Annotated in this window: 44 protein-coding genes (1 of these 44 running past the window's edge); 26 read left to right on the top strand and 18 right to left on the bottom strand. The window is 71.4% G+C overall.

Annotated features, from left to right (window positions below; genetic code table 11):
• Positions 1 to 97 precede the first annotated feature (97 nt).
• The 3 genes from CPH93_RS09670 (at position 98) to CPH93_RS09660 (ending at position 6516) form a co-directional block, all read left to right on the top strand.
• On the top strand, positions 98 to 2794 hold the full coding sequence (locus CPH93_RS09670) for an ABC transporter substrate-binding protein (protein ID WP_096212540.1): 2697 nt from the start codon (positions 98 to 100) through the stop codon (positions 2792 to 2794).
• A 205-nt stretch (positions 2795 to 2999) separates the two neighbouring features.
• Positions 3000 to 3185, top strand: coding sequence for a hypothetical protein (locus tag CPH93_RS09665; RefSeq protein ID WP_093485316.1), 186 nt, complete (start codon positions 3000 to 3002; stop codon positions 3183 to 3185).
• Positions 3186 to 3408: 223 nt separating this feature from the next.
• Positions 3409 to 6516, top strand: coding sequence for a helix-turn-helix transcriptional regulator (locus tag CPH93_RS09660; protein WP_096212539.1), 3108 nt, complete (start codon positions 3409 to 3411; stop codon positions 6514 to 6516).
• A 111-nt stretch (positions 6517 to 6627) separates the two neighbouring features.
• On the opposite strand, the gene CPH93_RS09655 is transcribed toward CPH93_RS09660, so the two are convergent.
• The 3 genes from CPH93_RS09655 to CPH93_RS09645 form a co-directional block, all read right to left on the bottom strand.
• Positions 6628 to 6816 (bottom strand): DUF6191 domain-containing protein, encoded by a 189-nt coding sequence (locus tag CPH93_RS09655; protein WP_093485318.1) that lies wholly within the window; start codon positions 6814 to 6816, stop codon positions 6628 to 6630.
• Between the two features lie 86 nt (positions 6817 to 6902).
• Entirely contained in the window at positions 6903 to 8072 is a 1170-nt protein-coding gene (locus CPH93_RS09650) for a PQQ-dependent sugar dehydrogenase (RefSeq protein ID WP_096212538.1), read from the bottom strand.
• Between the two features lie 193 nt (positions 8073 to 8265).
• Complete coding sequence (locus CPH93_RS09645; protein WP_096212537.1) at positions 8266 to 9303, bottom strand: aldo/keto reductase; 1038 nt, start codon at positions 9301 to 9303, stop codon at positions 8266 to 8268.
• A gap of 88 nt (positions 9304 to 9391) precedes the next feature.
• Here CPH93_RS09645 and CPH93_RS09640 point away from each other — a divergent pair, with 88 nt between their 5' ends.
• The 8 genes from CPH93_RS09640 (at position 9392) to CPH93_RS09605 (ending at position 20886) form a co-directional block, all read left to right on the top strand.
• The gene (locus CPH93_RS09640) at positions 9392 to 10354 is read left to right on the top strand and encodes a 2-hydroxyacid dehydrogenase (RefSeq protein ID WP_093485321.1); all 963 of its coding nucleotides are present in this window, start codon (positions 9392 to 9394) and stop codon (positions 10352 to 10354) included.
• A 303-nt stretch (positions 10355 to 10657) separates the two neighbouring features.
• Positions 10658 to 13579 (top strand): putative bifunctional diguanylate cyclase/phosphodiesterase, encoded by a 2922-nt coding sequence (locus CPH93_RS09635; RefSeq protein ID WP_093485322.1) that lies wholly within the window; start codon positions 10658 to 10660, stop codon positions 13577 to 13579.
• Between the two features lie 208 nt (positions 13580 to 13787).
• Positions 13788 to 15656, top strand: a complete 1869-nt coding sequence (locus CPH93_RS09630) for an acetolactate synthase large subunit (RefSeq protein ID WP_096212536.1) — start codon at positions 13788 to 13790, stop codon at positions 15654 to 15656.
• 39 nt (positions 15657 to 15695) lie between these two features.
• Positions 15696 to 16220, top strand: coding sequence for an acetolactate synthase small subunit (ilvN, locus tag CPH93_RS09625; protein WP_006602925.1), 525 nt, complete (start codon positions 15696 to 15698; stop codon positions 16218 to 16220).
• Positions 16221 to 16324: 104 nt separating this feature from the next.
• Positions 16325 to 17323, top strand: coding sequence for a ketol-acid reductoisomerase (gene ilvC / locus CPH93_RS09620; RefSeq protein ID WP_006602924.1), 999 nt, complete (start codon positions 16325 to 16327; stop codon positions 17321 to 17323).
• A 260-nt stretch (positions 17324 to 17583) separates the two neighbouring features.
• Positions 17584 to 19176, top strand: coding sequence for a phosphoglycerate dehydrogenase (gene serA / locus CPH93_RS09615; protein WP_093485325.1), 1593 nt, complete (start codon positions 17584 to 17586; stop codon positions 19174 to 19176).
• Positions 19177 to 19477: 301 nt separating this feature from the next.
• The gene (locus CPH93_RS09610; protein ID WP_096212535.1) at positions 19478 to 20137 is read left to right on the top strand and encodes a PRC-barrel domain-containing protein; all 660 of its coding nucleotides are present in this window, start codon (positions 19478 to 19480) and stop codon (positions 20135 to 20137) included.
• A 152-nt stretch (positions 20138 to 20289) separates the two neighbouring features.
• Positions 20290 to 20886, top strand: a complete 597-nt coding sequence (locus CPH93_RS09605; protein ID WP_096212534.1) for a TetR/AcrR family transcriptional regulator — start codon at positions 20290 to 20292, stop codon at positions 20884 to 20886.
• 96 nt (positions 20887 to 20982) lie between these two features.
• On the opposite strand, the gene CPH93_RS37250 is transcribed toward CPH93_RS09605, so the two are convergent.
• Both CPH93_RS37250 and CPH93_RS09600 read right to left on the bottom strand, forming a co-directional pair.
• Positions 20983 to 21114: a hypothetical protein gene (locus CPH93_RS37250; RefSeq protein ID WP_269460149.1), complete on the bottom strand. Its 132-nt coding sequence runs from the start codon at positions 21112 to 21114 to the stop codon at positions 20983 to 20985.
• Between the two features lie 29 nt (positions 21115 to 21143).
• Positions 21144 to 22493, bottom strand: coding sequence for a PucR family transcriptional regulator (locus tag CPH93_RS09600; RefSeq protein WP_096212533.1), 1350 nt, complete (start codon positions 22491 to 22493; stop codon positions 21144 to 21146).
• Positions 22494 to 22756: 263 nt separating this feature from the next.
• Here CPH93_RS09600 and CPH93_RS09595 point away from each other — a divergent pair, with 263 nt between their 5' ends.
• Positions 22757 to 23683, top strand: coding sequence for a proline dehydrogenase family protein (locus tag CPH93_RS09595; protein WP_093485329.1), 927 nt, complete (start codon positions 22757 to 22759; stop codon positions 23681 to 23683).
• Positions 23684 to 23919: 236 nt separating this feature from the next.
• Complete coding sequence (pruA, locus tag CPH93_RS09590; RefSeq protein WP_096212532.1) at positions 23920 to 25560, top strand: L-glutamate gamma-semialdehyde dehydrogenase; 1641 nt, start codon at positions 23920 to 23922, stop codon at positions 25558 to 25560.
• Positions 25561 to 25630: 70 nt separating this feature from the next.
• Here the strand turns inward: pruA and CPH93_RS09585 are convergent, their stop codons facing one another.
• Positions 25631 to 26287 (bottom strand): Uma2 family endonuclease, encoded by a 657-nt coding sequence (locus tag CPH93_RS09585; protein ID WP_093485331.1) that lies wholly within the window; start codon positions 26285 to 26287, stop codon positions 25631 to 25633.
• A gap of 352 nt (positions 26288 to 26639) precedes the next feature.
• Here CPH93_RS09585 and CPH93_RS37245 point away from each other — a divergent pair, with 352 nt between their 5' ends.
• Positions 26640 to 26771, top strand: coding sequence for a hypothetical protein (locus CPH93_RS37245; RefSeq protein ID WP_006602915.1), 132 nt, complete (start codon positions 26640 to 26642; stop codon positions 26769 to 26771).
• A 175-nt stretch (positions 26772 to 26946) separates the two neighbouring features.
• On the opposite strand, the gene CPH93_RS09575 is transcribed toward CPH93_RS37245, so the two are convergent.
• Positions 26947 to 28548, bottom strand: coding sequence for a purple acid phosphatase family protein (locus tag CPH93_RS09575; protein ID WP_197708746.1), 1602 nt, complete (start codon positions 28546 to 28548; stop codon positions 26947 to 26949).
• Between the two features lie 130 nt (positions 28549 to 28678).
• Between CPH93_RS09575 and CPH93_RS09570 the strand changes: the two genes are divergently transcribed.
• Positions 28679 to 29719 carry a 3-isopropylmalate dehydrogenase gene (locus tag CPH93_RS09570; protein WP_096212531.1) on the top strand — a complete coding sequence of 347 codons (1041 nt, stop codon included), beginning with the start codon at positions 28679 to 28681 and terminating at the stop codon, positions 29717 to 29719.
• 380 nt (positions 29720 to 30099) lie between these two features.
• Positions 30100 to 31206, top strand: coding sequence for a branched-chain amino acid aminotransferase (locus CPH93_RS09565; protein ID WP_093485334.1), 1107 nt, complete (start codon positions 30100 to 30102; stop codon positions 31204 to 31206).
• A gap of 85 nt (positions 31207 to 31291) precedes the next feature.
• Here the strand turns inward: CPH93_RS09565 and CPH93_RS09560 are convergent, their stop codons facing one another.
• Entirely contained in the window at positions 31292 to 32755 is a 1464-nt protein-coding gene (locus CPH93_RS09560) for a cytosine permease (RefSeq protein WP_096212530.1), read from the bottom strand.
• A 263-nt stretch (positions 32756 to 33018) separates the two neighbouring features.
• On the opposite strand from CPH93_RS09560, the gene ureA reads away from it, so the two are divergent.
• From ureA to CPH93_RS09540, 4 genes are read left to right on the top strand one after another with little or no spacing between them, the layout of a single operon-like run.
• Entirely contained in the window at positions 33019 to 33723 is a 705-nt protein-coding gene (gene ureA / locus CPH93_RS09555) for an urease subunit gamma (RefSeq protein WP_093485336.1), read from the top strand.
• A complete protein-coding gene (locus tag CPH93_RS09550; RefSeq protein ID WP_096212529.1) occupies positions 33720 to 35408 on the top strand; it encodes an urease subunit alpha in 1689 nt (562 codons plus the stop codon). Before ureA ends, CPH93_RS09550 begins: the two co-directional genes overlap by 4 nt.
• A 43-nt stretch (positions 35409 to 35451) precedes the next feature.
• Positions 35452 to 36492, top strand: a complete 1041-nt coding sequence (locus CPH93_RS09545; protein ID WP_096212528.1) for an agmatine deiminase family protein — start codon at positions 35452 to 35454, stop codon at positions 36490 to 36492.
• A gap of 34 nt (positions 36493 to 36526) precedes the next feature.
• The gene (locus CPH93_RS09540; RefSeq protein ID WP_093485339.1) at positions 36527 to 37144 is read left to right on the top strand and encodes a TetR/AcrR family transcriptional regulator; all 618 of its coding nucleotides are present in this window, start codon (positions 36527 to 36529) and stop codon (positions 37142 to 37144) included.
• Positions 37145 to 37242: 98 nt separating this feature from the next.
• Here CPH93_RS09540 and CPH93_RS09535 read toward each other — a convergent pair whose 3' ends face one another.
• Entirely contained in the window at positions 37243 to 37557 is a 315-nt protein-coding gene (locus tag CPH93_RS09535; protein ID WP_231977252.1) for a hypothetical protein, read from the bottom strand.
• 239 nt (positions 37558 to 37796) lie between these two features.
• On the opposite strand from CPH93_RS09535, the gene CPH93_RS09530 reads away from it, so the two are divergent.
• Both CPH93_RS09530 and cimA read left to right on the top strand, forming a co-directional pair.
• On the top strand, positions 37797 to 39137 hold the full coding sequence (locus CPH93_RS09530) for an MFS transporter (RefSeq protein ID WP_093485340.1): 1341 nt from the start codon (positions 37797 to 37799) through the stop codon (positions 39135 to 39137).
• A gap of 376 nt (positions 39138 to 39513) precedes the next feature.
• The gene (gene cimA / locus CPH93_RS09525) at positions 39514 to 41148 is read left to right on the top strand and encodes a citramalate synthase (RefSeq protein ID WP_096212527.1); all 1635 of its coding nucleotides are present in this window, start codon (positions 39514 to 39516) and stop codon (positions 41146 to 41148) included.
• Between the two features lie 84 nt (positions 41149 to 41232).
• Here cimA and CPH93_RS09520 read toward each other — a convergent pair whose 3' ends face one another.
• On the bottom strand, positions 41233 to 41880 hold the full coding sequence (locus tag CPH93_RS09520) for a YceI family protein (protein ID WP_093485342.1): 648 nt from the start codon (positions 41878 to 41880) through the stop codon (positions 41233 to 41235).
• A gap of 243 nt (positions 41881 to 42123) precedes the next feature.
• Here CPH93_RS09520 and CPH93_RS09515 point away from each other — a divergent pair, with 243 nt between their 5' ends.
• From CPH93_RS09515 to CPH93_RS09500, 4 genes are all read left to right on the top strand, one after another.
• The gene (locus CPH93_RS09515; RefSeq protein WP_173909756.1) at positions 42124 to 44589 is read left to right on the top strand and encodes a polysaccharide lyase 8 family protein; all 2466 of its coding nucleotides are present in this window, start codon (positions 42124 to 42126) and stop codon (positions 44587 to 44589) included.
• A gap of 220 nt (positions 44590 to 44809) precedes the next feature.
• Positions 44810 to 46393: an acyl-CoA carboxylase subunit beta gene (locus CPH93_RS09510; protein WP_006602901.1), complete on the top strand. Its 1584-nt coding sequence runs from the start codon at positions 44810 to 44812 to the stop codon at positions 46391 to 46393.
• Positions 46394 to 46447: 54 nt separating this feature from the next.
• Positions 46448 to 46657 (top strand): acyl-CoA carboxylase epsilon subunit, encoded by a 210-nt coding sequence (locus CPH93_RS09505; protein WP_093485343.1) that lies wholly within the window; start codon positions 46448 to 46450, stop codon positions 46655 to 46657.
• A 369-nt stretch (positions 46658 to 47026) separates the two neighbouring features.
• A complete protein-coding gene (locus tag CPH93_RS09500) occupies positions 47027 to 47683 on the top strand; it encodes a DUF4360 domain-containing protein (RefSeq protein WP_093485344.1) in 657 nt (218 codons plus the stop codon).
• Between the two features lie 206 nt (positions 47684 to 47889).
• Here the strand turns inward: CPH93_RS09500 and CPH93_RS09495 are convergent, their stop codons facing one another.
• The 8 genes from CPH93_RS09495 to CPH93_RS09460 form a co-directional block, all read right to left on the bottom strand.
• A complete protein-coding gene (locus CPH93_RS09495; protein ID WP_073447656.1) occupies positions 47890 to 48468 on the bottom strand; it encodes a GTP-binding protein in 579 nt (192 codons plus the stop codon).
• Positions 48449 to 49060, bottom strand: a complete 612-nt coding sequence (locus tag CPH93_RS09490; RefSeq protein ID WP_096212526.1) for a DUF742 domain-containing protein — start codon at positions 49058 to 49060, stop codon at positions 48449 to 48451. The genes CPH93_RS09495 and CPH93_RS09490 overlap by 20 nt, the downstream gene beginning before the upstream one ends.
• An 84-nt stretch (positions 49061 to 49144) precedes the next feature.
• On the bottom strand, positions 49145 to 49558 hold the full coding sequence (locus CPH93_RS09485; protein ID WP_018087204.1) for a roadblock/LC7 domain-containing protein: 414 nt from the start codon (positions 49556 to 49558) through the stop codon (positions 49145 to 49147).
• Between the two features lie 10 nt (positions 49559 to 49568).
• Positions 49569 to 52688 (bottom strand): sensor histidine kinase, encoded by a 3120-nt coding sequence (locus CPH93_RS09480; RefSeq protein WP_162501008.1) that lies wholly within the window; start codon positions 52686 to 52688, stop codon positions 49569 to 49571.
• A 404-nt stretch (positions 52689 to 53092) separates the two neighbouring features.
• Positions 53093 to 53686, bottom strand: coding sequence for a GTP-binding protein (locus CPH93_RS09475; RefSeq protein WP_096212524.1), 594 nt, complete (start codon positions 53684 to 53686; stop codon positions 53093 to 53095).
• A complete protein-coding gene (locus CPH93_RS09470) occupies positions 53667 to 54077 on the bottom strand; it encodes a DUF742 domain-containing protein (protein ID WP_006602894.1) in 411 nt (136 codons plus the stop codon). The genes CPH93_RS09475 and CPH93_RS09470 overlap by 20 nt, the downstream gene beginning before the upstream one ends.
• 104 nt (positions 54078 to 54181) lie before the next feature.
• Positions 54182 to 54595, bottom strand: a complete 414-nt coding sequence (locus CPH93_RS09465) for a roadblock/LC7 domain-containing protein (RefSeq protein WP_093485348.1) — start codon at positions 54593 to 54595, stop codon at positions 54182 to 54184.
• Positions 54596 to 54604: 9 nt separating this feature from the next.
• A protein-coding gene (locus tag CPH93_RS09460) for a nitrate- and nitrite sensing domain-containing protein (protein ID WP_096212523.1) crosses the window boundary here: on the bottom strand, positions 54605 to 57671 show its 3' portion. It continues 614 nt past the right edge of the window; 3067 of the gene's 3681 nt are visible here — the last part of the coding sequence; its start codon lies beyond the right edge, outside the window; its stop codon occupies positions 54605 to 54607.

Here is a 57671-nt window from a genome sequence, read left to right as displayed (position 1 = left end):
GCGGCAGCGGCCGGCGTTGTCCCCAGAATTCCCAAGTCGATTGTGGCCCGCGCACTCACCGACCTAACATGAACAACTACCCTGCGTAGCTGACTGGTTGACCATCGAGGTGAGATCCGCGAACAATCCCATCGAGCCGCCGTCCTTCCCCGACGATGCCGGTGCCGACTACTTCATCCGCGAATACCGCACCGCCGTGAACCCCGCCCGGCGGGACCTCCTGGAGAACAAGCCGCCGCTGCTCATCCTGAGCCCGCCGGCGTACGACCCGGACGCCCGCACCCGCCGGGTCCTGGAAGCGCTGCGCTGGGCCCTGGGCCCCGAGCACAAGCGGGTCCCCCATGTCGTGCTGCACGCCGAGGAGGACGTGCCCCTCCTGAGCATGCAGGCGGGGGCCGGGCTCGGCTTCGACGTGCCCCGGAACTCGGCACCGGACCGGTTCCCCAATTTCTGGCTGATGGCGGACGTCATCGCTCACATACAGGAGAGCCGGCCGGGCAGCAGCGGCCTCGGGGCACGGAAGTTACGGGACCACGTCTACCGTCAGCGGGCCGAGCGGGGCGGGCTGCCCGGCTTCCTGTGGCACCTGGGCGGCACGGACACCGCACCGATCGGCGGCGTACGCGGCTTCTTCGTGGGGCTCGTATGGCACTCGCTGACCCGGACACTGCCCCGTTGGGCCTGGGCACACCGACAGAACCGACGGCTCATCAGATCCAAGCGGAGCGGCTGGCTCGGCCGCCATCTCAACGCGACCGCCGGCGGGGCCCCGGTCTTCGAACTCCTCGACCAGGTAGGGGCCCGGCAGTCCCCGCGGCTGCATCTGGAACCCAGCCACCCGCGGCACAAGGAGGGGCTCGCCGCCCTCGAACTCCTTTTGCTGCGCGCCCTGTTGGAGGATCTGCACAAGCCTGCGGTGGGGCGCTTCCTGCCCAAGCGCCGCCGCCGGGTGTCCCGCCCTGTACTCCTGGTGGAGATCCCCCCGGAGGGTGCCCCGGGAGCCGACGCGGCAGAGCGCTTCCTGCGCTCGTTCCACACGCTGCAATCCGGTCTTGACGGGCCGGGCCCGCTCGTGATCGCGGTGGGCAGGCCCTCCGCGGCCCTGCAGACGGATCTGGGCGTCGAACGCACCAACCTCCGCCGGGCCAGCACCCTGCTCCACTCCAGCAACCCGCGGCCGGTCATGGTGCCCCTGGAGGACGAGCCCTTCGGGCGGCTGGGGCTGCAGATTCCCCCGGTGCAACCACGGAAGTTCAGGATGGGCTGGCGCGCCGTGACCGTCCTGGAACTGGCGGCGCTGGCCGCAGCCGTGGCGGGCGGGACGGTAGCCCCGACAATCTGGAAGCCGACGAGAGACCCCAGTTGCCTCGGCGGGGACCGTCCGGTCGCGGGGGCCGGGCGGAACAAGCTGCCCGAGTTCAAGCCGAAGGAGTGGTACGCGGAGGCGCTGGAGCGGATCAAGCAGCAGAACCGGAAGGCGGAGGAGTACGCCAAGGACCGGGCGGTGCGCACCGTGGTGCTCTTCGAGTCGAGCCCGCCGACGCACGCGCAGGACACCATCTTCGACGGGTCCATCCCCGAACTCCGCGGCATCGCCATGTGGCAGGAGTGGCTGAACAAGGACGCCGCTTCGAACCTCTCCCGGGTGCCCCTGCGAGTGGAGGTACGGCAGACCACCACCGGCTTCACGAACGCGAGCGCCCTCGCGCGGGACCTCATCAAGGACGTCCGGCAGGAGGACCAGGCTGCCGACGACAAGAAGGTCGTCGGCGTCCTGGGCTTCGGGCAGAGCACGACGGAGACACGGGACGCCGTAAGGCTGCTGGGCAACGCCGACATCCGGATGCCGACGGTCGGCACGACCGCGACGGCGGACGAGATGCAGGGCGAGACCTACTGGCCCTTCACCCCGGTGAACAGCCGGGAGGCGAAGATCGCGGCCGACTTCGTCGCGCACTCCAACATCGTGGAGCGCACCGCGCAGACGACGTCGAAGTCCGCGACCTGTGTCCCCGCCGAGCAGGCCGTCATCGTGCAGAACCCCGGCGACCTCTACAGCCGGAGTCTCGCGGACAGGTTCCGTCAGTCCTTCAAGGGAGACGAGACGGTCATCAACTTCACCCAGGGCCCGCAGCACGTCGAAACGCCCGCGGACACCCAGAAGGCGACCTCACCGGACCGGCTGGCCGGTCAGGTGTGCCAGGCCCTGAAGGCCGATCCGCGCACCGTCGTGTACTGGACCTCGCGGGCGAGGGACTTCACCGCCTTCGTCAATGCCATGGACGTCAACGGAACCTGCAACGAGAACGGTCTCACCGTGCTGGGCGGCAATGAACTCACGAATGTGGCGCTGACCGGTGAGTACGACGACAATTCCTGGCTCCGGCTGTACTACTCCGCGCACCGCCTGCCCGAGGGAGACCACCGCGCCAGCGTGCAGACGAAGCAGTTCATCGGCCATTACAACGCCGAGTACCCGAAAGACCCCTGGCAGCACGACGGGCACTCCGCGGTGTCCTACGACGCCTTCCATACGCTCTCCATGGCGGTGGACGCGGCCCATTCCGGCGCATCCGTGGACCGGGACGCCGTCTTGACCGCGCTGAGGAACGGCGTCCATTTCGACGGTGCCACCGGGGGCGTCAAGTTCTCCGAGGACAGCAACGAGCCTCCGCTGAAGAAGGCGCTGGTGATCCTCAGGCAGTTGGCGGACGGGCCCCGGGCGGTGGTCGCCTGCGGGGCCTACAACCCGTCGGCGCTGAAGGAGGAACAAGGGCCGCCGTGCGCTCCCTGACGTCACCGCGCCCGGTTTTCCAGGATCTCTAGGGCTTCCGTACGCCATACCTAGGCATCCTTCCGTCGGCCGGCAACGGATTCTAAGGACCGTGCCGGCCTGAAGATCGGGAACTCTCCCGATGTGGCGGACCCCCCTTGGCGACGAGGCTGGAGCACATCGACACACCGTCGAGGCACCACCTCACTGTCGTCAGGGAGACACCGTGTTCCACTCCGAGCTGGAGATCCGGGTCCGTCACGAAGAACTGCGCCGCGCGGCCGACCGGCAGCGCCTGGTGCGCGAGGCGACCGCCGGCCGCCGCGCCGCCGCCCGCTCCGGGGGCGACGAACCCGAGGGGTGGGTGAGGGCATGGGGCCGGTGGGCGCGGGTACGCCGCGCCGCCGCATGACAGCGGGCCGCCCATGACGACCCCCACTTCGGTCACGCCGTCGGCCCGCACTCCGTCCGCTCGGTCCCTGGCGCTCCCCCCACCCCCGAACCCACCCCCCGCCTCCTCCCCCGAAGGGGGAGGAGGGGGAGGGGGCGGGGGAGAGCTCCCGGGGCCGCGAAGCACCCCGGGCCGGGCCTCCCGGCTGCAGAAACTCGCTGCCGGACTGTCAGACCCCTGTGCGATGCTCGGCAGCGTGGAGACCAGGTCCGTCAGTCCCGTGTTCGTCGGCCGCGCAGCCGAACTCACCGCGCTCGGTGGCGCGCTCGCCCGTATCGCGGCGTCCGGCGAGCCGCAGGCCGTGCTGATCGGCGGTGAGGCCGGGGTCGGCAAGACCCGCCTCATCGAGGAATTCAGCGAGTCCGCCCGCGCCCAGGGCGCGCTCGTCGCGCTCGGCGGCTGCATCGAGATCGGCTCCGAGGGCCTGCCCTTCGCCCCGTTCTCCGCGATCCTGCACACCCTCAACTGGCATCTGCGCGACGAGCTGGCCGCCGCCGTCGCCGGCCAGGAGGGCGAGCTCGCCCGCATCCTGCCCGAATTGGGGGAGACGCCCACCGAGGCGCACGACGAGGAGATCGGCCGGGCCCGCCTCTTCGAGCTGACCGCGCGCCTCCTGGAGCGGCTCGCCGTCCACCGCACCCTGGTCCTCGTCGTCGAGGACCTCCACTGGGCCGACCGCTCCACCCGCGAACTGCTCGCCTACCTCCTGCGGGCCCTGCACGACGCCAACGTCCTCCTGGTGGCGACCTACCGCTCCGACGACATCCACCGCCGCCACCCGCTGCGCCCCTTCCTCGCCGAGATCGACCGGATGCGCACGGTCCAGCGCATCGAGCTGGCCCGCTTCAACCGCGACGAGGTCCGCTCCCAGATCGCCGGGATCAACGGCAGCGCTCCCGAAGAGGACACCGTCGACCGGGTCTTCAAGCGCTCCGAGGGCAATGCCTTCTTCGTCGAGGAGCTGGCCCGTGGCCTCGCCGACGGCTGTCTGCACGGCCTGAGCGACCCGCTGCGCGACCTGCTGCTGGTGCGCGTCGAGGCGCTCCCCGAGGACGCCCAGCGGGTGGTGCGCACGGCCGCCGAGGGCGGCTCCACCGTCGAACACGAACTCCTCTCCGCCGTCTGCCAGATGCCCGAGGACGACCTCATCGAGGCGCTCCGGGCCGCCGTCGGCAGCAACACCCTGGTGCCCACCCAGGACGGCAAGGGCTACCGCTTCCGGCACGCCCTCGCCCGCGAGGCCGTCGTCGACGATCTGCTGCCCGGTGAGCGCACCCGCCTCAACCGCCGCTACGCCCAGGCCCTGGAGGCCAACCCCGCGCTGGTCCGGGCCGACGTCTGCGCCGCCCGGCTGGCCAGCTACTGGTACAAGGCCCATGACGCCGCCAAGGCGCTGCCCGCCGTCCTCGCCGCCTCGGTCCAGGCCCGCCGTCGCCATGCCTACGCCGAGCAGCTGCGCCTGCTGGACCGCGCCCTGGAGCTGTGGGACGACGCGCCCACCGAGGTCCGCCATGGGGTGCGCCCGGTCGACTACACCGAGGCCTATCCGGCCTGCGGCTGCGACGACGACGCCCTGCGCTTCCTCGATCTGCTCGCCGAGATCGCGGTGGCCGCCCGCCTGTCCGGCGACGCCGAGCGGGCCTTCACGATCACCAAGCGCGCCCTGCGGTCCCTGCGCGGCGAGGACGACCCCCTGCGCAGGGCATGGTTCCTGATGCAGCGCTCACGGCTGTGCCAGTCCACCGGCCGCGGCAACGGCTGGGAGGACCTGGGCACCGCACTGGAGCTGGTCCGCGGCCTGCCGCCGTCCCCCGTGCACGCCGCCGTGATGGCGTACGTCGCCAGCTGGGCGATGCTGCACGAACCGGGCCCCGACACCTACGCGACCGCCGAACGCGCCGTGGAACTCGCCCTGTCCGTGGGGGACGAAGAAGCGGAACTCAACTCCCGGGTGACCCTGGGCAGTTTGCGGGTGGACGCCGGAGAGGCCGAGGCCGGGCTCGCAGAGCTCCGCTCCGCCCTCGACCGTGCCGTCGACCGCGGCTACTTCAGCATCATCGGGCGGGGCCACGTCAACCTCCCGTCCGTCCTGGAAAGCATCGGCCGCTCCCGTGAGGCCGTCGAGGTCACCGAGCAGGGCGTCGCCCTCGCCACCCGCTACGGCCTCAAGGACCGCACCAGCTGGGTGCTGGGCAACCGCGCCGAATCGCTCCAGTCGCTGGGCCGCTGGCAGGAAGCCGGCCGGGCCGCCGCGGACGCCCGCCGCTTCGCCCAGAGCCCCCGGTCGCTCGCGCTGGCCGCCAACCGCCTCACCCACCTCGCCCTGGACCGCGGCGACCTCGCCGAGGCCGAACGGGAACTCGCCGTCACCCGCGAGCACTACGGCACCCACGACCCCCAGCCCCAGCACACCATCCCCATCGCGCGGCACGCCCTGCGCATCGCCGCCCGCCAGGGCCGACTCCTCGACGCCCGGGCCCTCTTCGAACGGGCCCTGGACGCCGGGTTCCCGCCCGGTACCCAGCGCTACGCCTGGCCGCTGCTGTGGTCGGCGACCGCCGCGGAGTCGGACGCCCGGGGCCTGCCGGCCGCGGAGCCGGGACGGGCCGCGATCCTCGCCGGTATCCGGCAGGCCGCCAAGAAGCTGCCCCGGCTCCTGCCGGTCTGGGCGGCGTACGGCCTTGCGGTGGACGCCGAACTCCGCCGCGCCGAGGGCCGTGAGACGCCGGACGCCTGGGCCGAGGCGGTCGCCGCCTTCGAACCGCTGGAGCGCCCGCACGAGCTCGCCCGGGCCTGCTACCGCTGGGCCGAATCACTCCTCCATGCCGGCGAGCGGGCCACCGCCGGGCTGCAGGGCCGCACCCCGCGCGAGGCCGCCGTCCTCCTGCTCGCCCAGGCGCACACCGCCGCCGGGACGATGGGCGCCCGCCCGCTCGCCGAGGAGATCGAACTCCTCGCCCAGCGGGCCCGTCTCCCCCTGCCGGGCCTGATACCGGCCACCGGCGACGGCGCCGGCGACGGCAACGGCACCGGCCGCCGCGAGACCGGGGAGCCCGCCGCCCCCGCCCCGTCCCTCGGCCTGACCCCGCGCGAACGCGAGGTGCTCCGGCTGGTCGCCGACGGGCGCAGCAACCGCCAGATAGCCGACGCCCTGTTCATCTCCCCGAAGACCGCCAGCGTCCATGTCTCCAACATCCTCGCCAAGCTGGGCGTCTCCGGCCGCGGCGAGGCGGGCGCGGTGGCCCACCGCCTGCGCCTCTTCGGCGAACCGGCGCCGGGGATGCCCTCGTAGACCCCTGCCGTCACCCGACGCGCGGGGACGACACCACCTCACCCGGCCGCACCCTCGCCCAGCGGCCCCGTCCGCAGCGAGGCCCGCCCGCAACCACCCCGGACAGCACCCCTACCGCCCGTCCGACGGATCCTGCTGTCGTCGCGGCGCCTTGACGACCACGGTCCCCGAGGAGAGGTCGATCGGGCCCTTCGAGGGGTCGGCGTCCCCCACGTCATCGACGACCAGCGACATCTTCTGCCGCTCCTCGTCGGTGTGCTTGCGGCCGGGCGCGAACAGCTCTTCCACGACATTGAACATGGTGCCTGTCCCCTCTTCGGCGTGACGTGCACCCGTCCCCCTGTACCCGAGTGTAGGCAGGTCGCCCGAAAAGGGGATCAGCCGCGTCAGCTCACCTTGAGGCGGAGGATCCGGTCATCGCCCTTGTGCGGCGTGCCCCGTCCGTCCGTGTTGCTGGTGACCAGCCACAACGTGCCGTCGCTCGCCGCCACCACCGTCCGCAGGCGCCCGTAGGTGCCTTGGAGAAAGGCCTGCGGGGCCGCCACCGGCTTCGTCCCGTTCAGCGGGATCCGCCACAGCCGTTCGCCGCGCAGCGAAGCCATCCAGATCGAGCCCTTGGCGTACGCGATGCCGCTGGGGGAGCCGACCGCGGGCCGCCACTCCTCGACCGGGTCCACGAACCCCGAGCCCGCCGCCGCGCCCTTGGCCTTGCCCTCGGCCTCGGGCCAGCCGTAGTTCCTGCCCGGCTCGATGAGGTTGAGCTCGTCCCAGGTGTCCTGGCCGAACTCCGAGGCCCACAGCCGGTCGTCGGCGTCCCAGGCCAGTCCCTGCACATTGCGGTGGCCGTAGTCGTACACCACCGAATCGGCCGCGGGGTTGCCGTGGACCGGCTCGCCGTCCGGCGTCATCCGCAGGATCTTGCCGGCCGGGGACTTCGTGTCCTGGGCCAGCCCCTTGTCGCCGGTCTCGCCGGTGCCGGCGTAGAGCATCTTGTCCGGGCCGAAGGCGATCCGGCCGCCGTTGTGGATCTCGCCCTTGGGAATGCCCTTGAAGAGCGTGTCGGGCGCGCCCAGCTGATTGCCCGGCGGGCGCTTCTCGTCGTAGACCATGCGGGCGATGCGGTTGTCGGACGCGGTGGTGAAGTACGCGTACACCTGATGGTCCGCGCCGAACGACGGGGACACCGCGATCCCCAGCAGACCGCCTTCGCCGCCCGGGTCCACGCCCGGCACCGACCCCAGCTCGGTGATCTTCCCGTTCTTCGCTGAGACCCGGACGATCTTCCCGGTGTCACGGGAGCCGACCAGCAGATCCCCGCCCGGCAGCACCGCCACGCCCCAGGGCGACTTCAGCCCGGTCACCAGGGTGGCGGTCACCTTCACCGAGCCCTTGGCGGGCGGCACGGCGGACGACGGTGAGGCACCCGGGGAGGCGGCGCTCTTCGCCGGGGCGGAGGACGTCCCGGCGCCGTGCGGCGCTGCGCCACCGGACGAGCAGCCCGCTGCCAGCAACAGCGAAGCGGCGGCCAACACGGCGGTGTGGGTACGGCGTTCCACGGCAGGGTCCTCTCGTCGGCAGGGCGGGACAAGAACACCACATCGCGCCGGGCAACGCCCGTACCCCAGGCGCTCCGGAGCCACTGCCACCTGCCGTGATCCGACGCGGACCGGCGGGCCGAGTGCGCGTGTCCGGGGGCAGGCAGCCGGGGGTACGCCACGAGCCGGACAGGCCCTGGTTGCGGAGGGGCTCCTAGTACCAGGACCCGCGCGCCGGCGGCAGCACGGCGATCTCCGCCAGATCCTCGCGGGTGAGCGTGAGCCCCGCGGCCTTGGCGTTCTGCGCGGCCCAGCGTTCCTTCTTCGTGCCCGGCACCGGGACGACATGCCGGCCCTGCGCCAGCACCCACGCCAGCGCCACCTGCCCCGGCGTCGCACCGTGGCGCGCGCCGACCCGGCGCAGCCCGGCCACCACCGGCTGGTTCGCGGCCATCATCTCGGCGGTGAAGCGCGGGTGACGGGCCCTTATGTCCTCCGGCTCGAACCCCTCCCCCGGGGTGAGGGTGCCGGTCAGATAGCCGTTGCCCAGCGGCATCGCCGCCAGGAAGCCCACGCCCCGCGACTCGCACCACGGCAGCAGCGCCTCCAGCGCCTCCGGCGACCACACCGACAGCTCGGCCTGCACACTGCTGACGGGGAACACCTGCTGGATGCGCTCCAGTTGGGCCAGCGTGCCGTCGTGCATCCGCGAGCGCCGTGGCCCGCCGCCGGCCGGCCGCCGCTCCGTACGGGCCGCACGGGCCGGCCGTACCGCCCGCGCGCCCACCGCGCACAGCCCCAGCGACCGCACCTTCCCGGCCGCCACCAGCTCCGCCATCGCCCCCCAGGTCTCCTCGATGGGCACCTCGGGATCGGCCCGGTGCAGCTGGTAGAGGTCGATACGGTCGGTCTGCAACCGCCGCAGCGAGGCGTCGCAGGCCCGACGGACGTAGCCCGGCCGCCCGTTGGCGACGATGTGCGCTTCCCCCACCAGCAGACCGCACTTGGTCGAGACGAACGCCTCCGCCCGCCGCTCCTTGAGCACCCGCCCCACCAGCAGCTCATTGGTGAACGGGCCGTACATGTCGGCGGTGTCGAGCAGGCTGCACCCCTGGTCCAGCGCGGTGTGCACGGCCCGCAGCGAGCTGTCCAAGCTGCGCTGCGACTCGGTGTACCCCCAGCTCATCGGCATACAGCCGAGTCCGATGGCGCCCACTTCGAGGGCCGCCGCACCGATTGTCCTGCGCTCCACCTGGTTGTGCCTCCATCCCCTCGCCCCCGGTCAAGGGCCTGACCAAACTAACGTCTGAGCAGAACATCTCTTCGCATAGCCTGCGGTCATGGCAACCGCAGACCAGCGCACCGAGGCGCACGACGTATGGCTCCCGATCCCGCCCGACGAGATCGAGGGCCTCCCCGCCGGTCTCCGCTACCTCCACTGGGACGCCGGCCTCGACTTCCCGGCCGACCCGGAGCGGTGCGTCTTCTATGCGGTCCCCTATATGAAGGGCGCGGAGGTGAGCCTGCGCCCGCTGTCCCGGATGAGCCGGGTTCGGGTGGTGCAGACCCTCACGGCCGGTGTCGACGACATGCTGCCGGGGCTGTCCCGGATGCCGTCGGGCGCCCACCTGTGCAACGCCCGCGGACTGCACGACGCCAGCACCGCGGAGCTCGCGCTCACGCTGATCCTCGCGGCGCTGCGCGGCGTTCCCGACTTCGTACGGAGTCAGGACGCGGGGGAGTGGCGGCCGGACGTCCGGCCCGCGCTTGCCGACAAATCGGTCCTCATTGTGGGCTATGGTTCGATCGGCAGTGCCATCGAAGACCGGCTCACACCTTTTGAGTGTGCGCGGGTGGCGCGCATCGCACGCACCGCGCGTGACACTGTGCGCGGCCCCGTGCATCCACTTTCCGACCTGTCCGCCCTCCTGCCCGACGCGGACGTCGTCGTGCTCGCGACGCCGCTCACCGAAGCGACGCGTGGCCTGGTCGGAGGCGATTTCCTGGCGCGGATGAAGGACGGCGCACTGCTCGTGAACATCGCGCGCGGCGGGATCGTCGACACCGCGGCGCTCCTCACCGAACTCCGGTCCGGGCGGCTGCGTGCGGCGCTCGATGTCACCGATCCGGAACCCCTGCCCGCCGGGCACCCGCTGTGGCACGCTCCCGGCGTGCTCCTCACTCCACACGTCGGTGGCCCCAGCTCTGCCTTTCTCCCCCGTGCGAAGCGGCTGCTGCGTGATCAGTTGACGCTTTTCGCGGCCGGCGAGCCCTTGCGGAACGTGGTCGCGACCGCCGACTGAAGCGGTCGCGAGTAGCGCTACGAGTCCGTAAGACTGCGGGGAGTATGCACCCTTCCGCCCCCAGTCACGCTCCGTAGAGACGCTATGTCCCTGAGTGACGGAACTGGTGTATCGTCCCGAGCGGGGACGACGCCGGGAGGGACACGGCGCGTGCGAAGGATCCGGGACTCGAGGGGGGCGACGGGCGATGTACGGCCGATGGACGATTCGCGAGAAGCACGATCCACGAGCGCCCGCGGGAATACTGCGACCCCAGGAGCGCCGCTCGCGACGCCGCCCGGTACGGGTGAGCAGGAGAATCCGGTGAGCGCCCCCGGGGCGATGCTCTCCCGGCCGCCGGCACCGGCCGGCAGTCCGCCGAGCACGGTCCCGCAGATCGTCCTCGCCGTGGTGTGCGGCGGCTATGCCGTCGGCGCCGCTTTCGGCTGGGGGTCGCCCGAAGTCGCGGCGTTCATGGGGGACTTCGGCCTCAGCTTCGCGGCGCTGCTGGCGGCCGTCTCCTGCGGTCTGTACGCCCGCAAGCGCCGCACCCGCTTCCGCCCCGCCTGGATGCTGTTCGCCGCCTCCTCCGGGATGGCCGGCCTCGGCAACGGCGTATGGGGCTGGTACGAGGTCATCGAGGGGACCACGGTACCCAGCCCCTCCCTGGCCGACTTCTGCTTCCTGCTGTTCGCCCCACCGGCCATCGTCGGTCTGCTGGTGCTCGCCAAGAGGCCGGTGACCAGGGCGGGTTGGGTCTGCCTGGGGCTCGACTCCTGGCTGATCGCCGGATCGCTGGTCACCCTCTCATGGAGCCTCGCGCTCGCCCACACCGCCCATTTCCAGGGCCGCAGCGTGGCGCAGAGCGCGCTGTCACTGGCCTATCCGCTGCTGGACATCGTGCTGGTGAGCATGGTGCTCGTGCTGCACTTCCGGCGCTCCTCGGTGCACCGCTCGGCGATCAACACCGCGGTCGCGGCGCTGGCGCTGACGGTGCTGTGCGACGCCCTGTTCAGCTCCCCGCTGCTGCGTGAGCACTACCGCTCCGGGCAGATCCTGGACGCCGGATGGTTCGCCGGCTCGATACTGCTCGCGTACGCGCCCTGGGTCGCCCGTCGCGCGGGCGACGAGGCCGGTCAGGAGGAGCCCCGGCCTGCCGCGCGCCGGATCCCGCCGCACGGCAGCCGTCCCATCGCCGGCTCGCTCGCCGCCCTGACCCCGTACCTTGCCGCCGCCGTCTGCACGCTGGGCATCCTCACCAACGTCCTGGACGGGCGGCGCATCGACCGCGTGGTGCTGTTCACCGGCTGCACGGTCGTCCTCGCGCTGGTCGTCCGTCAGGGCATCATGCTGCTCGACAACATCACCCTCACCCAGGAGCTGGCGCAGAAGGAGAACCACTTCCGCTCCCTGGTGCAGGGCTCCAGCGACGTCATCATGATCGCCGCCCCGACCGGTGTGCTGCGCTACGTCAGCCCGGCCGCCGCCGGTGTCTACGGGCGTAACGCCGAGGAGCTGGTCGGCTCCGAACTGGCGTCGCTGATCCACCCCGAGGACCTGGGCCGGGTGGTGCACGAGGTCCGCAGATTCCTCGCCGCCGCCCCCGAGGACGAACCGACCACCCGGATCGAATGCCGCTTCCGCGCCGGCGAGCAGCGCTCCGGCGGCGACGGCTGGCTGAACGTCGAGTCCACGGTCAACCGCCACGACGGCGGCCTGATCTTCAACTCCCGCGATGTCACCGAACGCGTCCGGCTGCAGGCCCAGCTCCAGCACAACGCCTCGCACGACGCGCTGACCGACCTGCCCAACCGCGCCCTGTTCACCGAACGCGTCACCCAGGCCGTCACCGGCCGCCGGGCCAGCGACCTCGACACCGCCGTGCTCTACATCGACCTCGACGGCTTCAAGCAGGTCAACGACACCATCGGGCACCAGGCGGGCGACGAGCTGCTGATCCAGGCCGCCCGCCGGCTCGGTGACTCGGTGCGCGCGGGGGACATAGCGGCCCGGCTGGGCGGCGACGAGTTCGCCGCGCTGATCACCGGCGACGGCACCCGAGACCTGGCCGCCCGCGAATTCCGGATCCACGAGATCGCCGACCGGCTGCGCATCCGGCTCTCCGAGCCCTACCGCATCGACGGCCGTGAGGTGCGGGTGGCGGCCAGCATCGGGGTGGCCTTCGCCGAGCCCGGCGTCAGCCCCGCGGGCCTGCTGCGCAATGCGGACCTCGCGATGTACCGCGCCAAGCAGGCCGGCAAGGGCCGGGTGGAGCTGTACGCCCCGCAGATGCAGACCGAGGTGGCACACCGTGCCGAGCTCGCCACCAAGCTCCGTACGGCCCTGCACGACGGCGCCTTCTCGCTGCTGCACCAGCCGGTGGTGGAGCTGGCGAGCGGACGGGTCACCGCGGTCGCGGCGCACGCCCGCTGGCGCTCCGCCCAGGGCATCTTCTTCACCCCCGCGGAGTTCCTGCGGGTCGGCGACCGCGGACGCTTCACGCAGGACGACGGTGACCGCGCCGCGGAACTGGACCGCTGGCAGCTGGAGGCGGCCGTCGAGCAGGCCTCGGCCCGTCACCGCGCCGGCTATCCGGTCCCGGTCGCGGTCCGGCTCCCGGCCCGTCGGCTGCTGGACCAGGCGCTGTCCCCCAAGGGCGTGGAGTCGCTGCTCACCCGGCACGGCCTGCCCTCGCGCGCGCTCGTCCTGGAGCTGTCCGAAAGCGATCCGCGCATTCCGCTGGACGACCTGGAGCGCCGGCTGGTCGCGCTGCGCAGGCTCGGCGTACGGATCGCCCTGGACGGCTTCGGCAGCGGAGTCGCCGCGATCAGCGCGCTGCGCAGGCTCCCCGTCGACGTCCTGCGGCTGGACCGCGGGCTGGTCGACGGTGTGGTGGAGTCCGCCCGGCTGCACAAGATCACCGCAGGGCTGCTGCGGATCGCCGGAGACCTGGGCATGCAGTCCGTCGCGGACGGCGTCGATCTGCCCGAGCAGGTGCTCGCGCTGCGCTCCATGGGCTGCACCCACGGCATGGGCACGGCCTTCTCCGGGCCGCTCGACGAACACCGGCTGCGGCGGTCCCTGACGCACGCCCACTATCCGGTGCCGGACCTCGCGGTGCAGGGCCGGGCGGTGGTGCTCACCGGCAGCGGACTGCCCGCACGCCAGGGCGGTCCGGCGGGCCCGGAATCGATCGTGCATCCGCCATTGCGCTCAAATAGTGAGACCTCCGTCCCACCCACTTGACACCCGGTGCACGGCGGGGGGAGGGTCTGTGCCATGCGCACCCGAATTCTCGTACTTGGAAAGCGCGTCGGCTGAGGCCGGGTCACTGACGAAACCCGGCTAACCGCACCGACGCGCTCCCCTCGCTTGCCACTTGGCACGGGGGGTTTTTTGTTGCACAGCAACCTCACAAATCCGTCAAAACCCTCAGCTTCGAGAAGAGACGCAGATGACCGAGCAGGCCTCCGGGGCCCACCATCCGCAGCCGCGGGCCCGTACCTCCGGCGGATCGCAGCAGCCCGCCGTCGAGCACGTCACGGGCGCGCAGTCCCTGATCCGTTCGCTCGAGGAGGTCGGGGCCGACACCGTGTTCGGCATTCCCGGCGGCGCGATCCTTCCTGCGTACGACCCGATGATGGACTCCTCGAAGGTCCGGCACGTCCTGGTGCGCCACGAGCAGGGCGCCGGCCATGCGGCCACGGGATACGCGCAGGCCACCGGCAAGGTCGGCGTCTGCATGGCGACCTCGGGCCCGGGTGCCACCAACCTCGTCACGCCGATCGCCGACGCCCACATGGACTCCGTCCCGCTGGTGGCGATCACCGGCCAGGTCGCGTCCAAGGCGATCGGTACGGACGCCTTCCAGGAGGCGGACATCTGCGGCATCACGATGCCGATCACCAAGCACAACTTCCTGGTCACCGACCCCGCCGAGATCCCGCGGACGATCGCCGAGGCGTTCCACATCGCGGCCACCGGCCGGCCCGGCCCGGTCCTGGTCGACATCGCGAAGGACGCGCTCCAGGCGCAGACCACCTTCGCCTGGCCGCCGCACACCGAGCTCCCCGGCTACCGCCCGGTGACCAAGCCGCACGCCAAGCAGATCCGCGAGGCCGCCCGGCTGATCGTCGAGTCCAAGCGCCCGGTCCTCTACGTCGGGGGCGGGGTGATGAAGGCCGGCGCCACCACCGAGCTGAAGGTGCTCGCCGAGCTGACCGGTGCCCCCGTCACCACCACCCTGATGGCGCTGGGCTCCTTCCCCGACAGCCACCCGCAGCACGTCGGCATGCCGGGGATGCACGGTTCGGTCACCGCCGTCACCGCCCTGCAGAAGTCGGACCTGCTGATCACCCTCGGCGCCCGCTTCGACGACCGGGTCACCGGCAAGCTGGACTCGTTCGCGCCGTACGCCAAGGTCGTGCACGCGGACATCGACCCGGCGGAGATCGGCAAGAACCGCGCCGCGGACGTGCCGATCGTCGGTGACGCCCGCGAGGTCATCGCCGATCTGATCGTCGCCGTCCAGGCCGAGCACGACGCCGGCCACCGGGGCGACTACAGCGCCTGGTGGAAGGACCTCAACCGCTGGCGCGACACCTACCCGCTGGGCTACGACCTGCCGGACGACGGCACCCTCTCCCCGCAGCAGGTCATCCAGCGGATCGGCGAGCTCGCCCCGGCCGACACCATCTACGCCGCGGGTGTCGGCCAGCACCAGATGTGGGCCGCCCACTTCATCGACTACGAAAAGCCCTCGACCTGGCTGAACTCCGGCGGCGCCGGCACGATGGGCTACGCCGTCCCCGCTGCCATGGGCGCCAAGGCCGGGCAGCCGGACCGTACGGTCTGGGCGATCGACGGCGACGGCTGCTTCCAGATGACCAACCAGGAGCTGGTCACCTGCGCGCTGAACAACATCCCGATCAAGGTCGCGATCATCAACAACGGTGCGCTGGGGATGGTCCGCCAGTGGCAGACCCTCTTCTACAACCAGCGTTACTCCAACACCGTGCTGCACTCCGGCCCCGAGTCCAACGGGCTCGTGACGGCGGGCAAGGCCAGCGGGGGCACCCGCGTCCCGGACTTCGTGAAGCTGTCCGAGGCGATGGGCTGTGTCGCGATGCGCTGCGAGGACCCGGCCGAGCTGGACGCGGTCATCGCCAAGGCCAATGCCATCAACGACCGCCCGGTCGTGATCGACTTCATCGTCCACGAGGATGCCCAGGTGTGGCCGATGGTCGCCGCCGGGACCTCCAACGACGAGGTCATGGCCGCCCGGGGCGTGCGTCCCGACTTCGGCGACAACGAAGACGACTGACCCAGGACGACACGGACGCACGGAAGAAGAGAGAAGACCATGTCCAAGCACACGCTCTCCGTCCTGGTGGAGAACACGCCCGGCATCCTCGCCCGGATCGCCGCCCTGTTCTCCCGCCGCGGCTTCAACATCGACTCGCTCGCGGTCGGGGTCACCGAGCACCCCGACATCTCCCGCATCACCATCGTGGTCAGCGTCGAGTCGCTGCCGCTGGAGCAGGTCACCAAGCAGCTCAACAAGCTCGTCAACGTCCTGAAGATCGTCGAGCTGGAGCCGGGCTCCGCGATCCAGCGCGAGCTGGTCCTGGTGAAGGTCCGCGCCGACAACGAGACCCGCTCGCAGATCGTCGAGATCGTCCAGCTCTTCCGTGCCAAGACGGTGGACGTCTCCCCGGAGGCCGTCACCATCGAGGCCACCGGGTCGAGTGAAAAGCTGGAGGCGATGCTCAAGATGCTGGAGCCGTTCGGCATCAAGGAACTCGTCCAGTCCGGCACGATCGCCATAGGCCGAGGCGCCCGGTCCATCACCGACCGCTCGCTGCGTGCCCTGGACCGTTCCGCCTGACCCCCGCCGCGGTGCACATGGACCGCATGGCGAGACCCACCGCCCTTCCCCGCCCCGCCCGACGTACTGTGTGGGCACCCGCTAGATCCAAGGAGAGACCCGAAGTGGCCGAGCTGTTCTATGACGACGATGCCGACCTGTCCATCATCCAGAACCGCAAGGTCGCGGTCATCGGCTACGGCAGCCAGGGCCACGCCCACGCGCTGTCGCTGCGTGACTCGGGCGTCGATGTGCGCGTCGGTCTGCACGAGGGCTCCAAGTCCAAGGCCAAGGCCGAGGAGCAGGGCCTGCGCGTGGTCACGCCGGCCGAGGCGGCGGCCGAGGCCGACGTCATCATGATCCTGGTGCCGGACCCGATCCAGGCCAAGGTCTACGAGGAGTCCATCAAGGACCACCTCAAGGACGGCGACGCGCTGTTCTTCGGCCACGGTCTGAACGTCCGCTTCGGCTTCATCAAGGCCCCGGCCAACGTCGACGTGTGCATGGTCGCCCCCAAGGGCCCGGGCCACCTCGTGCGCCGCCAGTACGAAGAGGGCCGCGGCGTGCCGTGCATCGCGGCCGTCGAGCAGGACGCGTCCGGCAAGGCCTTCGCGCTGGCGCTCTCGTACGCCAAGGGCATCGGCGGCACCCGCGCCGGCGTCATCAAGACCACCTTCACCGAGGAGACCGAGACCGACCTGTTCGGTGAGCAGGCCGTGCTCTGCGGTGGCGCCTCGGCGCTGGTCAAGGCCGGCTTCGAGACCCTGGTCGAGGCGGGCTACCAGCCGGAGATCGCGTACTTCGAGTGCCTCCACGAGCTGAAGCTGATCGTGGACCTCATGTACGAGGGCGGCCTGGAGAAGATGCGCTGGTCGGTCTCCGAGACCGCCGAGTGGGGCGACTACGTCACCGGCCCCCGCATCATCACCGACCAGACCAAGGCCGAGATGAAGAAGGTGCTCGCCGAGATCCAGGACGGCACCTTCGCCAACAACTGGATGGCCGAGTACAACGCCGGTCTGCCGAAGTACAACGAGTACAAGAAGGCCGACGAGGACCACCTGCTGGAGACCACGGGCAAGAAGCTCCGCAAGCTCATGAGCTGGGTGGACGACGAGGCGTAAGCCAGGGACAGGGGGTCGCGGCGCAGGCCGTGGCCCCCTCGTCCGTTGCGCCGCGCAGCGGCGCCTTGTCCGCCGCGTAGAACCACGCACGGGTGACCCTTCCGCAGCGGCGCAGGACGAAACCCCCACCGCCACTACACTGCAATGCACAAGCGCGTCAGGCTCACAGCGTCGTGCGTCTTCCACGCGGCTTTCCCCCTTCACCGCCTTCGGCCGTCGGGACGGCCGTCCGCGAAGGACTAGTGAGGACTGAAGACCACGTGAGCTCGAAACCTGTCGTACTCATCGCCGAAGAGCTGTCGCCCGCCACCGTCGACGCCCTCGGGCCGGACTTCGAGATCCGGCACTGCAACGGCGCGGACCGCGCCGAGCTGCTCCCCGCCATCGTCGATGTCGATGCCGTCCTCGTGCGCAGTGCGACGAAGATCGACGCCGAGGCCATCGCCGCCGCCAAGAAGCTGCGGGTCGTCGCCCGCGCGGGCGTGGGCCTGGACAACGTCGACGTCTCCGCCGCCACCAAGGCCGGCGTGATGGTCGTCAACGCCCCGACCTCCAACATCGTCACCGCCGCCGAGCTCGCCTGCGGTCTGCTGGTCGCCACGGCCCGCAACATCCCGCAGGCCAACACCGCCCTGAAGAACGGCGAGTGGAAGCGCAGCAAGTACACCGGCGTCGAGCTCAGCGAGAAGACCCTCGGCGTGGTCGGCCTCGGCCGGATCGGCGTGCTGGTCGCCCAGCGGATGTCGGCGTTCGGCATGAAGGTCGTCGCCTACGACCCCTACGTCCAGCCGGCCCGTGCCGCGCAGATGGGCGTCAAGCTGCTGACCCTCGACGAGCTGCTCGCGGTCTCCGACTTCATCACCGTGCACCTCCCCAAGACGCCCGAGACCGTCGGTCTCATCGGCGACGAGGCGCTGAACAAGGTCAAGCCGTCGGTCCGGATCGTCAACGCCGCGCGCGGCGGGATCGTCGACGAGGCGGCGCTGGCCACCGCGCTCAAGGAGGGCCGGGTGGCCGGCGCGGGCCTGGACGTCTATGCCGTCGAGCCCTGCACGGACTCCCCGCTGTTCGAGTTCGACCAGGTCGTCGCCACCCCGCACCTGGGCGCGTCGACCGGTGAGGCGCAGGAGAAGGCCGGTATCGCGGTCGCCAAGTCGGTGCGGCTCGCGCTCGCCGGTGAGCTGGTGCCGGATGCGGTCAACGTCCAGGGCGGAGTGATCGCCGAGGACGTCAAGCCGGGCCTGCCGCTGGCCGAGCGGCTCGGCCGGATCTTCACCGCGCTGGCCGGCGAGGTCGCGATGCGCCTCGACGTCGAGGTGTACGGCGAGATCACCCAGCACGACGTGAAGGTGCTGGAACTCTCCGCGCTCAAGGGCGTCTTCGAGGACGTCGTCGACGAGACGGTGTCGTACGTCAACGCCCCGCTGTTCGCGCAGGAGCGTGGCGTGGAGGTGCGGCTGACGACCAGCAGCGAGTCGCCCGAGCACCGCAATGTGGTGACCGTGCGCGGCACCCTCGCGGGCGGCGACGAGGTGTCGATCTCCGGCACGCTGGCCGGCCACAAGAACATCCAGAAGATCGTCGCGGTCGGTGAGCACTCCATCGACCTGTCGCTCGCCGACCACATGGCCTTCATGCGCTACAGCGACCGCCCCGGTGTCGTCGGCACCGTCGGCCGGATCCTGGGTGAGGCGGGCATCAACATCGGCGGGATGCAGGTCTCCCGGGCCGATGTCGGTGGCGAGGCGCTGGTCGCGCTGACCGTCGACGACACCATTCCGCCGAACGTGCTCGCCGAGATCGGTGAGGAGATCGGCGCGACCTCGGTGCGCGCCGTGAACCTCGGCGACTGATCGTAGGTTTTCGCAGGTCAACGGGCCCGTATTCCGCTTCGGCGGAGTGCGGGCCCGTTGGCGTGCCGGCATCGTACGGGCGCGGCGGGGGTGCGCGACCCGGCGCCCGGTGATCTCCGATGCGTCCGCCGTTCACCCGAATGGCGTATCGGAGGGCGGGGGCGTGGAGGCCGGAAGCGCCGCCGTGGGACCGCCGTCGCCCCGGGTCGGCGGTCCTCCCGAGTCGCTGCGCAGAGGTGTGCGTCGCGCAATGGGTACTGCGCGTGCCCCGGCCGGTGCGTGCGGAAGGAGAGCGGACGCCATGAATGCACCTCTGGGTGACGCCCCGCAGAGCCTGACCGGTCTGCAGGTGGTCGATGCGGACGGCACGAAGGTGGGCAAGGTCCAGCAGGTCTACCGGGACGATGCCACCAACGAGCCCGAGTGGATCACGGTGCGTACCGGGCTGTTCGGCATGAAGGAGACCTTCATTCCGCTCGCCGGGGCCCGCCGGACCGGCGACGAGCTGCATGTTCCGCACGACAAGCACACCATCAAGGCGGCGCCGCGGATCGACGTCGACGGCCATCTCGACCCTTCCGAGGAAGCCGAGCTCTATCGCCACTACGGGATGCCCCGGCCGGGTGCGTCCGGGGCGGGAGGACCGGAGGACGCCGCCGGGGAGGCGCAGCCGCCCGCCTCCGCCCCGGGTACCGACGCGGCGGGCACGGCGTCCGGTGCGGGCGCGGCCGGAACGAAGGACGCCGGGGCCCGGCCCCCGGCGGGCGGCGGCTCCCCGGGGCGGCCGCCCGGTGAGCGCAACAAGCTGGTCGACGGGCCGCTGGCCGGGGCGGGCGCCGGGACGCGGTCGGGGCCGGGCGGCCCGGACGACAAGGACGCCCGGCGCGGCACGGAGCAGACGCCCGAGACCGACGAGGGCATGGACCCGGGAGAGGGGTCCGGGCCCGACCGGCTCCGGTAACCGGGTGGGGTGCCCCGGGCCGGGGGAGCGGCGGAGGCCGCGGTCGAGCATGCGGCCTCCGCCCGCACATCGTCAGGGCGGCGCGGCGAGTGTGTACGGATGTCTCATACGTACGTCTGGTACGAGCGTATGCGCAGCGATAGGCTCACTTCATGGGACACCGTGAAGATCTCCTGGAGGGCGCCAAACGCTGTCTCCTGGAGAAGGGCTATGCGCGCACCACCGCCCGCGACATCGTGGCCGCCTCCGGCGCCAACCTCGCCTCCATCGGCTACCACTACGGCTCCAAGGACGCCCTGATGCGCCAGGCGGTCGTCGCGTCCACCGAGGAGTGGGGCGCGGGCCTCGCCCGGATGCCGGCCGCCGGCGACGAGGAGGAGCGGGACGCGGACCCGCTGGGCCGGTTCGCCGCGGTCTGGGACCGGGTGCTGCAACGGATCGCCACGGAACCGCAGTTCATCGCCGCACAGGTCGAGGTGCTGGGGCTGCTGCCGCGCGATGCGGGACTGCGCGAGGCCATCGGCGAGGTGCTCCCGGAGGGCGGCGAGGAACTCGTCGCGGCATTCGAAGGGGTGCCGGAGACCGAGGCCGACCCCGAGACGGTGCGCGTCGTCGGCTCCTTCTACCGGGCCCTGCTCACCGGCCTGATGGTCCAGTCGCTGCTCACCCCGGACCGGATGCCCACCGGCCAGGACCTCGCCACGGCGCTGCGCCGGGTCACCACGGGTGAGGTGCCGGGGCCGGCGTGACGTACGGCGGGGCGCCGCCCGGCGCGGACGCGGCCCTCTGCCGGCCGGGCGCACCCGAGTGTCTGCGGGTACGCCCGTTTCCGTGCCGGGGCCGGCTCAGGAGCTGTACGAGACAGTGCACGGGCGGGCGCCGCCCAGGTTGGTGCCGTGGTAGTCGTGCGCGTCCGAGCGGGCGTCGCAGTAACTGGTGCCGTTCCAGAAGGTGAAGCGGACGTCGGTGCATGGCACGCCCCGCGTGGGCGGGCGCCGGGAAAGGCTCACAGCCGTGCCGCCTTGAGCGCCATGTGCAGCAGCAGCCGGTGTTCCCCGTCGCCCAGGTCGAGGCCGGTGAGCTTCTCCACCCGGCCCAGGCGGTAGTAGAGCGTCTGGCGGTGGATGCCCAGCACCTGTGCGGTCCGGCTCGCCTGGCCCGCGCAGTCGAGGAACACCTCGGCGGTGCGGGCGAGTTCGGCGTGTGCGGGGGTGAGCAGCGGGCCGATGACCGGGTCGGGCGCGGTCTTCGGCAGGGTGGTCAGCATGCGGTACGCGCCGATGGCGTCCCACTGGGTGACCGGGCCCAGCCGGGGCTCGGCGCGGACCGCGCGGGCCGCGTCCAGCGCTTCCCGCCAGGTGGCCGGGAGCGCGGTCAACTCGCTGGTGCCGGCGCCGATTCCGGCGGCGCCCGGCCCGAGCGGCGCGAGCTGCCCGGCGCCGCCGCCGGCCGCCGGACCACCGCGCGCCGCCGCCTCGGCCGGGCTCGCGCCCGCGCGCGGGGAGCGCAGCAGATGCTCGGCCACCGCATGGGCCGGGGCGAGCGCCCCGGGCGAGCGCAGCCGTACCAGCGCGGCCAGGGAGGGGACGGCCGCCGCGGGCCGCGGCGGGTCCGTGGCGCCGCTGCCGGGACCGCCGGGCGGGGCGGCCTGCGTCCCGTCCGCGGCCGGGCCGCCTTCCGGGCCGCCGCCCGCGGGCAGGGCGCACGCGGCCAGCAGGCCCGGCAGGCCCGGCAGCGGTGCGGTGTCGGTGTCCGAGGTGTCCCAGGGCAGCACCGCGACCAGGGTGAGCGGGACGCCCGGGGTGAAGCGCAGGCTGTCCCGCAGCGCATCGCGCAGCGCGGCCGCCGCGGCCGGCCGGCCGGCGGCCGGCGCATCCAGCAACTCCCGGAGCAGATCGCCGAGTTCGGACCCGGCGCGGGCCTCGTCGGCCAGCAGGGCGCCGATCCGGGACGCGGTCTCCATCGCCTGCGCGATCCGCGGGTCGGGCGGCGCGCCCCGGCCGCCCAGTTCGAGGTCGGTCAGATGCCCGTCGTCCAGCAGCCAGACATAGCCGTGCACGATGCCCCGATGGCGTACGGGCAGACAGATCCGCCCCTTGAACACGCCGGCGGCCGGGTCCGGCGGGATGCGCAGCGCCGTCTTGGCGCGGGCGATCCCGAACGCCTCGAACCAGGCCCGGACGGCCGCCGACGAGCGGCGCTGCAGGATCGAGCGGGTGCGCACCGGGTCCATGACCTCGTCGTCGCTCTCGTGGGCCCCGAACGCAATCAGACCGAAATCCCGGTCCTCCAGCGTCGCCGGGGCACCGAGTGCCGCCGAGATCTCGTCCACGAGCTGCTGGTAGTCGCCCCGCATCCGCCGCCCGGCTCCTCTCCCTGTAGCCGCCTCACCGGCATCACCGGCACCTTTGGACAACCGTCACACCACGGTCATCCCTGGCATCGTCTCCTTCCCCTCATTCTCATACAACTGTCTGAGATCCTGGCCACGAAGGCGTGACAGCTGTCGATGGCCGCGAAGTGGCGCGATCCTTAAATTTCAGGTGGCTCAATCTTGCCGACGCGTTCGCCCGCTCCGGGGTCCGCCCGGTACTTGTCCCCTGAATCGTGGAGGTGCCCATGCTGGGTCCCGTGCTTCTCGCCGCAGCGCGCAGCGACAGCATCCGCCGCATCGTCGCGGCCGCTCCGGTCACCCGCCCCGTCGTGGACCGGTTCGTCGCCGGCGAGCGCCTGGACGAGTCCATGGCGGCCGTGCGGTCGCTGGCCGCCCGCGGCCTGGAGGTCACCCTCGACCACCTGGGCGAGGACATCACCGACCCGGCCGAGGCGCTGCGCAACCGCGACGCCTACCTCCAGCTGGCCGCGGCCCTCAAGGAGCACGGACTCGGCGTCAAGGCCGAGATGTCGGTCAAGCTGTCCGCTTTCGGGCAGGCGCTGCCCGGCGGCCACGAGCTGGCGCTGAAGAACATCCGGCCGGTGGTCGAGGCCGCCGCCGAGGCCGGTACGACCGTGACCCTCGACATGGAGGACCACACCACGGTCGACTCCACCCTCGCGATCCTCGCCGACCTGCGGGAGCTGTTCCCGCAGACCGGTGCGGTGCTGCAGTCCTACCTGTTCCGCACCGAGGACGACTGCCGTGCGCTCGCCGGGGAAGGCTCCCGGGTGCGGCTGGTCAAGGGCGCGTACAAGGAGCCCGCGAGCGTCGCCTTCCAGGACAAGCGGGAGGTCGACAAGGCGTATGTGCGCTGTCTGAAGATCCTGATGGCGGGGGAGGGCTACCCCATGATCGGGTCGCACGACCCGCGGATGGTGGCCATCGCCCAGGAGCTGGCGCACCGCAACGGGCGCAAGCCGGCCGACTACGAATTCCAGATGCTGTACGGCATCCGCGAGGCGGAGCAGCAGCGGCTGGTCGCCGACGGGCACCGTATGCGGGTGTACATCCCCTATGGCACCGACTGGTACGGATATTTCATGCGCAGGCTCGCCGAGCGCCCCGCGAACCTCGGATTCTTCCTGAGGTCGCTGGCGACCCGGGGCTGACGCATGAGGGGCGGTGACTGTCCGGCTGGGGGTCCGGGGGTTACTCCCCGGGAGATGCAGCCTGAGGTCGCTGGCGACCCGCGGCTGACCTCCCCGCGGAGGGCGGCGTGGGTGGATGCTGGAAGCCCGGGGTGTGCACCCGGACGGCGCCGCCCGCAGCCGCCCACCCGACGCGGCCGCGGCCGCACCACGACGTACGACAACCGACGAGCGAAATCGAAGGAGACACGGCCGCTATGGACGCTGTGACCCAGGTCCCCGTGCCGGTTAACGAGCCGGTCCACACCTACGCACCCGGCAGCCCGGAGCGTTCCCGTCTGGAGGCCAAGCTCAAGGAGCTGGCCGGCAACCCGATCGAGCTGCCGATGACCATCGGCGGTGCCCGCCGGATGGGCGGCGGCGAGCGCTTCGACGTCGTGCAGCCGCACAACCACTCGGCCCGCCTCGGCACGTACGCCAATGCCACGGTCAACGACGCCCAGGACGCGGTCGACGCCGCGCTGGCCGCCGCCCCGGCCTGGCGCGCGCTGTCCTTCGACGACCGCGCCGCGATCATCCTGAAGGCCGCCGACCTGCTCTCCGGCCCCTGGCGCGAGACGCTGGCCGCCGCCACCATGCTCGGCCAGTCCAAGACCGCGCAGCAGGCCGAGATCGACACCCCCTGTGAGCTCATCGACTTCTGGCGCTTCAATGTGCACTTCGCACGCCAGATCCTCGCCGAGCAGCCCCCGGCGAACTCCCCGGGCGTCTGGAACCGCTCGGACCACCGCCCCCTGGAGGGCTTCGTCTACGCGATCACGCCGTTCAACTTCACCGCGATCGCCGGCAACCTCCCGACCGCGCCCGCCCTCATGGGCAACGTCGTGGTCTGGAAGCCGTCCCCCACGCAGACCCTCGCCGCCGTGCTGCTGATGCAGCTGCTGGAGGAGGCCGGGCTGCCCAAGGGCGTCATCAACCTCGTCACCGGCGACGGCAAGGACGTCTCGGAGGTGGCGCTGACCCACCCCGACCTGGCGGGCATCCACTTCACCGGTTCGACCAAGACCTTCCAGCACCTGTGGAAGACGGTCGGCAACAACATCGAGAACTACAAGACCTACCCGCGGCTCGTCGGCGAGACCGGTGGCAAGGACTTCATCGTCGCCCACCCCTCGGCCGACCGCTCCGTGCTGAAGACCGCCATGACCCGTGGCGCCTTCGAGTTCCAGGGCCAGAAGTGCTCCGCGGCCTCCCGGGCCTACGTCCCGGCCTCGCTGTGGAACAGCGGCCTCAAGGAGGAGTTCGCGGCCGAGGTCGACGGCCTGGCCATGGGCGACGTCTCCGACCTGTCGCACTTCATGGGTGCCGTCATCGACGAGCGCTCCTTCGCCAAGAACAAGGCAGCGATCGACCGCGCCAAGGCCGACCCGACGGTCGAGATCGTGGCCGGCGGCACGTACGACGACAGCGAGGGCTACTTCGTCCGCCCGACGGTCCTGGTCTCCACCGACCCGGAGAACGAGATCTTCAAGGACGAGTACTTCGGCCCGATCCTGGGTGTGTACGTCTACGACGACGAGTCCGAAGAGGGCTACGACGCGATGCTCACCCAGATGGAGTCCGCCTCGGCGTACGGCCTGACCGGTTGCGTCATCGCCCAGGACCGTGCCGCGGCCGCCGCGACCTGCGAGAAGCTGCGCTTCGCCGCGGGCAACTTCTACATCAACGACAAGCCGACCGGCGCCGTCGTCGGTCAGCAGCCCTTCGGTGGCGGCCGCGCGTCCGGCACCAACGACAAGGCCGGCGCCAAGCAGAACCTGATGCGCTGGACCTCCACCCGCTCCATCAAGGAGACCTTGGTCCCGCCGACGGACTACCGCTACCCGCACATGGGCTGACCCTCGGGCGGTACGTATGCCGACGGCCCGGCGCCCCTCTTCGGAGGGGCGCCGGGCCGTCGGCGTTGCGTCAGGCGTTGCGTGGAGGGCCGGTGATCGCCTCGCCGATGGTGAAGCCCTTGGCGGGGCCTTCGGGGATGGATACTTCGGTGCCGTACCCGACATGGTGCGCGTTGGTGTAGATCCCGTCGTCGGGACGGGGCGAGGTGAGCACGCTCACGGTCCCGTGGTCGTCGTAGTCGTCGATGAGGACGTAGACCGGGATGCCGGCGCGGGCGTAGGCACGGCGCTTGCGTTCCCGGTCGCGTTCAAGGCCATCGTGGCCCGGAGAGACCACCTCGACGATCAGCTGCACGGCGGAGGCTTTGATGCCGATGCCGTCGTCGGTGATGTGCTCCTCGGGGTCTTCCGGTGCGACGAAGCAATCGGGGATCCATACCTTGCGATCGTGGACGACATTCATGTCCTGGCGTGCCACGTAGTCACTGTCTGCCAGGAACACCACCAACTTGTCCCGCAAGCGGTTGGCGATCTGACCGTGTGCAAAACGTCCGGTGGGCGACACCTCGATGGACCCCTCGATGATCTCGGCGTGGAAGCCCTCGGGGAGTTCCATGGCTTTCCATGCCTGCCACAGGACCTCGTCCAGGTCGGGGCCGTGAGTCGTGGCCTCCGATGTCGTGGTCTCCGACGTCATCACGGGCGCCTCCTGCGCGAGCGCGGTCATGGTGCAGCACCTCCTCCTAAGTGTGGGCGAGCTTGGCCTCGTGGCACAAGCGACACCGCCACGCCAGGGAGGCCTTACGACGCCATGAGCTGCGAATGTCCAGGGATCACTCGTTCGAGCACACCCCCGCCGTCTCAGATAGTAGGAAGCCCAAGTAATTGTGCAGACATCACGGCCGAGCTGTCTTAGCGTTGTAGGAAGCCGAACGTCCCGCTCCATCGAGCGGAGGCGGATGCGGCCCGGTGCACGGCGCAGGTGACCCCTGCGGCGCCGAGGCCCCCGCCCCTTCCGGCCGCTTCTGGATCGACGCTTCCCATTTGTTCTCGGGGCTCTGGCATTGGAGACGTGAATCATGGCCGAGACTGCTGTCCGCAGGACCCGTCACTCCGTCCGGACGACCAACGACGCCGACCGCCGCAACGCGGCGGCCGCCCTCCAGCGTGCCCTCGACCGCCGGGACAACGGCGGCTCCACCGGGCACTGAGATGCTCCGCGTGCGAAGCGGGTCCGTGCTGACCAGGCCGGCCTCGATGCCCTGCCGCTGCTGCTGGCGGATCCGGCTGTCCGTGGCCCGCTGGCTCTTGCTCTCCTGAGCGCCCTGACCGCCCCGCCCGCCCGGGGCGCCCGGATCGCGGGCGCCCCTGCGCGAGCGGACCGGCTCACTGCGAGCGGGTCACCTCGAAGTGGTCGATGCGCTCGCCGGATTCGGCGAGCGCGGTGACCTTCATCCGCGGGCGGTGGCCCGGCGAGACCTCGACGGCGAGGAAGGAGTAGCCGGTGTAGCGGACCCGGGACCACTCCACGGTCTCCTTGGTCTTCACCTGGCCCTTCGACCAGTGGTACGTGTCGACGTGGTCGAGGTCCTTGACGTGGCCCTCGTAGCTGTCCGGCACGGGGAAGTCGTACAGGGCCCGGCCCGCGCCGCCGGCGGTCACGTACACCAGGCCCTCCTGTGCCGTGTCGACGCTCTCGCCGACCGGCATCTTCTTGGTGACCCGGCCGCCCTTGAGCGCATCGGTCCGCTCGTAGACGTGGTTGTGGCCGTTGATGACCAGGTCCACCTGGTGCTTGTCGAACAGCGGCAGCCAGGCCTCGCGCACCGCGCCCTCGGAGGCGTGCGAGTTGGTGGTCGAGAAGGCGCAGTGGTGGAAGAAGACGACGAGGAAGTCGATGCCGTCCGTGCCGCGCAGTTCGGCCAGCCTGCGGTCCAGCCAGCGGGTCTGCCGGCCGCCGGTGTAGCCCTGGTTGGCGGGGATCTCGTACGAGATGTCGTTGGCGTCCAGGGCGACGACCGCGACGTTGCCGTAGGTGAACGAGTAGATGCCGGGGGCGTTTTCGGCGTCCGGGCCGTTGCCGGGCAGCGTCCAGCGGGCGTTCTGGCCGCCGTAGCCGTGGGGGGAGTACCAGGCCTCCATGTCGTGGTTGCCGGTGGTCACCATCCACGGCACGGACTTGGCCACCGACTCGGTCTGGGCGAGGAACTGGTCCCAGACGCGGGCGTCATAGGTGTCGTGCTCGGAGCCGTCGCCGTCCGTGTCCGCGTAGCAGATGTCGCCGGCGTGCAGATGGAAGGACGGGTCCTGGCCCAGGATCAACTGGTCGTTGGCGAGCGCGTGGTAGCTCACGCCCTGGTCACCGAAGGCCGTGAAGACGAACTTCTCGGCCCGGGCCGGGGCGGTGCGGAAGGTGCCGACGGTGGAGAAGTGCCGGGGGCCGGCCGGGTCGAAGCCGTCGTGGCCGACGCCGTAGTAGTACGTCGTCCCCGGCTGCAGCCCGTCCAGTGCGGCGTGCAGGTAGTACTGCTGCACGGCCGGCAGTTTCGCGGACAGCGACGGGGTGTGCAGCGGGCGCACCTCGGCCTCGATCTTGCGCCCCAGGTCCCAGGGCTTCAAACCCACCCGGACGTACGGCCGCTGGACCGCGAGCGGCACCTGCCAGCTCACCCGCATCTGGCTCCTGGGGTCGGCGCCGAAGGCGAGGTGGCGGCCGAAGGGGGCGACGAGGGAGCCGTCGACGGGGGCGGTGGCGGAGGAGGCGAGCAGGGTGGGGGAGGAGGCCTGGGCGGAACCGGACAGCAGACCGGAGCCCGCCACCACTCCCGCGGTGGCGGCCGAGGTGCGCAGCAGGCCCCGGCGGGTCAGCTTCGTACGGAGGTATTCGTGCTGCTCGGGCATGGTCATCCGGGCCGCCAGCTGCTCCGGTATGCCGAGGCGCGGGGTGTGCGAGGGCTGCGGGGCGGCCCCCCGGGCGTTTCCAGTCATGCCGCCGAATGTCGCAGCATGATCCAACCGCCGTGGGGACGAGGGGTGAACGGCAGCTGGCGGGCTGTCCACATGTCCGTATGGCGGACGTTACGTGTCAATCAATGGGACGGGGAGTAGGGTCCGCAGCATGTCTCGCAGCATTCGCCTCGCAGTGATCCCCGGTGACGGTATCGGCCAGGAAGTCGTGGCCCAGGGCCTGAAGGTCCTGACCGCGGTCCTCCCGCAGGACGTCAAGCTGGAAACCAAGGAGTACGACCTCGGTGCCCGGCGATGGCATGCGACCGGTGAGACCCTGCCGGACGAGGAGCTGGAGTCGCTCAAGCAGCACGATGCCCTGCTGCTCGGCGCGATCGGTGACCCGTCCGTGCCGTCCGGTGTGCTGGAGCGCGGGCTGCTGCTCAAGCTCCGCTTCGCCTTCGACCACTTCGTCAACCTGCGGCCGTCGAAGCTGTTCCCGAACACCACCACGCCGCTGGCCGGCCGTCCCGACATCGACTTCGTCGTCGTCCGCGAGGGGACCGAGGGTCCGTACACGGGCAACGGTGGCTCGCTGCGCACCGGCACCCCGGCCGAGGTCGCCACCGAGGTCAGCCTCAACACCGCCTACGGCGTGGAGCGCGTGGTGCGCGACGCGTACGAGCGGGCCAACGCCCGCCCCCGCAAGAAGCTGACGCTGGTGCACAAGAACAACGTGCTGGTGTACGCGGGCCACATGTGGAAGAACATCTTCGACAAGGTCGGCCAGGAGTACCCCGAGGTCACCACCGACTACCTGCACGTCGACGCCGCGACGATCTTCTTCGTCACCCAGCCCGAGCGGTTCGACGTGATCGTCACCGACAACCTCTTCGGCGACATCCTCACCGACCTCGCCGCGGCCGTCACCGGCGGTATCGGCCTGGCCGCCTCCGGGAACATCAACCCGACCGGCGAGTTCCCCTCGATGTTCGAGCCGGTGCACGGCTCCGCGCCGGACATCGCGGGCACCGGCAAGGCCGACCCGACGGCAACGGTCCTCTCGGTCGCCCTGCTGCTGCGCCACCTCGGCTATGCGCCGCAGGCCGCCCGTATCGAGGAGGCCGTCGCGGCCGACCTGGAGGCCCGCGGTGACGCCCCGCGCAGCACCGACGAGATCGGCGACGCCCTCGCCGCACGAGTAGCGGGCTGAGGCCCGCAGCAGCGCACACGCACCACCGCAGCGCCGGGTCGGGACTCACGTCCAGGTCCGGCGCTGTACGTATTGCCCCGCGCGCCGTCGCGGCCCGGCGGGGTGGGACCATCGGACCCGAAGCGCGCACACGGTTCCGGCGGCCAGGACCCACGAGCGATAATCGGACGTGGCATCGCCGCCCGCGAGAACTCGGACGTCCCAGTAACGACCGGTACGTTCAGGTACTGCCGCGAGCGCGGCCGGACAAACCGCACCGGTGCCGCATGGTGGGGGCCGACCCCCTCGCCCCCGGCCGGAGGGCTGGGCCGGTGACGCTCCTCCAGCTCACGCTGGGCGGGGCACCAGGTATCGGAACACGCAGTGAAGGACATGCATTCATGACGACGCCCACGATCGAGCTCAAGCCCTCCTCGCATCCGCTGTCCGACGCGGAGCGGGAGCAGATCCTGGCCGCCCCCGGCTTCGGCCGCCACTTCACCGATCACATGGTGACGATCAAGTGGACCGAGGGCAGAGGCTGGCACGACGGACAGCTCGTGCCCTACGGACCGCTCTCCCTCGACCCGGCGACCAACGTCCTGCACTACGCGCAGGAGATCTTCGAGGGCCTCAAGGCCTACCGCCAGCCCGACGGCACCGTCGCCACCTTCCGCCCCGACGCCAACGCCCGGCGCTTCCAGGCCTCCGCGCGCCGGCTGGCCATGCCGGAGCTGCCCGTCGAGACCTTCATCGAGGCGTGCGACGCGCTGGTCCGGCAGGACCGGGACTGGGTGCCCGCGCACGGCGGCGAGGAGTCGCTCTACCTGCGCCCGTTCATGTTCGCGACCGAGGTCGGCCTGGGCGTGAAGCCCGCCAACGAGTACCTCTTCGTCGTCATCGCCTCGCCGGCCGGTGCCTACTTCCCCGGCGGCGTCCAGCCGGTCTCCATCTGGCTGTCCGAGAACCGGGTGCGGGCCGTCCCCGGCGGCATGGGCGACGCCAAGACCGGCGGCAACTACGCCGCCTCGCTGCTGGCGCAGGCCGAGGCCGCCGCGCAGGGCTGTGACCAGGTCGCCTACCTCGATGCCGTGGAGCACAAGTGGGTCGAGGAACTCGGCGGCATGAACCTGTACTTCGTGTACAAGGACGACTCCGCGAACGGCGTCAAGATCGTCACGCCCACGCTGACCGGCTCGCTGCTCGCCGGGATCACCCGTGACTCCCTGCTGTCCGTCGCCCGCGATCTGGGCTTTGCGTCACAGGAGGACCGGATCTCCATCGGTCAGTGGAAGGCCGACACCGAGAACGGCACCCTCACCGAGGTCTTCGCCTGCGGTACGGCCGCGGTGATCACCCCGGTCGGCACGGTCAAGAGCGCGGGCGGCGAGTGGACCCAGTCCGACGGCGAGCCCGGCAAGGTCACGCTGAAGCTGCGCGAGGCGCTCCTGGACATCCAGCGCGGCATCGCCGAGGACAAGCACGGCTGGATGCACCCCCTGGGCTGATCCGGGCGGAGGCCGCCACCTCCCGCCTTGTCGAGGCCGCCGCCGGCGCGATGCCGGGGCGGCCTCGCGCCATGTCCGGGCCGGTTCAGCCGGCCTCCGCGGGCGCCTGGGGCGCGGCGGCCGGGGCGGCCGGGACGGCGGGCGGCCGGGCGCGTACGGCGGTGACCGGGCGGGGATCCCGGGCGGTGAGGGCCAGGTAGGCGAGGCCGCCGACGGCCGCCGCGAGCAGGAAGCTGAGGTCGATGCCGCCGGTCAGCGGCAGCAGTGGCCCCTGGTAGAAGGGTGTGTCCACGCCCAGGACGCCGACCACCGAGCCCAGCGCCCAGGCGACCGCGGCCCGGACGTGCCAGCCCGCCCGGTACCAGTACACGCCGCCGCGGGCGCGCCGGTTGTAGACCTGCAGTGACTCCGGGTCGTAGGCGCCGCGGCAGCGGACGAAGCCGATCACGGTGATCACCGCCCAGGGCGTGCCGACGGCCGTCATCAGCAGCACGAAGGACGTCATCGCGTCCTGCGCGGCCCACAGGAAGTGACCGGCGTAGACCAGCGCGGTCGACACCGCGGCGACGACATAGGTGGCCTGGGTGCGGGTGGCGCGCGGCAGGATCGCGTCCAGGTCCAGGCCCATGCTGTAGAGCATCAGCCCGGCGTTGCCGACCGAGCCGGCCGAGGCGTTGAGCAGCAGAAATGCCAGGTACCAGAAGGGGGCGCCGGCCACCAGCGGGCCCGCGTAGTCGGTGTCCGCACCGACGGCGAGTGCGGTGAACGTACCGAACAGCTGCGGCACCAGCAGCCCCACCACCAGGCCCAGACAGGTGGCGCCGAAGACCTTCCGGCTGCTGTGCCGGCGCGGGGAGATGTAGCGGCTGTAGTCGCCGAGCAGGGTGATGAACGCGATCGGGCCGCTCAGGCCCGCGGAGACGGCGGCCAGCAGCCAGGTCTGCCAGAAGCCGCCGAGCAGATACGCGCTGCCGTGCGGCGCGGCGGTGGTGAAGGTGCCGGCGTACGCGACGGTGCCGACGGCCAGCAGCACGGTCAGGCCGAGGGCGAGCACCTTGCTCAGCCGCAGCAGCACCCGGTAGCCGTAGACCGCGCCGAGGGCGGTGGCGCCGGCCAGCAGGGCGTAGACCACCGCATAGGCCGCGCCGCCGGACGGCAGCCCGGTGAGCCGGTGCAGCGTGCCGACGACGGCGTCGCCGCCGACCCACAGGGTCAGTGCGGTGTAGCCGAGCGACAGCAGCAGGCCGATGACCGAGCCGATGAGCCGGCCGCGCACCCCGAAGTGGGCGCCGCTGCTGGTGGACAGGTTGGTGGCGCTGCGCAGCGAGACCAGCGCGAGCGGGGCGGTCAGCAGGGTGCCGACGAGGGTGCCGGCCACCAGGGAGGTCACCGAGGGCCAGAAGCCGAGCCCGAAGGAGACCGGGAGCCAGCCGAAGATCACCACGCCGAGGGCGAGGTTCGACCCGAGCAGGATCGAGACGAGATCACGAGGGCCGCTGGTGCGTTCCTCGTCCGGGACGGTGTCGACTCCGCGTTGTTCGATCGGCATGAGGGCTCCCCTGAGAGGCCGGACAACAGTGTGTGGGCGGTGCGGCGCGCTGTCGACGCCGTGCGGGGGCGCGGTCTCCGCGCCGCGGACGCCGAGCGCCCCGGGCGCTTGGCGTGCTGAGATCTTTTAGAGCGGCGCTCTATCGGGCCGCATCTCTAGAACCGCGCTCAATGTCGCCCATCCCTTTACCATCGGTCAATGCTTTCGCCTTGCCGATTTTTCTGGTTAGAGTGTCGCTCTAATCGAGCGGGAGGTGTGACGGGATGCGGTTGACCCCGACGGAACGCGACCGGCTGCTGCTGTTCAGCGCGGCCGGACTGGCACGGGCCCGCCGGGCCCGCGGACTGAAGCTGAATGTGCCCGAGGCGACCGCGTTGATCGCGGACACAGTCTGCGAGGCGGCGCGGGACGGGCGCCGCCTCGCTCAAGCCATCGAGGCGGCACGCAGCGTGCTCGGCCCGGACGATGTGCTGCCGGGCGTGGCCGAGGTCGTCACCGAGGTGCATGTGGAGGCCGTTTTCGACGACGGCTCCCGGCTGGCGGTGGTCAGCGACCCGATCGGGGCCGGCCCGACATCCGGCCGCGGCGACGAGAGGCCCGCACCCGGCGCGGTGCTGCCCGGCCCGGCCGACCCGGAGCCCGCGCCCGCGGTCGTGCTGCCCGTGCGCAACACCGCGACGGTGCCGATCAGCGTCACCTCGCACTTCCACTTCTTCGAGGCCAACCCCCGGCTGGACTTCGACCGCGCGGCCGCGTACGGCATGCGGCTGTGCGTCCCGGCCGGCTCGTCGGTGCGGTTCGACCCCGGCGGCGGCTCGGAGGTCGGTCTGGTCCCGATCGGCGGCGACCGGATCGCGATCGGCTTCGCCGGTCTCGTCGACGGCCCGCTGGACGCACCGGGCGCGAAGTCCGAAGCGCTGCGGCGGGCCGCCGCCTGCGGCTACCTGGGAGCGGAGGAGCAGGCATGACCATCGATCCCCACGAGTACGCGTCGGTGCACGGCCCGCGGGCCGGCGACCGGGTCGTCCTCGGCGACTCGGGCCTGGTCGTCCGGGTCGAGTCCGACGCCCAGAAGCCCGGCGACGAGTTCCTGGCCGGCTTCGGCAAGACCGCCCGCGACGGCCTGCACCTCAAGGCCGCCGCGGTGCGCGAGACCTGCGATGTGGTGATCAGCAACGTGCTGGTCATCGACGCGGTGCAGGGCATCCGCAAGGTGTCCGTCGGCATCCGGGAGGGCCGCATCCACGCGATAGGGCGGGCCGGCAACCCCGACACCCTCGACGGGGTCGATGTCGTCGTCGGCACCGGCACCTCGATCGTCTCCGGCGAGGGCATGATCGCCACCGCGGGTGCCGTCGACACCCATGTCCATCTGCTCTCGCCGCGCGTCATGGAGGCCTCGCTGGCCTCCGGCGTGACCACGATCATCGGCCAGGAATTCGGTCCGGTGTGGGGCGTCGGCGTCAACTCCCCCTGGGCGCTGGGCCATGCCTTCGGCGCCTTCGACGCCTGGCCGGTCAACATCGGCTTCCTCGGGCGCGGCTCGTCCTCGGGGGAGGCCCCGCTGGTCGAGGCGCTCGCCGAGGGCGGCGCCTGCGGCTTCAAGGTGCACGAGGACATGGGGGCGCACGCCCGGGCCCTGGACACCGCGCTGCGGGTCGCCGAGGACCACGACGTCCAGGTCGCCCTGCACAGCGACGGCCTGAACGAATGCCTCACCGTCGAGGACACCCTGCGCGTCCTGGACGGCCGCACCATCCACGCCTTCCACATCGAGGGCTGCGGCGGCGGCCACGTCCCCAACGTCCTGAAGATGGCCGGCGTCCCGAACGTCATCGGCTCCTCCACCAACCCCACCCTGCCCTTCGGACGGGACGCGGTCGCCGAGCACTACGGCATGATCGTCTCGGTCCACGACCTGAAGACCGATCTGCCGGGCGACGCCGCGATGGCCCGCGACCGGATCCGGGCCGGCACGATGGGCGCCGAGGACGTGCTGCACGACCTCGGGGCGATCGGCATCACCTCCTCCGACGCCCAGGGCATGGGCCGCGCGGGCGAGACCGTACGCCGTACGTTCGCGATGGCCGGCAAGATGAAGGCCGAGCTCGGGCCCATGGAGGGCGACGGGGCTCATGACGACAACGCCCGCGTGCTGCGCTACGTCGCCAAGCTCACCCTCAACCCCGCCATCGCCCACGGCCTTTCGCACGAGATCGGGTCCATCGAGGTCGGCAAGATGGCGGACATCGTGCTGTGGAAGCCGCAGTTCTTCGGCGCCAAGCCGCAGCTGGTGCTGAAGTCCGGCTTCCCCGCCTACGGCGTCACCGGCGACCCCAACGCCGCCACCGACACCTGTGAACCCCTGGTGCTCGGGCCGCAGTTCGGGGCGTACGGCGCGACCCCCGCCGAGATATCCGTCGCCTTCGTCGCGCGTGCCGCGGCCGAACAGGGTGGTGACGGGATGCCCACCCGCCGCCGCCGGGTCGCCGTTCGCGGCACCCGCGGGATCGGCCCCGGCGACCTCGTCCACAACTCCCGGCTCGGTCAGGTGCAGGTCGACGGGCGCAGCGGCCTGGTCACCCTCGACGGCGCTCCGATGCGCTCGGAGCCGGCCGATACCGTCTCGCTCTCCCGCCTCTACTTCCTGTGAACCAGCCCGCCTGTCACACCGTTACAGACCCTGAGGACCCCGCATGAACACGCCTGCCGCCGACGGTTTCCGGATGCCCCCCGAGTGGGCCCGCCACGAGCGCACCTGGATGGCCTGGCCCGGCCCCAACCTCACCTTCGGCGAGGAGGGCGGGGAGGCCCTGGCCGCCGCCCGCCGGGCCTGGGCCGCCGTCGCCCGCGCCGTGCGCCGCTTCGAGCCCGTCACCGTCGTCGCCGGCCCCGGCCGGTCCGAGGGGGCCCGGGCGCTCCTCGGCGCGGACATCGACCTCGTCGAACGCCCGCTCGACGACGCCTGGATGCGCGACATCGGCCCCACCTTCCTCACCGACGGACAGGGCCGACTCGCCGCCGCCGACTGGGTGTTCAACGGCTGGGGCGGCCAGGAATGGGCCCGCTGGGACCGCGACGAGAAGATCGGCGCGGAGGTCGCCGCGCTGGCCGGCGCCCGTCGCTACGCCTCCTCGCTGGTCAACGAGGGCGGCGGCCTCCACATCGACGGCGAGGGCACCGTCCTGCTCACCGAGACCGTCCAGCTCGACCCGGGCCGCAACCCGGGCCGGACGCAGGAGGAGGTCGAGGCCGAGATCCACGCCCATCTGGGCACCACCAAGGCGATCTGGCTGCCGCGCGGACTGGCCGCCGACTACGGGCAGTTCGGCACCCGCGGCCATGTCGACATCGTCGCGTCCTTCGCCCGCCCCGGCACCGTCCTCGTCCACACCCAGCCGGATCCCGAGCACCCCGATCACGCAATCTGCGCGGAGACCGTCAAGCTGCTGGGGGCCGCCACCGACGCCCGGGGGCGCCGGCTGGAGGTCGTGGAGGTGCCCGCGCCGACCGTCATCGAGGTGGACGGCGAGCCGGTCGACTACTCCTACATCAACCACTACCTCTGCAACGATGGGGTGGTGCTGTGCGGCTTCGACGACCCGCGCGACGAGGAGGCGGCCGCGCTCTTCCGCCGGCTCTTCCCCGGCCGGACGGTGACCCTCGTGGACGCCCGTACGATCTTTGCAGCGGGTGGCGGTATCCACTGCATCACCCAGCAGCAGCCGATGGCCTGAGCCCAGGCCCGCCCAGCCGACCCCGGAGGTCCCCGTGCCCGGTCCCGCGCGCCGTCCCCGGCGCCGGCTCCACCAGCCCCGCGAGCAGGTCCTGGCCGCGGCGATGGCGACCATCGCCGCGGAGGGCCTGGACCGGCTGACCATGGCCGGACTGGGCCGCGAGGTCGGGATGAGCAGCGGCCACATCCTCTACTACTTCGGCACTAAGGACGAGCTGCTGGTCCAGACCCTCCAGTGGAGCGAGGAGCAGCTCGGCACCGAGCGCCGGGCCGCCCTCTCCCGCCGGGTCCCGGCCCGCGAACGCCTCGACGCCCTGGTCGGCCTCTACCTCCCCGAAGGCCACCGCGACCCGCGCTGGACCCTGTGGCTGGAGGTGTGGAACCGCTCCCAGAACGCCGACGACGAGACCCGGGAGCGCCAGCTCGACCTGGAGCTCGCCTGGCACCGCGATCTGGTGGCACTGCTCGTCGAGGGCGTCTCGAAGGGCGAGTTCCGGCCCGTCGACGCCGAACGCTTCGCCACCCGCACCCGCGCCCTCCTCGACGGCTTCGGCACCCACCTCGTCGTCGGCCTCCCGGGCACGGACCGGGAGCAAGTGCTGGACCATATAAGGGACTTCTTCGACGAGTCGCTGTCCGTCCCGCAGGACTGACCGCCGGGGGCCGGGCGTTGCGGGACGCCCGCGGCACCGCACGCTGCGTGCCGCGCCGGGACCCCGCCCCGTGACGGGACCCCGGCCCGTCCAGCTCCCTACGCCCCCGGCAGGAAGTGGCGTCGGTACATCTCGACGGCCTGCTCCGGCGGGTAGTTCGGCAACGCGCTGACCGCACCGTCCGTCTTGGAGATCACGATGTGCGAGCCGCCCGGATCACGCGGATAGGCGGTGGGGTCCCTGGGCGGGAACACCGGGTACACCAGATAGCCGAGGTCGAATTCGTGGACGTGCAGCGTCGGCTCTTCCCCGTCCGGCCAGATCTGGGGGAAGTGACCCCGGCCGATCTCCAGCGCCTCCTCGGCGCTGGTGGGAATCGGCCGTTGCCCTGCTTGCGGTTGCGGTTCGGACATCTCGCTTCTTTCTCGTCTCTCGCACGACTCTCTCGCACGACCCGGGCCTCACGCGGCGCCCCAGGCGGTGGCGCGCCGTGGGCAGCCTCGACGGCGACCCTATGTCGTACCGCTGCGGCGCGCCGCTGCGGCCAGGGTCCCCGGACGGCTCCGCCATGACCACAACGCACGTAAGTACGCGCGATCGTTGCCGACGTGGCCCTTGCCGACGGCCCACGGGTCCGCGACCGTAACCGGCTATGGGACGAGAGCAATGGAAGAAGATCTGGGTCGGCTCGGCCGGCAACATGGTCGAGTGGTTCGACTGGTTCGTCTACGCCAGCTTCGCGGTCTACTTCGCCGATTCGTTCTTCCCGAAGGGGAATGACACCGCGAACCTCATGAACACGATGGGGATCTTCGCCGTCGGCTTCTTCATGCGACCGGTGGGCGGCTGGGTGCTCGGCCGGGTCGGCGACCGCAAGGGCCGCAAGGCCGCGCTCACGCTGACCGTCACACTGATGTCCGCCTCGGCGATCCTGATCGCCGTCGCGCCCACGTACGGCGTCGCCGGTTACGGCGGGGTGGCCGTGCTGCTCCTCGCCCGGATGCTGCAAGGGCTCTCGGTCGGCGGCGAGTACGCGGCCAGCGCCACCTACCTCACCGAGGCGTCCGCCCCCGGGCGGCGCGGCTTCGCCTCCAGCTTCCAGTACGTGTCGATGACCGCGGGACAACTCCTCGGCCTCGGGCTGCAGATCGTGCTCCAGCGGACCCTGTCCGAGGGCGCGCTGCACAGCTGGGCCTGGCGGATCCCGTTCATCATCGGGGCGCTGGGCGCCGCCATCGTCTTCTATCTGCGGCGCAACATGCTGGAGACCGAGGTGTACGCCGAGGACGAGGGCGCCCACGGCGACCCCGCGCGCGGCACCCTCAAGGCGCTGCTGGCCCACAAGCGCGAGGCGTTCCTGGTCATCGCGCTCACCATGGGCGGCACGGTCGCGTACTACACGTACACGACGTACCTCACCAAGTACCTCTCCGGCAGCGCCGGCATGGACAAGCCGACCGCCTCGCTGGTCAGCTTCTGCGCGCTGTTCCTCTTCATGTGCCTCCAGCCGCTGGCCGGAAAGCTCTCCGACCGGATCGGCCGCCGGCCGCTGCTGATCACCTTCGCGGTCGGCTCGACCTTCCTGACCGTGCCGATCATGACGCTGCTGAAGCACGCCGGCAGCTTCTGGCCGGCCCTGGGCCTCTCGATGCTCGCGCTGGTCGTGATCACCGGCTACACCTCGATCAACGCCTGTGTGAAGGCCGAGCTGTTCCCGACCGGCATCCGCGCACTGGGCGTGGCCCTGCCGTACGCCATCGCCAACGCGCTGTTCGGCGGCACCGCGGAGTATGTCGCCCTGTGGTTCAAGAAGGGCGGCATCGAGTCCGGCTACTACTGGTACGTCGCCGGCTGCGCGGCCGTCTCGCTGATCGTCTACGTCACGATGCGCGAGACCCGCACCATCGATCTGCACCAGGTCGGCAAGGCGGGCGCCGGTGCGGAGCGCGCGGGCGCCGCACCCGTGGCGGGGCGACAGCCCGTCGGCGACTGAGCGCGCAGCGCTGACGGCGGGCCCTTCCCCATTGCGGGGGAGGGCCGGCCGGCCAGGGCGTGTCCGCCCACATGGACGGCCCGCCCGCATCGTGAGACACCCCTCGGTGTCACCCGGGGTTGTGGCAGACTGCGGACCGTGCTCTCGTTCGCCATGATTATTGGCAGCAGGCGCGCCGGTCCGCAGTGACCGCCCCGTACGAACCGAGTACGGCGTGGCCACCGTCGTCCCAGACCCGCGCGCAGACCTCTCGCACCCGCGAGGGGTTTTTTCGTTTCCGGCCCACCCGTCACCGGAGGCGGAGCGCGAGGGAGCATGGAGGGGCGGTGGAACCGGTTTTTCCGGTAGACCGAGATCCGACAGGAGCCAGACCAGCATGACGGACGCACCCGAACCCTCCCCTGCCCCCCGTCCCGCCGGCGCGGTGTCCGACGACTTCCACGTCTTCGACACCACGCTCCGCGACGGTGCGCAGCGCGAGGGCATCAACCTCACCGTCGCCGACAAGCTGACCATCGCCCGTCACCTCGACGACTTCGGCGTGGGCTTCATCGAGGGCGGCTGGCCCGGTGCCAACCCCCGGGACACCGAGTTCTTCCAGCGCGCCCGCGAGGAGATCGACTTCCGGCACGCCCAGCTGGTCGCGTTCGGCGCCACCCGCAAGGCCGGGGTGCGCGTCGAGGACGACCCGCAGGTCGCGGCGCTGCTGGAGTCCCAGGCTCCGGTGATCACCCTGGTCGCCAAGTCCCATGTCGGGCACGTGGAGCTGGCGCTGCGGACCACACCCGAGGAGAACCTCGCGATGGTCCGGGACACCGTCGCCTATCTGCGCGCCCAGGGCCGCCGGGTCTTCCTCGACTGTGAGCACTTCTTCGACGGCTATGCGCTGGACGCGGTCTACGCCAAGCAGGTCGTACGCACCGCGAGCGAGGCCGGCGCCGATGTCGTGGTGCTCTGCGACACCAACGGCGGGATGCTCCCGGCGCAGGTCACCGCGGTCGTCCGGACCGTCCTCGCGGACACCGGCGCGCGGCTGGGCATCCACGCCCAGGACGACACCGGCTGCGCGGTCGCCAACACCCTGGCCGCGGTGGACGCGGGCGCCACCCACGTCCAGTGCACCGCCAACGGCTACGGCGAGCGGGTCGGCAACTCCAACCTCTTCCCGGTCGCCGCCGCCCTGGAGCTCAAGTACGGGCGTCAGGTACTGCCCGAGGGCAAGCTCGCCGAGACCACCCGGATCTCGCACGCCATCGCCGAGGTCGTCAACCTCACCCCGTCCACCCACCAGCCCTACGTCGGCGTCTCCGCCTTCGCCCACAAGGCCGGGCTGCACGCCTCCGCCATCAAGGTCGACCCGGACCTCTACCAGCACATCGATCCGGCGCTGGTCGGCAACTCCATGCGGATGCTGGTCTCCGACATGGCCGGCCGCGCCTCCATCGAGCTCAAGGGCAAGGAGCTGGGCTTCGACCTGAGCGGCGACCGCGCACTCGTCGGCCGCCTCGTCGCGCGGGTCAAGGAGCGTGAGCTGGCGGGCTACACGTACGAGGCCGCCGATGCGTCCTTCGAACTGCTGCTGCGCGAAGAGGTCCGGGGCACGCCGGTGCGCTACTTCAGCGTCGAGTCCTGGCGGGCGATCGTCGAGGACCGCCCGGACGGCACGCACGCCAACGAGGCGACCGTGAAGCTGTGGGCCAAGGGCGAGCGGATCGTCGCCACCGCCGAGGGCAACGGCCCGGTCAACGCCCTGGACCGGGCGCTGCGGGTGGGCCTGGAGCGGATCTATCCGCAGCTGGCCCACATGGAGCTGGTCGACTACAAGGTCCGCATCCTGGAGGGCGACCTGGGCACCGGCTCGATCACCCGCGTCCTGGTCTCCACCAGCGACGGCAAGGGCGAGTGGTCCACGGTCGGCGTCGCGGAGAACGTCATCGCCGCGTCTTGGCAGGCGCTGGACGACGCCTACGCCTACGGGCTGCTGCGGGCCGGGGTCGAGCCGCAGGAGTGAGCACCGCGGCAGCGGCAGGACCGCGGCCCCGCACGACCCTCGGGGGAGAGGGGTCGTGCGGGGCCGCGGTCTGTGGCTGCGGAGTCAGGCCTGCGGCGCGGCCTTGACGGCGGAGATGTCGAAGACGAGCTTGACCTTGTCACTGACCATCACGCCGCCGGTCTCCAGCGCGGCGTTCCAGGTCAGGCCCCAGTCGGAGCGCAGGATCTCGGCGCTGCCCTCGAAGCCGACCCGCTCGGCGCCGTAGACGTCGGTGGCCGAGCCGTGGAACTCCAGGTCGATGGTGAGCGGCTTGGTGACGTCGCGGAGGGTGAGGTCGCCGGTGATGCGGTAGCGGTCGCCGGACACCCGCTCGGCGGCGGTGCTGCGGAAGGTCATCCGCGGGAAGGACTCGGCGTCGAAGAAGTCGGCGCTGCGCAGATGGCCGTCGCGGTCCGCGATCCCGGTGTCGATGCTGGCGATCTCGACGTCGAGGGAGGCGGTGGAGCGGGACGGGTCGCTGCCGTCGAGCCGCAGGGCGCCCTCGTACGCGCCGAACGTGCCGCGGACGTTGGTGACCATGGCGTGCCGGACGGTGAAGCCGATGCTGCTGTGCGCCGGGTCGATGGTGTAGTCGCCGGTCAGCGCGGCGAGGCCGGGGTCCGCTTCGAGGACGGCAGCGGTGGCGGCGGGGGCTGTGGTGGCGGTGTTGTCGGCGGTTTCGGCGGTGCGCTTGCGGTTGAACAGAGCCATGGCTCCTCCTCAAAGACGGTGGTCCCGGCCCGGGGCCGAGATTGTTTAACCTTCAACGAGGCGCCACCGTAACTCCATATGGTTCAACATTCAACCTCTCTGTTCGGGTCGGGCTCCGCCGGGCGGGTGGCCCGCGGCGTTCCGGCCCGGTCATTGCCGCGCTGCGACGGCCCGTGCTAGACCATCGGAAACTCCCAAGTGCGCAGCGCCACACACCGGTTGACGCCATGGAGAGGACCGACCGTGCCGCCTGCCTCCGCCACGTCCGTCTGGTCGCCGTCCGTCCGGTCCCGCCGGGGATTCCTCGCCGCCACAGCCGCGAGCGTGCTCGGCCTCGCCACCCGTCCCTCGTACGCCGCCCCCGGGCCGGCCGCGCCCGCCGCGGCGGCCGGTGACGAGTTCGACGCCCTCCGTGGCCGCTGGTGCGCGCTCACCCTCGGCACCGGCTTCGACCCCGCCGCCCCGCCGTACGCCGCCGCCCTCCAGGAGACCGGCGCGCTCGCCGGCACCTTCCGGGCGGGCATGCGCCCGGCCGCGGACTCGCTCTGGCCGGACTGCCGCTACGACCCGCCGTCCGGCATCACCCAGAGCTACGGCCGGCTCGCCACCATGGCCCAGGCCTACGCCCAGCCCGGCACCGGCCACACCGGCGACCGCGGCCTCGCCGAGGACGTCCTCACCGGCCTCGGCCACCTCGAAGCCACCGTCTACCACACCGGCACCACCCGCTACGGCAACTGGTGGGAATGGCAGATCGGCAGCCCCAGGCTCCTCCTCGACACCCTCGCGCTCCTCGACGAGCACCTGCCCGACGGCCTGCCCGGTGCCCTGCGCGAGCGCTGCCTCGCCGCCGTCGACCATTTCGTCCCCGACGCCCTGCTCGGCGACTACTCCGGCACCAGCACCGGCGCCAACCGCGTCGACCTGTGCCGGGTGGTCGCCCTGCGCGGCATCCTCGGCCGCGCCCCCGCCAAGATCGCGCTGGCCCGCGACGCTCTCTCCCCGGTCTTCCCCTACGTCACCCGGGGCGACGGCCTCTACGCCGACGGCTCCTTCGTCCAGCACACCTGGGTCGCCTACTCCGGCACCTACGGCTATGTCCTGCTGGACGGCCTGGGGCGGCTGTTCACCCTGCTCGGCGGCTCGTCCTGGCAGCTCACCGACCCGGCACGGCAGATCGTCTTCGACAGCGTCGAGCATGCCTACGCCCCGCTGCTCCACAACGGACTGATGATGGACAGCGTCAACGGGCGGGCCGTCAGCCGCGGCTACCTCCGCAGCGACGAACGGCAGATCATGCGCAGCGACCACTATCACGGGCATGCGCTGATCGCCGCCGTCGCGCTGCTCGCCGAGGGCGCGAGCGGCGCGGAGCGGGCCCGCTGGCACGCCATGATCAAGGGCTGGACCGCCCGGGACCGCGTGCTGCCCGTTCTCACCGACCGGCAGTACACGGTCGCCGACCTCGCCCGCCTCCACCGGATCGCCGACAGCTCGGTGCCGGCAGCGCCCGAACCCGTCGGCCACCGGCTCTTCCCCGCCATGGACCGTGCCGTCCACCGCCGCCCCGGCTGGGCCGCCGGCCTGGCCATGGCCTCCGACCGCATCACGTACTACGAGAACGGCAACGGCGAGAACCCGCGCGGCTGGCACACCGGCGCCGGCATGCTCTATTGGTGGGGCGCGGAGTTCGGCGGCGACCAGTACACGGACGCCTTCTGGCCCACCGTCGACCCCTACCGGCTCCCCGGCACGACCGTGTCCACCAAGCGGCTGGCCGACAACGAAGGCGGCGGCTGGGGCGAGCCCAAGCCCGCGGCGCGCTGGGTCGGCGGCACCACCGACGGGGAGTTCGCCGCGCTCGGACAGGACCTGCGCGGCCTGGCCTCCACCCTCACCGCCAAGAAGTCCTGGTTCGCGCTCGCGGACTGCGTCGTCTGCCTGGGCGCCGGCATCACCGCCCGCGACGGGGTACCGGCCGAGACCGTCGTCGACAACCGCTGCCTGGGGGAGTGGGGCACCGCTGCGCTCACCGTCGACGGGGTACGCCAATCCGGCACGCTCGGCGCGGCCCGCTCCTTCCGCTGCGCCCACTGGGCCCACCTCGCCGGACACGGCGGCTACGTCTTCCCCGGCGGCGCCCCCCTGACGACGCTGCGCGAGTCCCGCACCGGCTCCTGGCACGACATCAACACCACCTCCTCCCCCCGCCCGTTCACCCGCCGTTACCTCACCCTCTGGCACGACCACGGCACCGACCCCACCGACGCCGGCTACGCCTACCTCCTCATGCCGGGCGCCACCCGCCGTACCCTCGCCGCCCGTGCCGCCGACCGGCGCTGGCTGACGGTGCTCGCCAATGACGCCGGCCGGCAGGCGATCGCCGTGGAGCGGCTCGGCGTCACGGCCGCGAACTTCTGGCGCGCGGGCAGCGCCGGGCCGCTCACCAGCAGCGGCCCGGCGAGTGTGCTGGTCCGTGAGCGGCGGCCCGGGCGGCGGCCGGGGGGCGGCGGCCGGACCGCGCGGCTGTGCGTGGCCGCGCCGGAGCGCTCCGGGGAGACGCTGGAGATCACCTGGTCACGGCCGGTGCGCGCGGTGCTCGGCCACGACCCGGCGATCGAGGTGCTGGCCGCCGGACCCACCCTCCGGCTGCGGCTGACCCCCGGCACCGCCTGCGCCACCCACACCTGCACGGTCCGGCTGCGCTGACCGGCCCGGACGGGCGGCGCGGTCGCTTCCTGACCGCAGTTTGGGGAGACCCCTACATTTGTCGGCCCCATACAGACCCGGCGCGGCTCCGCCACCCGAACGGGCGCCGGGACGCGGGGCACGTACAGCACGGTTCTGTACTGCCTGCCCACCAAATCGCATGCGACGTTGTACGAAACCGACATCGGTGCGGGACGCCCCGCACACGTACCGTCGATACATGACCACTGTCGAAGATCTGCCCGCCGGCGCCAACGACGCCCGCGGGCGCGTCGCCGAGCTGCATGCCATCCGCGAGCAGGTCAGGCGAGGACCCAGCGAGCGGGCGACCGAAGCGCAGCGTGCGAAGGGCAAGCTGACGGCGCGCGAGCGGATCGAGCTGCTGCTGGACGAGGGTTCGTTCAACGAGGTCGAGCCGCTGCGGCGGCACCGCGCGACGGGCTTCGGCCTGGAGGCGAAGAAGCCGTACACCGACGGCGTGATCACCGGCTGGGGCACCGTGCACGGCCGCACCGTCTTCACCTACGCGCACGACTTCCGGATCTTCGGCGGCGCGCTGGGCGAGGCCCACGCCACCAAGATCCACAAGATCATGGACATGGCCATCCAGGCCGGTGCGCCCCTGGTCTCGCTGAACGACGGCGCCGGCGCCCGTATCCAGGAGGGCGTCTCCGCGCTCGCCGGCTACGGCGGCATCTTCCAGCGCAACACCAAGGCCTCGGGTGTCATCCCGCAGATCTCGGTCATGCTCGGCCCGTGCGCGGGCGGCGCGGCCTACAGCCCCGCGCTGACCGACTTCGTCTTCATGGTCCGCGAGACCTCGCAGATGTTCATCACCGGCCCCGACGTGGTCCGCGCGGTGACCGGCGAGGAGATCACCCAGAACGGCCTCGGCGGCGCCGACGTGCACGCCGAGACCTCCGGCGTGTGCCACTTCGCCTACGACGACGAGGTCACCTGCCTGGAGGAGGTCCGCTACCTCCTCTCGCTGCTGCCGGCCAACAACCGCGAGAACCCGCCGTCGGTGCCCTGCGAGGACCCCGCCGACCGCTCCGGTGACGCGCTGCTCGACCTGGTCCCGGCCGACGGCAACCGCCCGTACGACATGCGCAAGGTCATCGAGGAGATCGTCGACGACGGCGAATTCCTGGAGGTCCACGAGCGCTGGGCGACCAACATCATCTGCGCGCTGACCCGGCTCGACGGCCGGGTGGTGGGCATCATCGCCAACCAGCCGCAGTCGCTGGCCGGTGTGCTGGACATCGAGGCGTCCGAGAAGGCCGCCCGCTTCGTCCAGATGTGCGACGCCTTCAACATCCCGATCGTCACCTTCCTCGACGTGCCCGGCTTCCTGCCCGGCGTCGACCAGGAGCACGGCGGCATCATCCGGCACGGTGCCAAGCTGCTGTACGCCTACTGCAACGCCACCGTCCCGCGGATCTCCCTCGTCCTGCGCAAGGCCTACGGCGGCGCGTACATCGTCATGGACTCGCAGTCCATCGGTGCCGACCTGACCTACGCCTGGCCCACCAACGAGATCGCCGTGATGGGCGCCGAGGGCGCCGCCAACGTGATCTTCCGCAAGCAGATCGCCGAGGCGGACGACTCCGACGCCATGCGGATGCGCATGGTCAAGGAGTACAAGTCCGAGCTGATGCACCCGTATTACGCGGCCGAGCGCGGCCTGGTCGACGACGTCATCGACCCCGCCGAAACCCGCCACACCCTCATCCGCTCCCTGGAAATGCTGCGCACCAAGCACGCGGACCTGCCGGCCCGTAAGCACGGCAACCCGCCCCAGTAACCACGCCCGCACCCGCATCCGGCACCACGCCACCGCGACGACGGAGAGAAGACCGTGAACACTGCCCAGCGCACCGATGCCATCCGCGTGGAGAAGGGCCAGGCCAGCGAGGAGGAGCTGGCCGCCCTGACCGCCGTCCTGCTGGCCCGCGCCGCCCACCGGCCCGCGGCCGCCACCCCGGCCGGTCCGCACGCCACCGCCGCCCGCTGGCGCCGCCTGGAGCGCCAGAACGGCTTCCACGGCGCGACCAGCTGGCAGCGCTGACGCCGAGGCAGCACCGCACGAACGAGGGGCCCGCAGGCAGGTGCTGCGGGCCCCTCGCCGTGTGTGCCCACGGGCCCCGGAACGGCAGGCGCCACGCGCCGCGAACACCCCCACGCGCCATCCCCACACACCACCCCCATCAGGGCATATACCGCCGAACAGCCGCTGAATCCCCGTGATATGAGGCGACATCGCTTTTCCGACCCGGTGTTCCGGTTCGGCATGCCGCGTCCGAATCAAGGCGTAGGTTCGCCCCAACCCTGGGGAGCAGAGCTGTTCAAGGCGCCCGTCCCCGTGCTGGCATGCGCTCGTCATTCCACTCCTGATGTTCCGCGCCGCGGGCCACAGGACGACCGGAAGGAAGAGCCCATGCTCAGCAGGCTCAGTGCTGGTGCCGCAGTGGCATCGTTGCTCCTCGCCGGATCGGCATCCCCCACATCCGCAGCAGGGTTCGGCGACGAACCGCCGACCGGAAAGATCACGATTACCGTCGCCACGGTCAACGGATCGGGCTGCAGACCCGGCAGCGCCGCCGTGGCCATCGCGCCCGACAACACGGCCTTCACCGTCACGTACAGCGAATACCTCGCCCAGGCGGGCGCCGGCACCAAGCCGACCGACTCCCGCAAGAACTGCCAGATCGCACTGAACGTGCATGTCCCGCAGGGGTTCACGTACGCGATCGCCCGGGCCGACTACCGCGGCTACGCCTCCCTGGCCAAGGGCGCCAGGGGACTGGAGCAGGCGGGCTACTACTTCCAGGGCCAGCAGCAGACGGCCCGTAAGAGCCACACCTTCACCGGCGCCTACGACGCCAACTGGCAGACGTCGGACGAGACCGGTGTCGACGCGCTCGTCTACGCACCCTGCGGCGAGGAGCGCTACTTCAACATCAACACCGAGATGCGGGTGGACGCCAAGTCGGCGGACCCCAAGTCCACCAGCTACATGGCCATGGACTCCACCGACGGCAGCATCAACACCGTGTACCACTTCGCATGGAAGGAGTGCCCCGCGCACAAGTGAGGCCGGAACGCCGGCCACGGGCCCGTACGCGGCTGCGTGCGGGCCCCGCGCCGGGCGGGTGGACAGCCACCGGCCCGGCCGGCGGCAGGGCCGCCAGGCTCCCCGCTGAGCGCCCGTGGACGCGGGGTACGACGAAGGCCCCCGCACCTGACCGATGTGGGGGCCTTTCGTCGTACGGCGTCGCGGGCACGGGGCCCGGACACGACCTAGCGCAGGCGGGCCATCAGCGCGTGCTCCACGAGCGTGATGAGGGCGCTCTTGGCCTCGCTGCGGTGCCGGGCGTCGGTCGTGATGATCGGCGCGTCCGGGCCGATCTGGAGCGCCTCGCGCACCTCGTCCGGCGTGTACGGCTGGTGGCCGTCGAAGCCGTTGAGGGCGATCACGAACGGCAGTCCGCTGTTCTCGAAGTAGTCGACGGCGGGGAAGCAGTCGGCGAGGCGGCGGGTGTCGACCAGGACGACGGCGCCGATGGCGCCGCGGACGAGGTCGTCCCACATGAACCAGAAGCGGTCCTGGCCGGGTGTACCGAAGAGGTACAGGATCAGGTCCTGGTCCAGGGTGATCCGGCCGAAGTCCATGGCCACGGTGGTGGTCGTCTTGTCCGGCGCGTGCGTGAGGTCGTCGATGCCCGCCGAGGCGGAGGTCATCACGGCTTCGGTGCGCAGCGGGTTGATCTCTGAGACGGCCCCGACGAACGTGGTCTTGCCCACGCCGAAGCCGCCCGCCACCACGATTTTCGCGGAGGTGGTGGAGCGGGCTGCACCGCTAGAGCTTGCGAAGTCCACTGAGCACCCTTTCGAGCAGTGTCACATCTGGCTGTCCGCCGGCGGTCTCGTCCCCGCCGGGCTGATGGATGGCGACGAGTCCGGCCTCCGCCAGGTCGGCGACGAGGATCCGGGCGACGCCGAGGGGGATGGAGAGTAGCGCGGAGATCTCGGCAACGGACTTGATCTCGCGGCAGAGGTGGCAGATGCGCTGGTGCTCCGGCAGCTGGCCCTGCATCTTGGAGGGGTCGGCGGTCGTGCTGACCAGCGCCTCGATGGCGAGCTGGTAGCGCGGCCGGGTCCGGCCTCCGGTCATGGCGTACGGGCGCACGAGCGGGTTGTTCGTGCCGGTGGAGGCGGGCTCGGGAGCCCGCCGCTGCGGCTGCACCGGCTGGATGCGCGGTGCCTGCGGCTGGTCGTACACCGACGGCTCGTACGGCTGGGAGTCGTACGGCCGGGGCTGCTGCTGGGGGCGCTGCGGCTGCTGCGGCTGGGGCCGCTGCGGCCGCTGGCTCGGCGCAGACGGGAAGTTGAAGCGGTTGTGATGGGTCTCGCCCACAGGCCCGGACTCCTGTCCGGAACCATACGGGTATCCGCTCGGGGGCGTTGCCACGTCTCCTCCTCCAACTTGCCTGTCTGACGCCGGTCGCGCCACCGAACCATAAGGCGCGGTGGCGGGAAACGCACTGCCTGTTTGTTAGTTGAGAAGGCTGCCCTGCAGTTCTGCGCGCAGGTCGGGCGTCAGGACCGTGCCCGCGCGGTCGACCAGCAGGGCCATCTCGTAACCGACGAGGCCGATGTCGCACTCGGGGTGTGCGAGCACGGCCAGCGAGGATCCGTCGGAGACGGACATGATGAAGAGGAAGCCGCGCTCCATCTCCACCACGGTCTGGTTGACGCTCCCGCCCTCGAAGATGCGGGACGCGCCGGAGGTCAGCGAGGTGAGGCCGGAGGCCACCGCCGCCAACTGATCGGCTCTGTCACGAGGGAAGCCCTCGGACATGGCGAGGAGGAGACCGTCCGCGGAGACCACGACCGTGTGGGACACCCCGGGGGTGTTGTCCACGAAGTTGGTGATCAACCAGTTCAGATTCTGCGCCGCCTGGCTCATCGGGCTCACACTAACGCTCCTGATCGTAGGTGCTGCCGGGGCCGTAGCCCTGTTGGTCATTCTGGGGGACCCCGGAGGGGTCCGTGCCGACGTTGCGTCCCTGCTGGACACCGCGGCGCAGGTTACTCAGCCTGCCGCGGACGTCCTCCGGGGCGCGGGAGACCTGGGGGCCGCCCTGTGGCGTCTGCTCCGCGGCACCTTCGACCAGGTTGGCCTTGGGCACCCGCCGGGGGAGGCCGGAGGAGGTGACTCCGCCCGCCTTCGGCTCGCGCAGCTGCTCCGCCCGCTCCCAGCGCGCATCGTTGGAACTGCGCCAGTCGGAGCCGTCCTGGCCGGTCTCCGGCGCGCTCCGCTGCTGCTGCACCTGTGGTGCCTGCTGGTCGCGGCCTCCGCGGCGCGGAAGGCCGGCATCCGTCAGCGGGGGTGCGTCGCTCGGTGTGGGGCCCGGACGCTGGAATGGTACGCGCTCAGGGCCGTCAGCGGGAGCGGCAGTTGTATTCCGGTCAGATTCCGCTTCGGTCCCGAAGTAGCCCTCGAATGCAGGCCGTTCGCTCCACTCGTCCGGCTGCGCCGCCTCGTGGGACACGTATGGCTGCTGGCCGGTGGTCTCTGCGAAGCCCGGGTCGGCGAACGCCTGGCTGCCGTGGGACCGGTCGTCGTAGAGCGGTTGATCGGCTTCCGCATATGCCTGGCCGGGGTAGTCCTGAGCCTGGCCGGGGAAGTCCTGTGCCTGACCCGGGAAGTCCTGGTAGGCGTCGGCGGACGGCACCTCGTCCCGGAAGAGCGGACGGTCACCGCCTACCGGCTGCTCACCGGAGGCCTGGGCCTCCAGGGCGGCCCGGCGCTCCTCGCGGAGCAGCGAGCGGCCCACCATGTCCCCGGCGTCCTGGCGGCCGTAGCGGCTGTCGTCGAAGCCCAGCTCGGCGGCGGTGGGCTGGCGGCCCTGGCCGTCGTACGACGCCTGCTGGTGCTCCGGAACGATCCGGGAGACCGTGAAGTCGTCGTCGAACCGCTCCTCGCCGCCACCGCCGTGGGTGATCGCCTCGGGCAGCATGACCAGGGACGTGGTGCCCGCCTGCTCGCCGGAGGGGCGCAGCTGCACCCGGATCCCGTGCCGGTCGGCCAGCCGGCCGACCACGAACAGGCCCATGCGCTGCGAGATCGCGGCATCCACGCTCGGCGGGTTGGCCAGCTTGTGGTTGATGTCCGCGAAGTCCTCGGGGGTGAGCCCGATGCCCTTGTCGTGGATCTCGATCATCACCCGGCCGTCGGGCAGCCGGGTCGCGGCGACCCGCACCTTGGTCTGCGGCGAGGAGAACGTGGTGGCGTTCTCCAGCAGCTCGGACAGCAGGTGCACGAGGTCGGTCACGGCGGTGCCGTGGATCTCGCTCTCGGGGACGCCGGTGAGGTCTATTCGCTCGTACGACTCGACCTCACTGATCGCCGCCCGCAGGACGTCCACCAGCGGCACCGGCTGGTTCCAGCGGCGGCCGGGCTCCTCGCCCGCGAGGATGAGGAGGTTCTCGCCGTTGCGCCGCATGCGGGTGGCGAGGTGGTCGAGCCGGAAGAGGCTCTCCAGCTGGTCCGGGTCCGCCTCGTTGTTCTCCAGGTCGGTGATCAGCTCCAACTGGCGCTCGATCAGGCCCTGGTTGCGGCTCGAGAGGTTGGTGAAGATCGCGTTGACGTTGCCCCGCAGCAGTGCCTGCTCGGCGGCGAGCCGGACGGCCTCGCGGTGGACCTGGTCGAAGGCCCGGGCGACCTCGCCGATCTCGTCGGTGGTGGCGATCGGGATGGGCGTCACGCGGGTGTCGACCCGGCCCGGGTCCGTCCGGGAGAGCTGGTCGACCAGCATCGGCAGCCGCTGCTCGGCGATGCCGAAGGCGGCGGTGCGCAGCTGGCGCATGTTGCGGCTCATCCGGCGGGCCATCAGACCGGCCACGACGAAGGCGATGATCAGCGCGGCCAGCACGATGCCGGAGTCGACGAAGGTGGACTGCCGGGCGTCGTCGGAGATCTGCGCCGCCTCGTTCACGGCCTTGTCCGACAGGTCCTTCTCGATGGACCGGTACATGCTGAACTTGCCGGTCGCCGAGGCGAAGTAGCTGTCGGAGGTGATGCCGCGGGTGCTCAGGGACTCCGGCGCCGCGCCGGTGGCGATCAGCGTCGACATCTGGTCGATCGTCGGCGGGGTGCGGAACGGCCGGCCGGCGGCCTGGGCCTGCGCCTTCGCCTGGGCGATCTTGTGCTGCGCGGTCTGCTTGAGCGCCGCGGCGTCCTTGTTCAGCCGGGCGACGTCCTCGGGCGTGCCGCCGGAGGTGAACTCGCCGATGGCGATGCCCTCCAGGTAGCGGTACGACGCGAACGCGGTCAGCTGGAGCTTGTGCTCCTTGCCGCCCTGCGGGGTCGCCGGGTCGACCAGGAGGTGGGTGCCGATGGACCGTTCCAGCGACTCGGCGGCCTTGGCCAGCGCGATGGCGTAGACGGTACGGCCGTAGGAGGTGATGTTGCCGGTGCCCAGGCCGAGTTCGTTGGCGAACTCCATCAGGGGGTGCTGGATCTCGACGTACCCCTCTTCGGTCTGCACACCGTGCAGCTTGGAGGTGTACGCGACCTGGCGCAGCTTCTGGAGCTTGGGCTCGACCTTCTCGAAGGAGGTGAGCCGGCGCTTGAGGCCGGGCTTGTCCGGGATGGCCTTGGCGGCCTCGTGGAACTTGGCGGCGGCGGCGTCGGTGGTGTCCCGCGCCTCCTGCACGACCGGGTCGTCCTTCTTGCCCTTCAACAGCGGCGCCGCGGTGCGGTCCCGCTCGTCGATCATGGCGGTGCTGTAGGAGAGCGCGGCACGTACGAGTTTCGCGGTGTTCTCCGCGTCCTGTGCTTCCTGCCAGGTGGCGAGCGAACTGTTCACCCGCAGGCCACCGAATACCAGGGCGAGCAGCACCGGAATCAGCAGAATGGCGTTCAGACGGGTGGCCACGCGCCAGTTGCGCGGGGAGTACTTCCCACCACTGACCGGAGGCTTCGCGACCGTGTTTTCGGGCGCGTCGGAAGCCGGTACGCCACCTCTGGGTGGCGGGGTGAAGTTGCCCCGCCGCGGTTCCTGCGGCTCGGGGCTCTCCTTGCTTCGCCTCACTCGACCAACAACCTCTCGGCGCCGGCACTGACTTGCTGTGCCGTTTCTTCTGGGCGTTCCTACTCCGGAGTTTCAGCGAATTTCAGCACGTCAGGGCGGTGCGTTCCAAACACTGGGCAAAGGCGGAGCGGGCGCGGAAGTGCCTTAGATAAAAGGGGCGTTAAGGGCGAGCCGCGTCAAAATGCAGGAGAAATGTGAGCGCAGCGAAGCCGGGCATGCGCGCGGGGTGTCGAAACACCTGTGATTCACTGTCGAAACGTTATGAAGCAAATTTGTCTGCGTGTCGAAGGACACAGATCGTCTTAGGGCATCTCGGGAACCTGCCCCGGGGCAGGGCGGCACACCCCGGATGGGGACAACTGCCGTACGGCCCGCACCGGATGCCGGGCGGGCCGTCAGGCGCGCTACTGCAGGCGGGCCATCAGCGCGTGCTCCACGAGCGTGATGAGGGCGCTCTTGGCCTCGCTGCGGTGCCGGGCGTCGGTCGTGATGATCGGGGTCCCGGGGCCGATCTGCAGCGCCTCGCGCACCTCTTCGGGGGCGTACGGCTGGTATCCCTCGAAGCCGTTGAGGGCCACGACGAAGGGCAGTCCGCTGTTCTCGAAGTAGTCGACGGCGGGGAAGCAGTCGGCGAGGCGGCGGGTGTCGACCAGGACGACGGCGCCGATGGCGCCGCGGACGAGGTCGTCCCACATGAACCAGAAGCGGTCCTGGCCGGGTGTACCGAAGAGGTACAGGATCAGGTCCTGGTCCAGGGTGATCCGGCCGAAGTCCATGGCCACGGTGGTGGTCGTCTTGTCCGGCGCGTGCGTGAGGTCGTCGATGCCCGCCGAGGCGGAGGTCATCACGGCTTCGGTGCGCAGCGGGTTGATCTCTGAGACGGCCCCGACGAACGTGGTCTTGCCCACGCCGAAGCCGCCCGCCACCACGATCTTGGCGGACGTCGTGGCGCGGGCCGCACCGCCCCCGGAACCGCTGTCAGAGCTTGCGAAGTCCACTGAGCACCCTCTCGAGCAAGGTCACGTCCGGTGTTCCGCCGGCCTCGCCGCTGCCACCGGGCTGGTGGATCGCCACCATCCCGGCCTCTGCCAGGTCCGCGACCAGGATCCGCGCCACACCGAGCGGGATGTTGAGCAGAGCGGAGACCTCGGCGACCGACTTCACCTCACGGCACAGATGACAGATCCGCTGGTGCTCGGGCAGCAGCCCGGGCAGCTGGGCGGGGTCGGCGGTCGTGCTGACCAGCGCCTCGATGGCGAGCTGGTAGCGCGGCCGGGTCCGGCCTCCGGTCATGGCGTACGGGCGCACCAGCGGCTGGTCACCTTCGTCCCCGTACGGCGCTTGGCTGTACGCGCCGTACGGGCCGGAAGTGGCAGGTGGCGGGGTCATGGGTCCTCCGGACGGGACAGTGGGACTGTCGTCGGGTTGGGCCGGTGGGGGGTGGCGGCACGAATGGGTGGGGTGGTGCTGGACGGGGTGGCGCTGCGGACGCCTCAGTGCAGCAGGCTGCCCTGGAGTTCGGCGCGCAGGTCGGGCGTCAGCACCGTGCCCGCGCGGTCGACCAGCAGGGCCATCTCGTAACCGACGAGGCCGATGTCGCACTCGGGGTGTGCGAGCACGGCCAGCGAGGATCCGTCGGAGACGGACATGATGAAGAGGAAGCCGCGCTCCATCTCCACCACGGTCTGGTTGACGCTCCCGCCCTCGAAGATGCGGGACGCACCGGAGGTCAGCGAGGTGAGGCCGGAGGCCACCGCCGCCAACTGATCGGCACGATCGCGGGGGAAGCCTTCGGACATCGCGAGGAGCAGCCCGTCCGCGGAGACCACCACCGTGTGCGACACCCCGGGGGTGTTGTCCACGAAGTTGGTGATCAACCAGTTCAGATTCTGCGCCGCCTGGCTCATCGGACTCAACTAACGCTCCTGCTGGTGAGTGGGATCGACAATGCCGTGGGTGCCGGTGGACGACGTCCCGGCCTGCCGGCCTTGCTGGATACCCCGACGGAGATTGGTCAGCCGCCCCCGGACGTCGCTGGGCGACCGGGAGACCTGCGGCCCGCTCTGGTCGGCCTGCTGCTGCGCGGTGCCCGCGACGAGGTTCGCGCGCGGGACCCGCCGGGGCAGCCCGGAGGTGGTGACACCGCCCGCGGCGGGCTGGCGGATCTGCTCCGCCTGCCGCCAGGTCTCGTCGTTCGGCGAACTGCGCCACTGCGAGGCCTCGGCCGGGTTGCGCTCCGTGCCGTTGGCCGGGGTCTCCGAGCGTGCGGCTCCGTCCTGCGCGGCCCCCCGCCGCGGCAGGCCGGAAGCCTCGGGCTCGGTGCCCTGGGGCGGCACACCGGCAGCAGCGGCGGCCGGGTGGTTGAACCAGTTGGATTCGATGGTGTCGAAGATCGGCGTACGGCCGTCGCCGGGGCCGGCGTCCGCGCCGCCGAGCACGTCGCCGGACTGCGCATTGCCGTCCTGCGGCTGCTGCACCGGGAACTGCCCGGTGCTCTGCGGCTCGTCGGCGTACGCGGCACGGTCGGTGTCCGGGCGACGGTTCCGCCCGGTGTCGTACGGGCCGCTGTCGCTGCCCGGACGCTCGTACTGGCCGGTCTCGCTGCCGGGCCGCTGGTACTGGCCGGTGTCGCTGCCGGGCCGCTCGTACTGCCCGGTGTCGCTGTCCGGACGCTGGTACTCGCCCGTCTCGTACTGGCCCGTCTCGTACTGACCGGTCTCGTACTGACCGGTCTCGTAGCGGGCCGCCTCGCGGTCCGGACGGGGGAACTGCCCCGTGTCACCGCGCCCGTTGCCCGCACCCTGCGGGTCGCGTCCACTGCGGGAGTCGTCCGCGGCGGGCGGCGGCGCGTTGAAGTCGGGACGGGCGAACGCCGCGGTGTCACCGGGGCCGCCGGCGGGCGCGGGCCGCTCGAAGCTGCCGGTGCTGCCGGCACCGGCCGATTCCTCGTGGCCGCGCGGCCGGTCCTGGGCCTCGCGGGGCGTCATCGGCCAGTCGTCGGAGCCGCCGCGCTCACGGCGCGCACCCCAGCTCGTACCGCCCTGGTCGCTCTGGCCGCCCTGACCGCCGGCGGACGGACCGCCGGGCAGCTCGGCCGCGGCACCCCGCGCCGGCAGCTGCGGACGCTCCTCGCGGCGCGGTGCGCCGGTGGGCGGGGCCACGGCGGACGCCGGGCCGTTGTCCTGGCCGCGGGTGGGCAGCGAGGGACGCGCGGCGCCGGGACGGCCGGCGGCCGGGCGGTCTCCGCCCGGGGAGGCCGCGCCGGGAGGCGCCGTACGGCCGGACGGGGCCGCGGCACCGAAGGCGTTCTGCGCACCGCCGCCGGGACCGCCACGGCCGGGCAGCGCGGGGCGCCCGCCGGCCGAGGGACCCGAACCGACCTGGCCGCGCGGCTGGAGCCCCGCGAGCCGGCTGGACGGCGTGCCGCCGTGGTCACCGCCGCCGCCCTTGGCGTTGCTGGGCGCCGGCTTCTTGCCGCCCTGGGCGACGTCGACCGGCAGCATGACCAGCGCGGTGGTGCCGCCGGAGTCGGAGGGCCGCAGCTGGATACGGATGCCGTGCCGCAGCGACAGGCGGCCGACCACGAACAGACCCATCCGCCGGGAGACCGAGACGTCCACGGTCGGCGGGCTGGCCAGCCGCTCGTTGATCGCCGAGAGGTCCTCGGGGGACAGCCCGATACCGGTGTCGTGGATCTCGACCAGGACGCGGCCGTCGGGCAGCGCATGGCCGGTGACCTTGACCTTGGTCTGCGGGGAGGAGAACGAGGTGGCGTTCTCCAGCAGCTCGGCGAGCAGGTGCACGAGGTCGTTGACGACCCGGCCCGCCACCTCGGTCTGCGGGACGGCGTTGAGTTCGATCCGCTCGTACTGCTCCACCTCGGAGGCGGCGGCACGCAGGACGTCGACCAGCGGCACCGGCCTCGTCCACCGGCGTCCCGGCTCCTCACCGGCGAGGACCAGGAGGTTCTCACCGTTACGGCGCATGCGGGTGGCGAGGTGGTCGAGCTTGAAGAGGGAGGACAGCTGGTCCGGGTCGGCCTCGCGGGACTCCAGTTCGGAGATCAGCGAGAGCTGACGCTGGATCAGGCCCTGCGAGCGGCGCGAGAGGTTGGTGAACATCGCGTTGACGTTGCCCCGCAGCAGCGCCTGCTCGGAGGCGAGGCGGACCGCCTCGTGGTGCACGTCGTCGAACGCCGCGGCCACCCGGCCGATTTCGTCCCGGCTGTGCACACCGACCGACTCGACGGAGGTGTCGACGTCCTGCGGGTCGGACTCGGACAGCTGCTTGACCAGCTCGGGCAGCCGGTCCTGGGCGACCTTCTGCGCGGTGTCCTGCAGCCGGCGCAGCGAGCGGACCATGGACCGCGCCACGACGAACGCGCCGACCAGCGAGACGCCGAGGACGAGCAGGATCAGCGCACCGCTGATGATCGCGGTCTGCGTGGCCTCGTTGCGCAGCTGGCGGGCCTTCTGCTCCATCTCGGACAGCAGCGTCGTCTCGATACGCGACATCTCGTCGATCTTGACGGTGTCGGAGTCGTACCAGTCGAGGTACCTGATGTCCTGGCTGCGGATGCCGGTGGCGCTGGCGAAGGAGCGGTGCGCGAAGGCGACCGCCGCCTTGATCTCGTCGTTGTTGCCGTCCAGACCGCGGGTGAGCGCGCCGGCGTTGTTCGTGTAGATCTGCGAGAAGCGGTCCCGGGCGGCCTTCTCGCTGTCCTCGGCGTTACGGCCGGCCAGCCGGTCGTTGGCGGACAGCTGCGGGCCGCCGTCGTGGGCGAGGCCGGCGCTGACCAGCGCGCGCTGGATCGACGCGTACTCCTTGGCCGACGAGAACGCCGCCAGCGCACGGGTACTGCGGATCATCTCGGGGTTGCTGGTGGCCTGCGCCATGTCCTGGGACAGCGACAGCAGCGAGTTGATCAGCTGGTTGTAGCTGGTGACGGTCCGCGCGGAGTTGTCGCCGTCCTTGTAGGCGGTG

It is taken from the genome of Streptomyces sp. 2323.1 (genome assembly GCF_900221035.1).
In the GTDB taxonomy this organism is placed as follows: domain Bacteria; phylum Actinomycetota; class Actinomycetes; order Streptomycetales; family Streptomycetaceae; genus Streptomyces; species Streptomyces sioyaensis.
The sequence above is the reverse complement of the archived record's forward strand: the minus strand, read 5'-3'. Positions and strand labels throughout refer to the sequence as shown.

What these genes read in the sequence shown, in the direction of transcription:
- CPH93_RS09660 (WP_096212539.1), top strand. Translation starts at nt 3,409, where the DNA reads ATGCTCGGCAGCGTGGAGACCAGGTCCGTCAGTCCCGTGTTCGTCGGC.
- CPH93_RS09655 (WP_093485318.1), bottom strand. Translation starts at nt 6,816, where the DNA reads ATGTTCAATGTCGTGGAAGAGCTGTTCGCGCCCGGCCGCAAGCACACC.
- CPH93_RS09640 (WP_093485321.1), top strand. Translation starts at nt 9,392, where the DNA reads ATGGCAACCGCAGACCAGCGCACCGAGGCGCACGACGTATGGCTCCCG.
- CPH93_RS09630 (WP_096212536.1), top strand. Translation starts at nt 13,788, where the DNA reads ATGACCGAGCAGGCCTCCGGGGCCCACCATCCGCAGCCGCGGGCCCGT.
- ilvN (WP_006602925.1), top strand. Translation starts at nt 15,696, where the DNA reads ATGTCCAAGCACACGCTCTCCGTCCTGGTGGAGAACACGCCCGGCATC.
- CPH93_RS09610 (WP_096212535.1), top strand. Translation starts at nt 19,478, where the DNA reads ATGAATGCACCTCTGGGTGACGCCCCGCAGAGCCTGACCGGTCTGCAG.
- CPH93_RS09605 (WP_096212534.1), top strand. Translation starts at nt 20,290, where the DNA reads ATGGGACACCGTGAAGATCTCCTGGAGGGCGCCAAACGCTGTCTCCTG.
- CPH93_RS09600 (WP_096212533.1), bottom strand. Translation starts at nt 22,493, where the DNA reads ATGCGGGGCGACTACCAGCAGCTCGTGGACGAGATCTCGGCGGCACTC.
- CPH93_RS09595 (WP_093485329.1), top strand. Translation starts at nt 22,757, where the DNA reads ATGCTGGGTCCCGTGCTTCTCGCCGCAGCGCGCAGCGACAGCATCCGC.
- pruA (WP_096212532.1), top strand. Translation starts at nt 23,920, where the DNA reads ATGGACGCTGTGACCCAGGTCCCCGTGCCGGTTAACGAGCCGGTCCAC.
- CPH93_RS09585 (WP_093485331.1), bottom strand. Translation starts at nt 26,287, where the DNA reads ATGACCGCGCTCGCGCAGGAGGCGCCCGTGATGACGTCGGAGACCACG.
- CPH93_RS37245 (WP_006602915.1), top strand. Translation starts at nt 26,640, where the DNA reads ATGGCCGAGACTGCTGTCCGCAGGACCCGTCACTCCGTCCGGACGACC.
- CPH93_RS09575 (WP_197708746.1), bottom strand. Translation starts at nt 28,548, where the DNA reads ATGACTGGAAACGCCCGGGGGGCCGCCCCGCAGCCCTCGCACACCCCG.
- CPH93_RS09570 (WP_096212531.1), top strand. Translation starts at nt 28,679, where the DNA reads ATGTCTCGCAGCATTCGCCTCGCAGTGATCCCCGGTGACGGTATCGGC.
- CPH93_RS09565 (WP_093485334.1), top strand. Translation starts at nt 30,100, where the DNA reads ATGACGACGCCCACGATCGAGCTCAAGCCCTCCTCGCATCCGCTGTCC.
- CPH93_RS09560 (WP_096212530.1), bottom strand. Translation starts at nt 32,755, where the DNA reads ATGCCGATCGAACAACGCGGAGTCGACACCGTCCCGGACGAGGAACGC.
- ureA (WP_093485336.1), top strand. Translation starts at nt 33,019, where the DNA reads ATGCGGTTGACCCCGACGGAACGCGACCGGCTGCTGCTGTTCAGCGCG.
- CPH93_RS09550 (WP_096212529.1), top strand. Translation starts at nt 33,720, where the DNA reads ATGACCATCGATCCCCACGAGTACGCGTCGGTGCACGGCCCGCGGGCC.
- CPH93_RS09545 (WP_096212528.1), top strand. Translation starts at nt 35,452, where the DNA reads ATGAACACGCCTGCCGCCGACGGTTTCCGGATGCCCCCCGAGTGGGCC.
- CPH93_RS09535 (WP_231977252.1), bottom strand. Translation starts at nt 37,557, where the DNA reads ATGTCCGAACCGCAACCGCAAGCAGGGCAACGGCCGATTCCCACCAGC.
- CPH93_RS09530 (WP_093485340.1), top strand. Translation starts at nt 37,797, where the DNA reads ATGGGACGAGAGCAATGGAAGAAGATCTGGGTCGGCTCGGCCGGCAAC.
- cimA (WP_096212527.1), top strand. Translation starts at nt 39,514, where the DNA reads ATGACGGACGCACCCGAACCCTCCCCTGCCCCCCGTCCCGCCGGCGCG.
- CPH93_RS09520 (WP_093485342.1), bottom strand. Translation starts at nt 41,880, where the DNA reads ATGGCTCTGTTCAACCGCAAGCGCACCGCCGAAACCGCCGACAACACC.
- CPH93_RS09510 (WP_006602901.1), top strand. Translation starts at nt 44,810, where the DNA reads ATGACCACTGTCGAAGATCTGCCCGCCGGCGCCAACGACGCCCGCGGG.
- CPH93_RS09500 (WP_093485344.1), top strand. Translation starts at nt 47,027, where the DNA reads ATGCTCAGCAGGCTCAGTGCTGGTGCCGCAGTGGCATCGTTGCTCCTC.
- CPH93_RS09485 (WP_018087204.1), bottom strand. Translation starts at nt 49,558, where the DNA reads ATGAGCCAGGCGGCGCAGAATCTGAACTGGTTGATCACCAACTTCGTG.
- CPH93_RS09470 (WP_006602894.1), bottom strand. Translation starts at nt 54,077, where the DNA reads ATGACCCCGCCACCTGCCACTTCCGGCCCGTACGGCGCGTACAGCCAA.
- CPH93_RS09465 (WP_093485348.1), bottom strand. Translation starts at nt 54,595, where the DNA reads ATGAGCCAGGCGGCGCAGAATCTGAACTGGTTGATCACCAACTTCGTG.